We start from the raw sequence: 57,671 nt of genomic DNA on the forward strand, positions 1-57,671 counted from the left end.
CCTGGACCGATGTGGTCAGGGGCCGGTTATTGTGGTGTACCCGGATGAGACCTGGTATCGATATGAAAATGAGAAAGATATTGATGAGATAATCGAGCAGCATCTTGTTAATAATCAACAAGTTAAAAGATTAATGGTAGATTAGATGATGAGAGTTTTGAAAATAGGTTGTTAAATAAGCATAAATTATTTGCAAAGTCCGGATATCTATATTAGTATTTGCTTATCTTATGAATTACCAGTAGTGGTTAGTTTCATATTTGTGACTCCTTATTCTCCATATGAGAATTTTTAAGCGCAACATCCCCTGTTGCGCTTTTTTTTGCCTGTAATAAAGCAAAAAAAGACGTTAGAAATAGCGTCCGGTGCAGTTGCAAAACTTTATTAGTGTTACGGCTTGTGTCTGGCCGGCTAATTCTGTATTATATGCCGCCTTTCGTTGAGTACGAACATTTTAGGATTTAACAACATGAAAACATTCAGTGCCAAGCCCGAAACGGTTAAGCGTGACTGGTACGTAGTAGATGCAGACGGTAAAACTCTGGGTCGATTGGCGACTGAAATTGCTCGCCGCCTACGCGGTAAGCATAAGCCTGTATACACACCACACGTTGATACAGGTGACTACATAGTAGTTATCAATGCAGAAAAAGTAGCAGTAACAGGCCGTAAGGCAACAGATAAGATGTATTATCATCACACTGGTTTTCCAGGTGGTATTAAAGAAATATCTTTTGATAAGCTGATCGATAAGAAGCCTGAAATGGTTATCGAAAAAGCAGTTAAAGGTATGCTACCTAAGAATCCACTGGGACGCGCAATGTACCGTAAGCTAAAAGTTTACGCCGGCCCGGAACATCAACATACAGCTCAGCAGCCACAAGTGCTGGACATTTAAAGTAGAGATATCTCATGGCAGAAACTCAATATTACGCAACAGGTCGACGCAAATCTTCAAGCGCTCGTGTATTCATGACTGCAGGCAGTGGTGGATTTAAAGTAAACGGTCTTCCGATTGAAAAATATTTCGGTCGTCAAACTTCAATTATGGTTGTTAAGCAGCCATTAGATATCGTTGAGATGGATGGAAAGTTTGATTTCAATATCACTGTTAAAGGTGGTGGTGATACAGGTCAGTCTGGTGCAATTCGTCACGGTATTACTCGTGCACTAATGAAGTATGACGAAAGTCTACGCCCAGCACTACGTAAAGCAGGATTTGTAACACGTGATGCACGTGAAGTAGAACGTAAGAAAGTGGGTCTGCGTAAAGCACGTCGCGCAACTCAGTTCTCAAAACGTTAATTTGTTTACTGGCTCTTTTGAGCCGAGCAGATTTAATGTTAAAAAAAGCCGGTCATCGACCGGCTTTTTTTGTGTCTGTAATTTATTTTATTTTTTTAAAATTTAATCTTTTAATTTTTAAGGATGGTGCTGGTAGATTAAATTTTTTAACTATGATTTGAAGGTGTTGATGTCTTTGTTAATACTTGCAAATAAGGTGTGTTGCTGTTCAAAGGCGGAGTGTATCTTTAAAATGCATAAAATAATAAACATTAATTAATATATTATTAAATTCTTACATTGCAGCTAAAGTGTTGAGTAGTTGTAGAAAATGACGCTAACATTCGCTAAATCAGCAGAATTAAGTGGGCTAATGGTGTTTCATATTAGCGCTCTCTAATGTGTGCCGCTAACGTGAAATATCAATCTTAAATTTATTAAATCAGTTCTAAAGTTATTAAAATAAAACAGTGAAATAAAATGTAAGCCACGATTGTGTGATGTTTATAACAATTAAAGTTTTAAGTTTTTAATAAAATAGTTTTTTTAAATTTGTAATTAAAAAATAATAAAGTTATTAATTACGTAAAAAATATTATTTTGTGGTGATTAAAAATTTAATTGATAGCATTAAAGTGCTGTATTTATAGGAGTATTTATCCTTTTTTTTAGTAAAAAGGTTGACTAAATTTTGTATTCGTATATAAATACATTAGATTTTTTGTTTGACCACACAAAAAGTTATAGCTATGACAATAAACCACAAATGCAGGAGTCTTGCATAATGAAAAAACGTTTCCTAGTAGCTGCAGTAGCAGCAACATTAATTTCACCTTTAGCTGCTCAAGCAGACGCAACCGTTTACGGTAACGTCCACTTAAGTATTGATAGTGTTGATGATGGATCAGTTGGTGCAGCTGATGGTCTTCAAATGAATAGCCGTACTTCATCTATCGGTGTTAAAGGTAAAGAAGATCTTGGCGGTGGTATGACTGCACTGTTTAAAGTTGAATTCCAAGTTGATATCGATGATCGTAATACTGGTGATGCAAAAGCTTCATTAACTGATCGTGATCAATGGGTTGGATTAAAAGGCGCTATGGGTACGGTTAAGTTCGGTACTATGTCTTCTAACTACAAGCAAATGGGTGGCAAGGTTGACCCATTATATCGTACAGGTGTTGAGGGTCGTGCAAGCGGCATGCAGTCAGCACTTCATGGTGGCGCAGGTATTGGTGGTGGTCGTATGACTGACACTTTACAGTACACATCGCCTAAGATGGGTGGCGTACAGGTAGTATTCAACACAACTTTCACAGCTGCTGATGGTAACGCTGACGAAACTATTGGTTTAGGTGTGCGTTATAAAACCAAAACTATCTTAGCTTTCTTTGACTATATCGATATGGACACTGATTTTGTTGCAGGTAATCCTCTAGCTACTACTTCTGGTACAGAGTCGGCTATGAAGATTGGTGGTACATATAAGATGGACACACTGACATTAGGTCTTCAGCACGAACTAACAGCTGACCTATTAGGTGAAGATACTACTTTCTTCAGTGCTGCATACGGTCTTAACGATAACGACACTGTTGCATTTACATTTGCAACTGCATCTCAAGATGTAGCAACTGGCAATGATGGTGACGGTTTTTCTATTGCATATGATCACAAGATGAGCAAGCGTACTAACACATATGTGGCGTACGGTTCTACAGATATGCTGGGTAGTGCAACTAGCGACAATACTGACGTTATATCTTTAGGTCTTCGTCACAAGTTCTAAATCGATTTCGATTTTAACTTATGTAAAAAAACAGGGCTTCGGCCCTGTTTTTTTATGCCTACAAAAATGACCTACGACTATCTTTTGATCTTTTATGCTAAAATCTCCAGCCATTAAATAAACTACTGGCAGTTCTCCCAGAATGAGTTCAAACACTCGAATTCGCGAAATACCCTATAACTACACTTCTTTCTCTGATCGTGAAATTATTATTCGTTTTCTCGGCGAGCCAATCTGGCAGTTGATAAATGAATTACGTGGTGAGCGTCAAACCGGGCACTCTGCGCGTATGTTATTTGAAGTGCTGGGTGACATGTGGGTGGTTCAGCGCAATCCGTTTCTGCAGGATGACCTGCTTGAAAATAACAGACGCCGAAAGCAGCTTATATCAGCTTTAAATCACCGAATTGAACAAATTGAACAGCGTGCTAATGGAAATCAGAAAGCTATTGAGTTGGCAGCAGCAGCTCGTGGTGCGGTAAATACCTTCTCTGACTGGTTTGAAACACAAAATGCACTGCGCACCAGAGCGCTCAGGTCTTTAGCAAAAACCACCAGCAAAGATAATATTGATTTTAGCGGTATGGCCAGGGTGAGTCACGTTACAGATGCGACTGACTGGCGGGTAGAGTTTCCATTTGTTGTGTTAACGCCAGATACAGAAGAAGAAGTGCCACAGTTAGTGAAACGTTGTATCAAGCTTGGCCTGACATTAATCGCCAGGGGTGGCGGTACGGGTTATACCGGTGGTGCAGTGCCGCTTTATCAGAATACAGCCATTATCAATACAGAGAAATTACAGGCCATCGGTGCGCTAGAGCATAAGCAGATACCGGGTGTTGAAAAACTGGTGCCCGTTGTAAGAACAGAGGCGGGTGTGGTTACTCGCAGGGTCTCTGATGTCGCCGAGCTTCATGGTCATGTCTTTGCAGTGGACCCAACTTCTCAGGATGCATCGACTGTTGGCGGTAATATCGCTATGAATGCAGGCGGTAAAAAAGCCGTTATGTGGGGTACGACACTGGATAACCTGGTTTCATGGAGAATGGTGACGGCGGATGGTAACTGGTTAGATGTTGATCGTATTAATCATAACCTTGGAAAAATACATCAGCAGGAAGAAGTGCGGTTCAGGTTAAGTCATTTTGATTCCCTTACCCAAAAATTAATTGGTGAGCCTCAAGTGCTGGAGTTTAAAGGCGCATCATTACGAAAAGAAGGTTTGGGTAAAGATGTGACCGATAAGTTTTTAGGCGGTCTACCCGGCGTTCAGAAAGAAGGTTGTGATGGCATTATAACGTCGGCACATTTTCTTTTGCACACTATGCCTCAACAGGCACGTACCGTCGCTCTTGAATTTTATGGTCAGGACTTGCAAAAATCTGTTCCGGCCATCGTCGAGATAAAAGATTATCTGGATAATAATCCCCATGTTTTGCTTTCAGGTCTTGAGCATTTAGATGATCGATATGTGCGTGCGGTTAACTATAGCCCGAAAGCCAGTCGCGGATGTTTGCCAAAAATGTTACTGGTAGCGGATATTGTTGGTGAAGATGAATCAGCAGTCAGTGAAGCGGCTTCGCAGGTTGTGCGTTTGGCGAATGCACGAGATGCGGAAGGTTTTATTGCGGTCAGTGCAGAGGCCAGGAAAAGTTTCTGGTCAGAGCGTAGTCGCACAGCAGCGATTGCGGCACATACTAATGCATTTAAAATTAATGAAGATGTCGTTATTCCGTTAGATCGACTGGCTGATTACACGCTAGGTATTGAAACGATGAATGTGTTTCAGTCGATGAATAATAAGTTGGCGATGCTTGATGCGTTAACCGATTATATAAATAAGGAACAAACGCTACTGGATGAGTCTGATGCTGAGTCGTCACAATATTTAATCCCACGTTTTTCTGATGCAGTGAAAATTATTGAGCAGGCTCGTTTACGTTGGAATACTTTATTAAATAATTTCAAAAATAATATACATGATTTTAAAGAGTATTTGCTGGAAGAAGAAATAAATTCTGCTGCATATAATGACGGGTTGAGTGTAATACAGTCGGTGTTAAATGCAGATGTTAGAATATCATTTAAAAAAGAAGTTGAAGAGCCTTTAAAGAAATTATTTAGTGGGCATGAACTAAATCATATACACCTGAAATTTGAAGAAATACACAAACAAATTTTATCCAGTAGAATTTTCGTCGCTCTGCATATGCATGCGGGTGATGGTAATGTTCATACTAATATTCCAGTTAACTCTAACGACTACAATATGATGCAGGAAGCAGAGCATGTGGTTGACCAGATTATGGAGCTTGCCGCGTCACTAAATGGTGTTATTTCCGGTGAGCATGGAATTGGTTTGACCAAGATGCAATATCTTGAAGGCTCAATCATTGATGCGTTTGCAGATTATAAAAAGAAAGTTGATCCGGAAGATTATTTTAATAAAGGGAAGCTGCAAAGAGAAACCGGCGGTTTAGAATCGGCTTACACGCCATCATTAAGATTGCTGAAGCAAGAAGCGTTAATACTTGAAGAAAGTGAATTAGGTGAATTGAATGATGCAATTGCGCATTGTTTACGCTGTGGTAAATGCAAACCGGAATGCTCTACTCATGTGCCGGCAGCCAATTTATTATATTCACCAAGAAATAAAATTTTAGCCAGTGGTTTAATTACCGAAGCATTTTTATATGAAGAGCAAACTCGTCGAGGTGTATCAATCAGACACTTTGATGAAATGAATGATATTGCTGATCACTGTACGATTTGTCATCGTTGTTTAAATCCTTGCCCGGTTAATATTGATTTTGGTGATGTGACAATAAAAATGCGTCATATCCTTAAAAAACAGGGTAAACGTAGGGAAAATATAGGCACAAAAATGTCGATGGCATTTTTGAATGTGACTTCGCCGGGTAAAGTAAAAGCCATGCGTGCGGGGTTAATTCAGGCTGGATATCTTGGTCAACGTTTAATGCATAGTTCGTTAAAATTAATCCCGGGTGCATTGCCTAAAGCCGACCGGCCTAAATCAACAACAGGTAAACCGGTTATAAAAGAAGAAGTAATTCAGTTCTTTAGTAAACCAATGCCAGCGGGAGTACCTACGGGTACGATGCGTTCAGTGCTGGGAATAGAGGATGATAAAACCATTCCGATATTGCGAGATCCGAACAGAACTGATGTTAATAGTGAAGCGGTATTTTATTTTCCCGGTTGTGGTTCTGAGCGCCTGTTTAGTCAAATTGGTGTGGCAACGTTAGCCTGGTTGTATGAGCTTGGGATTCAAACTGTTTTACCGCCCGGCTATTTGTGTTGTGGTTATCCGCAGACATCTTCAGGTGATATCGAAAAAGGAAAACAGATAACGACCAGTAATCGTGTGTTGTTTCATCGCATGGCAAATACGTTAAATTATCTGGATATTAAAACAGTTGTTGTTTCCTGCGGTACCTGTATAGATCAGTTGCTGAAATATCAGTTCGAACAAATTTTTCCTGGATGTCGTTTAATAGATATTCATGAATACCTGATGGAGAAAGGTGTAACAATGGATGGTGTGGGGGGAACAAAATATTTATATCATGAGCCCTGTCATACGCCAATGAAGCAACACAATGGTACAGATGTAGCAACGGCATTAATGGGTAAAGAAGTGAAGTTATCAGATCGCTGCTGTGGTGAATCTGGAACTTTTGCAATTTCACGCCCTGATATTTCTGCACAGGTAAAGTATCGTAAGCTTGAAGAATTGAAGTTAGATATTAAAAGCTTAAGTGGTCATGAAAAAGCATTAAATAATAATGTAAAAATGCTTACATCGTGCCCGGCATGCCAGCAAGGTTTAGAGCGTTATCGTGAAGATACTAATATGGATGTAGCTTATATTTTAGTTGAGCTTGCAAAATTTAAGCTCGGTGAAAACTGGCAGAAATCTTATTATGAAAAAGTTAAACAAGGTGGGGTTGAGCGAGTTCTGCTTTAGGTTTTGAGCTGGTATTGTTTGACGTTTGTTTGGTTCAGTCTCCACCGGGGAAAGAGCATCTTTCCCGCTCTGTCCCCTGTTGTGATGCCATCAAGAGTTTTACGGGGTCGACTCACTACACTGTCAGCGCTTAGCGGTATGGGTTAAGGGGACAGGGCGCAAAAAAACGCGACCTTTCCCCGATGGAGATGTGCCATAGCTTGATAACTAAAAAACTATTTAGGCATTACTGTCTTTGCACCATCAGGTGTTCCTAAGATAAGAACATCAGCGCCCTTTCTAGCAAACAAACCACAGGTTACAACGCCTGCCCAGCTATTGATTTCATCTTCCATTTTAATGGGTTCCATAATGTCCATATCATGAACATCTAAAATTACATTGCCGTTATCAGTAATGAAATCTTCACGCCATACAGGGCGGCCACCTAGTGCAACCAGTTTGCGGGCAATGTAACTTCTTGCCATAGGGATTACTTCCACGGGAAGTGGAAATTTGCCCATTACATCAACCAGCTTGCTTTCGTCAGCAATGCAGACAAATTTCTTACTTGCACCGGCAATAATTTTTTCACGTGTTAGGGCTCCGCCGCCGCCTTTAATTAAAGACAGGCCGTGATTGGATTCATCTGCGCCATCAACATAAACTGGAATGTAGTCAACGCTGTTTAAATCAAATACCTGAATGCCGCGTTCTTCCATTAATTTAGTTGAAGCTTCTGAGCTGGATACAGCGCCTTTGATTTTGCCTTTTACTTCTGCAAGGCAATCTATAAAATGATTTACAGTTGAACCTGTGCCAACACCAATTATTTCATCTTCTATTACATATTCCATGGCTGCTTCTGCAGCTTTACGTTTCATTTCATCTTGTGTCATCTTGTTTATCCTGTTGTATGTCTTTCTAATTCAATTCTTTTAGACCGTGTATCGATGTGTTTTCTTTATATATCTGGCCTGGCATTTCTTTTCAGGCCCGGTCATAGTATTCTTTCTGTTTAATCTAAAATGTGAATTCTAACCCTTTAAGCCCCATGACTCAAAAATACATTGAAAAAATTCTAACTGCCCGTGTTTATGATGTGGCAATTGAATCGCCATTAGAAAGAGCCAGGCGCCTAAGTATGCGCCTTGATAACCAGATTTTGCTTAAAAGAGAGGATTTACAGCCTGTATTCTCTTTTAAGTTGCGTGGTGCTTATAACAAGCTTTATCAGCTAAGTCGAACAACAAAGCTTAAAGGTGTAGTGGCTGCATCTGCGGGTAATCATGCTCAGGGTCTGGCGTTATCGGCAAACAAATTGGGTGTAAAAGCGACTATTGTCATGCCGAAGACAACGCCGAAAATTAAAGTTGATTCGGTTCGTTCGTATGGTGCAAAAGCCGTGTTAGTGGGTGATACCTATGATGACGCATCGCTTTATGCTCATGAGCTAGCTGAAAAAGAAGGTTTAGCGTATATCCATCCATATGATGACCCTGATGTTATTGCGGGTCAGGGTACCGTTGCAGCAGAGATACTGCGTCAGTATACGGATGATATAGACGCTATATTTATACCTGTTGGTGGAGGCGGTCTAATTGCGGGTATGGGAGCGTTTATTAAATATCTGCGCCCGGAAGTAAAAGTTATTGCAGTAGAACCAACTGATGCGGCCTGTCTGGCTGCTGCGATGGAGAAAAAACGTCGTGTTGTCTTAAATCAGGTTGGTTTGTTTGCTGATGGTGTCGCGGTTAAACAAATTGGTCGTGAGACCTGGCGAATTGCCCGGCAGGTGGTAGATGAGGTTATTACTGTTAATACAGATGAAATTTGTGCCGCAATAAAAGATATTTTTGATGATACTCGCTCGATTATGGAGCCAGCAGGAGCGCTAGCAGTCGCGGGTATTAAAAAATATGTAGAGAATAACAAGGTTCGCAATCAGACGCTTGTAGCTGTGAATAGTGGCGCGAATATGAACTTTGATCGCTTGCGTCATGTTTCAGAGCGAGCTGAATTAGGTGAGCATCGTGAAGGTTTAATCGGTGTAACCATTCCCGAAGCGCCTGGTAGTTTTTTGCGCTTTTGCCGGTTAATAGGTAAAAAAGGCATTACTGAATTTAATTACCGTTATTCAGATAGTCAAAATGCCCATGTGTTTGCGGGTATTCAGTTGGCTGATGGTCTGCCAGAACTTGAAGTGCTGGTTACTAAATTAAGAGACAAGTCTTATCCTGTGCTTTGCATGAGTGATAATGAAATGGCTAAATTACATGTTCGTCATATGGTCGGTGGGCACGCTAATAAAATTGAAAACGAAGTGTTGTATCGTTTTGAGTTTCCAGAGCGTCCAGGTGCTTTACTGGAGTTTCTTGCGCATATAGGTAAGCGGTGGAATATTAGCCTGTTTCATTATCGAAATCATGGCGCGGCGTTTGGTCGTGTGTTGGTGGGGTTACAAGTGCCATTTGATGAGCGTAAAGACGTTAAAGTTTTTCTGGATGATCTGGGTTATAACTGGTGGGATGAAAGTGATAATGAGGCTTACCGGATGTTTCTCGGGCCTGCTGAGGATTAGGGCTGCAATATATACAAAATCATTCGTAGGAGTTAGCCATATCTATAACATGGGCTGACGATATTTTCTGCGATACGATGCAAAGTGAATTGTAAGTTTTATTATTCGTTACACTCCGACTTCTGATGAAGTTTTTGCGGATGACAATACTCACTGTTTTACTTTGACGTGTGATTAGAAAGAAATAAAACGTACCCTGGTATTTTAATAAATTGACTTACCGCCTTTAGGAAATTGTCTAAATTTCTTATACGTCCATTGATATTGATGAGGGTTTTCTCTTATTAGTTTTTCTACATCCCGGTTCATCTGTGCTGCTGCCTGTTCCAGATCGAGAGTACTCAAATCTGTACTTGATTCACGAAAGACCATTTTAAATCCACTGCTATCTTCAAGGCGTTGTGCGTAAGTATATATAACAGCAGCGTTGGTCTTTTTTGCCAGTTTTGCTAGTAAAGTCATTGTGTAACAGGGAATATTAAAAAATGGAATAAATAAGCCATTATCATCCGGTGCCTGATCCGGTAGCATGCCAACGAGTTTTGCCTGTTTCAGAGTTTTGCTCATGGCTCGAATGCCGCTGATGTCGGTTGCAATTAAATTAGCGCCAGTGCGTTGTCTGGCATGTCTGATGAAACTGTCTATTTTTGGGTCCTGTTGAGGAGAATACATTGACGTCATCGGGTAATGTTTTGCGAGATATAATCCAGCCAATTCCCAGGAACCGTAATGGGGGGAGGCTATAATAACGCCTCTACCCTGTTCTCGCGCCTGTCGGATTAAAAACTCATTTTCACTGCCTTTTACCATATTTAATGTTTTTTCAGCATCCTGGTGCCACAATTTTCCTGATTCCAGAATCACCTTTCCTGTTTCATTGAGGATTTTTCTAACCAGCATAGTTTGTTGTTGTGTATTTAGTTCAGGAAAGCAATGTTGAATGTTTTTCTCAGTAATTCGGCGTATTCTGCTATTCGTAAGCCAGGTGAGTTTGCCGACGACTCTTCCTAGCAGGTGAATGAGCTTTAAAGGCAGTACTGAGGTTAATATTAATACAGTTTTGAATATAATAAATTTCATTTGCAGATGTGTAATTGTTGTTCAGTGGCAACCATGATCATAGGTACGTCATGAGGTTGATGGGGTAGTTTATCTACTAATTGTAACTCGTGAGCCAGGCCAATTAAATAAGGGCTGTAACGTTTTTTTCTAAACAGGCTGAAACTTAGGCTACGGTCATAAAAGCCACCACCCATGCCCAATCTATTACCCGTTTTATCAAACCCTACCAGAGGCATTAATATTAGATCGAGTTGATGTGCTTTGAGCCAGTGTTTTGGGTGTACGTCAGGTTCTGCAATATTGAAACGATTTAATTTCATCGGGCTATTTTTAAAATAGGGTACAAAATACAGCCGGTTGTTAAATGGTGACAATATAGGTAGATATATCTTTTTATTAGATCGCCAGGCTTTTTCAATTAGAAATTCAGGGTCTATTTCACCATCTGCAGCCAGATATGCGGCTATATGTTTACTGCGTTTAAATAAACTGCTTTGACAAAGTTGCTTTTCCAGTTCCAGTGCATGCTCTACCTGTGTGTTCGGTTCAAGAGCTTTACGTTGCTGACGTAAGTTTTTACGTAGAGCCTGTCTTTGTTTGCTCGGATCAGTTGCTGGTTTATTCATAATAAAAAAGCCCCGCATAGCGAGGCCGGTGTTAGGAGGGTGCTACCACAACTGCCGTAGCTTTTCTCACGAACCTTGAACCAGAAGTTCAGGTGGGAACTAGCGTCGATGTATAAGGCTTCCCGCATAAAGCGGTAATGCACACAGCACCGGCAGACACATTCCCGGGGTCGATGAGTAAGGCTCAAGGGTTTTATAAGTAAGCTTACAAGCACCGCAGAGGCACCCAAACTGGGTTTGTAGCAACCTTAGTTGCTGCAATAATTCTGTGTATTAATTAATGTAATTAACCCGATGTTACAGGTCAGATGTCTATTATGCTACTTCTATATCACGAAGTGCAATATCAATTTTTTTCTGTAAATTCAGCATCCGGTTATCAACATCACTAAAGCTATCCATTGAAACATGACTACTGAGTAATTCGTGTGCCAGATTCAGAGCAGCCATAACGGCAATACGCTCAGTGCCAATAATAGAGCCCTTGTTTTTGATATCGTCTAAACGGTCATTCAAAAAATCAGCTGAATCTTTTAAAGAAGATTGTTGGTCCGCGGGGCAGGCTACGCGATAGTCCTTGTCCATTATTCTTATATTAAGGCCACTGCTATCACTCATTAAACATACTCGCTAAAAACGCCAGAAAAAAATCCATTAACATAAAATTGATGAGATCCAGAAAAACTATGTACAGCTTATCTTTGAGTGTATCTTATTTACAGAAGTAAATAGAAAAACTATGCGGTTTCGATAGTTTTAAGGCGTGTAATCATGCTTTCTACTTGATTTCGCACTTGTTCTCTTTGCTCAAACAGGTGGGCGCGGTCGCCTTTTGTATCCTGTAGTTGCTGCTTTAGCTCAGCATTTTCAGCTGATAGCTTTTTGGACAGGGCAAGTAATTCTTCTACTTTGCTTTCCAGTGCTTCGATATTGCTTTGGTTTTCTGTGCTCATAATGTGAATATAGTAAGTCTTGGGCGATAGGTCAAATTTTTCAGGCTCTAACTATCGCGTGTTAGTATGAATTGCGTAAATAAACTATAATGCAAAATCGCTGCTACAAATTTCTTTTACATTATATTTCAATAGCTTGTGTAAATCCGAGCTACTAAATAATGGATTAGACGGTACAAGTGACAAAATACTGACAATTATACTGACAGGAAAAAAATATGATCTCCAGACCGGATTATAACAGTTTAACTGATGCTCTGGCTAAAGCTGATGCAGAATTAGTCGCGTCAGAAGCCCATGGATCGCTTTGCGGCATGCTGTGTGCTGCCGGAACGATTGAGCTCAGCAAGTGGCTAGATCAAGTCTTTGAAGTGTTTGATGTAAATAATATATTGATTAAAGAAGCCAGTCAGTTATTGGTGGGTTTATATAATGACACACAGGCGCAATTAAATGATTCAGAAGCGGATTTTCAGTTATTGCTACCCGATGATACTGATTCTTTGGCGCAACGCACGGAAGCACTGGCGTCATGGTGTCAGGGTTTTACTTATGGTCTGGTCGCAGGCGGCCTGAAAAAAGACCAGAAGTTACCAGAAGATACCGCTGAGCTGATTAAAGATATGGTAGAAATTGCCCGGGCAGGCCATGACCTGGGTGATGATAGTGAGTCAGATGAAGAGTCTTTTATGCAAATTTATGAATATGTTCGTATGGGTGTGTTGTTAATAAATGAAGAATTACAGCCTTCGCATAAGCCACCTGAAATATTGCAGTAAAATATTAGGTGCGGCTGTTGATCTTTTGTGACTCGCATTTATTATAGATTAAGCCCGATCAGGTATGACTCGGTAAGAAATTAATGCTTTGATAATATAAAAGAATATTGTCTTTTTTAGTAAGAGATCAATATCCTGAATATGTAAATGAATATTTTACTCCCCGGTATTAAAGAGATGACAGTTTAATGGATCAAAAAATTCACGCACGACACAGAAAACAGCTTCTTCGAATGATTGGAGAAGATGGAATTGCTATTTTACCTGCAGCCCCGGTTCGTTGTAGAAATCGGGATGTGGATTACCCTTATCGACAGGATAGTGATTTCTTTTATCTAAGCGGTTTTCCTGAGCCCGAGGCTGTTATTGTGCTGGTGCCCGGGCGTAAAAATGGTGAATATATTCTGTTTTGCCGGGATAAAGATGAAGAGCAGGAAATCTGGCATGGTCGTCGTTGTGGGCCTGAAGGAGCATTAGAGCACTATGCGGCAGATGATGCGTTTCCAATAGATGATATTGACGATATTTTGCCCGGTTTGATGGAGCATTGTGAGCGTGTTTATCACACGATGGGGCTGGATCCCCAGTTTGATAAACGGGTTATGGACTGGGTTAATTCATTACGTAAACAGTCACGTTCCGGTGGTCATGTGCCTTATGAGTTTGTCTCTCTGGATTATCTATTACATGACATGCGGTTATTCAAAAACCGTGATGAAATTCGCCTGATGAAGAAAGCCGCTAAAATTTCTGTTGAAGCGCATAAGTGTGCGATGCGCATTTGTAAACCGGGTGTAAATGAATATCAGCTTGATGCGGCAATAATGTATGAGTTTCAGCGCAATGGAGCAACCTGGGCTTATCCCAGTATTGTTGGCGGGGGAGCGAATAGCTGTATTTTGCATTACACCGAAAATAATATGCCACTTAATGATGGGGAGCTTGTGTTGATTGATGCCGGTTGTGAGCTGGGTGGTTATGATGCAGATATTACCCGTTCGTTTCCTGTTAATGGAAAATACAGCGAGGCACAAAAAGAAATTTTTGATCTGGTTGTACAGGCAAACCTGGACGGGATTAAGCAGGTGAAACCGGGTAATCACTGGAATGACCCACATCTTGCAGCAGTGAAAACACTGACCAAAGGCATGATTGAGCTTGGCTTATTAAAAGGAACCTTGAGCAAGCTCATAAAAGAAGAAGCTTACAAGAAATATTATATGCATCGAACCGGGCACTGGTTAGGTATGGATGTGCATGATGTGGGTGATTACAAAGTTGATGATGAATGGCGTTTGTTAGAGCCAGGCATGGTATTAACCATTGAGCCGGGTTTGTATATTCCTCATGGAAGCCGTGGAGCAAAACGCTGGTGGAATATTGGTGTGCGTATAGAAGATGATGTTGTTGTGACGAAAGATGGTCATGAAGTTTTATCTGCCGGATTGCCAAAAACGACAGAAGAAATTGAAGCCATAATGGCTGGAGAATAAATAGTATTGTTGTTAGTCGACAAATAATTATTGAATCATATGAGTAATCAGTACGACATAATTATAATCGGTGGGGGCATGGTTGGTGCCAGTCTTGTTGCGGCCCTGAAATATCATAGCGATAAAAAAATAGCGGTTGTTGAGGCTTTTCCATTTGATTCATCTTCACAGCCGAGTTTTGACGACCGTTCAATTGCTCTTTCATATGGTTCTCGGCGTATCTGGGAATCAATGGGTTTGTGGGAGAAATTAGAGCCTGAAATTGAAGCGATAAAATCTATTCACGTTTCTGATCGAGGTCATCTGGGCGCAACGCGTATAAATCATACTGAAGAAAAAGTTGAAGCACTGGGTTACGTGGTAGAAAACCGTGTAATGGGTCGAATATTGATGAATGAAGTTCAGTCTTTGGATCATGTTGACTGGTATTGTCCGGCAACCATTGAATCACTTGAGCAATTACCTGATCAGGTATCAATTAAAATTAAAACTGAAAAAGGCGAGCAGGATTTGCAGGCAAAACTACTGGTTGCTGCTGATGGAGTGACATCCAGTACGCGGCAACTGGCAGGTTTAAATACGCTACGTGAAGATTATAAACAGTCTGCAATCATTGCAAATGTGCAAACAGATCAAAAACATCAGGGAATAGCTTATGAGCGTTTTACTGACAGCGGTCCCGTTGCTTTTTTACCCATGACAGAAAATAGATACTCTGTTGTCTGGACCTGCAAAGAGCAGGAAACTTCCCGAATAATGCAGCTTACTGATGAAGAGTTTATAAATGAATTACAACAGACATTTGGTTTTCGTGCAGGTTTAATAGAAAAAACCGGCGAGCGTTTTTCCTATCCCCTGGCGTACACAGAAGTAGAGCAGTTAACCAAAGGCAGAGTTGTTGTTATTGGAAATGCTGCGCATGCTTTGCATCCAGTTTCAGGGCAGGGTTATAACCTGGCCTTACGTGATGTTGCCGAGCTGGCAGAAATGATTGTAGAAAATGAAGATCCTGGACATGCTTTATTGTTATCTGAATATCATACAAAAAGATTAAAGGATATGCATCGGGTGTATCGAATTACTGATTCAATGGTAAAGATTTTTTCAAATAATTTTTCACCTTTAGGTCACTTAAGAGCGTCAGGATTAATTGCGGTAAATTTAATATCTCCAGTGCGTTCGCTGATGGCTCGTCAAAGTATGGGTTTGTTGGGTTATATGAATAAACTACAACGAAGGTTACCGCTGTAAATGGATAAGCAATACGACATCATTATTATTGGTGGAGGCATGGTAGGCCTGACACTAGCCTGTGCGCTGGGGCAGCAGCAATTTAAAGTTGCTGTGGTTGAAGCTTATGCACCGCAAGATATAAATCAGAATGATGATTATGAATTGCGTGTATCGGCTATCAGTAAATCATCGCAGCAGGTGTTGCAAAGTATCAATGCCTGGCAGGGTATGCTGAATCGTCGTGCCTGTGCTTATCAACACATGCATGTATGGGATGCAACGGGTGATGGCAATATACACTTTGATGCAGCAGAGCTCGGGCTGGATTCACTGGGTCATATCATTGAAAATAAAGTCATACAGTTTTCTCTGTTAGAGCAATGTTTAAAATTATCCAATGTTGACTGGTTATGCCCGGAGCAGGTAAAAGAAATTTATTTTTCTGAGACTCAGCAGAAAGTTGTTTTAAACAGTGGTGAAGAAATAGTTGCTAAATTACTCGTGGGTGCCGATGGCGCAAACTCTAAAGTGCGTGAAGCTGCGGCTATTGAACTTAATAAATCGCCTTATGAACAAAAAGCAGTTGTGGCCGTTGTTAAAAGCACTTTGCACCATAAAGATACTGCGTGGCAACGCTTTTTACCCAGCGGGCCGCTGGCTTTTTTACCGCTTGGTGATGGTAATTGTTCGATTGTCTGGTCCGCAGAAAATCAGCGAGCAGACGAATTAATTGAAATGGATGAAACCGTATTTATAACCGAGTTGCAAAATGCATTTGAAAATACATTGGGTAAAGTTGAAAAAGTAAGTCAAAGAGCCGCTTTTCCATTGATTCGCAGACATGCAAAAGAATATGTAAAACAGGGTGTAGCATTAGTGGGCGATGCTGCGCACACCATACATCCACTTGCGGGGCAGGGTGTGAACTTGGGTTTGCTTGATGCTGCTGCATTAGCGGAAGTGTTAATTAAAGCAAGGTCTCAGGGTAAAATTATATCCTCCTTAACAACGCTTAGAAAATATGAACGATGGCGTCGTGCCGATAATAGTTTGATGATGTACAGCATGAGTGGTTTTAAAAACTTGTTTAGTAACGATCAGGCTGAATTATCTTTAATTCGAAATGCGGGTTTAAATATGATTGATAGCATCGGGCCTGTGAAAAATAAATTTATGCGTCATGCATTAGGTCTTGAAGGCGATCTGCCAGAAATGGCGAAATCAATTGGCTGGTAGGTAGTTGTAATTTTTTTAAACGTTATGCACCTAATTAAATTATCAGAAGTAAATCATTCAGAAAAAACCTTAACTCAGGCCGTTTTACAGGTCACCCAGATGTTGGGTATTTATCATGCAGAGTTGGCGCGAATACTCCGGGTTCAATGTTCAGATATTGGTGAATTGTCAAATGCTGAAAATATAATAGTCATAAATTCTACAGCATGGAGTCAGGCAGAAAAATATATAGAGTTATATGAGTTATTGTATAACCTGCAAAGTGGTGATGAAGCATTAGTTAATAACTGGTTAAGAAAGAAAAATAAAAAATTAAACGGAACGCCACTGTATCTAATGGTAGATGAATTGCGTATTGATGATGTGCTTGAAGTGCTGAAAAAAGATTGATCTGTTTGTTAAATCGGGAGTGGGTAATATTGCTAAGGCGCATCTCCGTCGGGGACAGGCCGGTGCTTTTCCGCTCTGTCCCCTTAATCCATACCACCAAGAGCCGACAGTGTAATTAGCCGACTCCGTTAAACTCTTGATGGCATCAGCAAGGGGGGCGGAGCGCAAAAAGCGCGGTCCATCCCCGATGGAGATGCTCTTTAACAGGGTGAACAAGATGTTTATAACTTCTCTTTCGGAAACTCTTTAATATACAAATCCTGCTTCGTATAAGGTATTTCAATATTTTGTTTATTAAATTCTTTGTAAATGGTGGTTAATAAAATATCAATGACCTGTCCGCGTAATGAAGGGTCTTCTACCCAGCATAATAAATCCAGATCCAGACTGGAGTTTCCAAAACTTCTAAATCGAACTCTGGGTGGCGGGTCAGCGCATACCGTTGTTTCTGCTAAAGCTACATCAAATAATATCTGTTTAACCTGATCTATATCACTGCCATAAGCGACACCGACTCTGATTTGAATTCTAAATTTTTTGTAGGGGCCACCGGATTCATTAATGATTTTGGTGTTGCCCATAATTGAGTTAGGAATGGTGAGTTCTACATCTGCACGTGTGAGCATGCGAGTGCTGCGTATTCCTATATGCGTAACCATGCCTCGCTCACCTGTGTCGAGTACCACATAGTCGCCAATTTTATAGGGGGCATCAGCAAGTATTAAAACGCCGGAGAATAAATTTGCCAGTGTATCTTTGGCAGCAAAACCAACGGCAATACCTACGATACCGGCTGATGCCAGCCAGGCCGTCATATCTATATTCCATAGAATAAAAATGATATAGATGGCGAGACCTGAAATGATTAACGCCGATAAATTCTGAAACAGGGGTAGAGTTTGTGAAGTGACCAGAGGGAGGTTGTGTGTGTTTCGACTAGAATGTACCAGTACAATACGACTTAGGCGCATAAAGAATAATGACCATACCAGCAAGGCTAAAGTATAAAGAACGGTTGATGTGAACTGCCCGGACTCATCGGGAAATGTAAGTTTGCTGGCTAACCCCAGTGCAATAAGAATAATGCTGTTGCTGACTGTCGGGCGGCTGATATGGATAATCTGGTTATCCAGATGTGTTTTGGTTTTGTCAGCAATTTTTAAAATGAGTTTGCTGATAACGTTATTAAAAAGGCGAGCCAGGAGCAGGCTGGATAGCACAATAATAATCGCCTGATAAAAAGGGTTTTCACTGAAAATATTCAGTAAATCAACAAGTTGGTTTTCATTTAACCAGTCCATATTGGCCGCTTTAGTTTGTTTGGGTTGATTGATAATCCCAGAATATGATAAAAAATACAAACCACGTTTTATGTGCTTTTCTATCTTTAGTTGATTTTATTGATATTAGCGGATGAGAGGGGCAGCAATTCTGGTATTAGGGTCGATACTCTATCAATTTACACCTATCTGGTTTATAGTACGCGCTCAATTTAAACCGTACATCACGTATAGTTTGAAGCTGTGGGAGAGACTTTCCGGTTAATAACCTGGAAGGCACCGAAGGCGCAACCGCCCGGAAACGCTCAGGTAAACGGACTACAGCTTCGCGTCAGAACGAATGGCAATTGACTCTGGAGAGCAGCCTCGATCGAAGGCTCACCGAAGGGGACGCGTAGAATAATTATCTACGTCAATCTCTCAGGTATCAGGACAGAGGGGTTTTCTTTAAACTAGAGAACCTTATTGTTATGAGTCAAAAAACCTGTCTATTTGAAAATCACCAGAACCACGGTGGCAAAATCGTTGATTTCGCCGGCTGGGAAATGCCTATTAATTATGGCTCACAAGTTGAAGAGCATCATCAGGTGCGTACCGATGCAGGCATGTTTGATGTGTCGCATATGACTGTGGTTGATCTTGAAGGCGACAAAGTAGTCGCCTTTTTGCAGTACCTGTTAGCGAATGATGTGGCCAAACTGAAATCTGAAGGTAAAGCTCTATACAGTGCCATGCTTGATGAGCAGGGTGGCGTTATTGATGACCTGATTGTTTATTATATGAATGATCAATGGTTTCGCATGGTTGTGAATGCGGGTACACGAGATAAAGATCTTGCCTGGATTAATAAGCAGTCCGGAGCATTTGATGTAAGTGTTACAGAGCGCCCTGAACTGGCAATGATTGCAGTGCAGGGGCCACAAGCGATAGAGAAAGCGTTATCCGCTTTGCCTCTAGATGTTAGCCAGGCAGCTGCAGAATTAAAACGTTTTGTTGGTGTTGCTGCGGGTGACTGGTTTGTTGCACGCACTGGTTACACCGGTGAAGATGGTTTTGAGATTATGTTGCCGGAATCTGAAGCTCCTGAGTTTTGGGAGGCATTAGCAGAAGCGGGTGTAAAACCTATTGGACTGGGTGCCAGGGATACGCTGCGGTTAGAAGCGGGTATGAATTTATATGGTACCGATATGGATGAATCAACATCACCCTTAATATCCAATCTGGGCTGGACCATTGCATGGGAGCCAGAAGATAGAATTTTTATTGGCCGTGAAAAAATTGCTGCTGAAAAAGCCGCAGGAGTGAAGCAGAAGTTAGTAGGTCTTGTGCTTGAAGGTAAAGGCGTACTCCGAGGTCATATGAAAGTAGTATGCGATGCCGGTGAAGGTGAAATAACATCAGGTACGTTCTCGCCCAGTTTAAAACAGGCAATTGCTATTGCCCGTGTGCCTGTTGCAATAGGTGAAACCTGTGATGTAGAAATACGAGGCAAACTAATAAAAGCTAAGGTAATTAAACCAGTGTTTTTCCGTGAAGGAAAATCCTGTTTATAAACAACAGAGCCGGGCTTTAAAAAATAACTTGTCGTCCTTTATATCGTTCAGGGAGGCAGAAAAAACAGTCTGTCGGGTTGACCTGTTTCAGGTGTAATTCGACATAATATAAAATCGTAATAAAGAGGTTATCAACATGAGTGAAATACCAACAGATGTACGTTATACATCATCACATGAATGGGTTCGTCTGGAAGATGATGGCACTGTAACAATTGGCATTACTGATCATGCGCAAGAAGCGCTGGGTGATATTGTATTTGTTGAATTACCTGAAATTGATTCAGAAATTGCACAGGGCGAAGCATGCTGTGTAGTTGAGTCGGTTAAAGCAGCATCAGATATTTTTATGCCTATAAGTGGTGAAGTTGTTGATACTAATCAGACATTGGTTGATGAGCCAGAAATGATTAATTCATCTGCATATATTGATGGCTGGATATTTAAAATAAAACCAGCAGACGAAGATGATGTTGAGCAGTTAATGGATGCAAGTTCATACGAAGCTGAGTGCGAAGACGAGTAAAAGTTAAATATTGCTGCAGAGGCACAGAGTACACAGAGAAAAATATATTTGTATTTCGTGTAACGAAATACAAAATAAAACTCCGTGTACCCTGTGTCTTTGTGGCGGAAATATCTATTAATTAAAGTAGTGATTTAAAATGCCATTTGTACCCCATACCGAAGATGAAATAAAAGAAATGCTGTCTGTCATAGGTGTAGACAGTATTGATAATTTATTTGATGAAATTCCCACACATTTAAAAATTGATGCGCTGGAAAAAGTGCCTGCAGGCTTAAATGAAATGAGCATTAATCGTTTAATGCAAAATCGTGCAGCAGAAGACGGACAGCCGCTTTGTTTTATGGGGGCGGGTGCATATGATCATCATATTCCTGCAGCAGTATGGCAAATTACGACTCGCGGTGAATATTATACTGCCTATACACCTTATCAGGCAGAAGCTTCACAGGGCACGTTGCAGTTAACCTATGAATATCAGAGCATGATGGCGGCATTAACCGGTATGGATGTGTCGAATGCCTCTTTATATGACGGTGCATCTGCCGTATCTGAAGCGGTGTTAATGGCGGTGCGTTCAAATCGCAAATCTAAATCACGAAAAATTCTGGTGCCACGTTCGTTAAATCCAACGTATACAATGGTAACTAATACCATTGTTAAACATCAGAATATTGAATTGATTGATGTGGCTTTTGATAGCACAACCAGCAAAACATCAATGAGTGCGCTTGAAGCATTTACAGGTGAAGATATTACTGCTGTGGTTATCTCGCAACCTAACTTCTTCGGTACTCTGGAAGATGTAGATGCGATTACTAACTGGGCACATGAGAATAATATTCTTGTTATTGCTGTCGTTAATCCATTAAGTCTAGCGTTATTAAAACCGCCGGGTCAGTGGGGGCAGTCGGGTGCAGACATTGCCGTTGGTGATGGTCAGCCTTTGGGTGCGCCTATGTCATCGGGTGGACCGTATTATGGATTTATGTGCTGTAAAAAATCTTTTGTAAGGCAAATGCCAGGGCGTATCGTTGGTCGTACAGTAGATCAGGAAGGTCGTGAAGGTTTTGTGTTAACACTGCAGGCGCGTGAGCAACATATTCGTCGATCAAAAGCGACTTCAAATATTTGCACTAATCAGGGGTTGGTTGTAACGGCTTCAACAATTCACATGAGCTTGCTCGGCCCTGAGGGTTTAAAACAAACGGCGATAAGTTGTCACCAAAATACGCAGTTAATGGTAGAAAAATTAACGGCGATTGATGGTGTGGATGTTGTTTTTGATCAGCCACGTTTTCATGAAGTAGTTTTACGTTTGAATAAATCATCAAAAGACGTTTTAAATAAACTGGCCGATCAGAATATTCTGGCAGGTTATGATTTGTCTGATGATTATAAAGAATTAGAAAATTGTATTTTAGTTTGTGCAACCGAATTACGTGTTGCAGAAGATATTGAAATATTTGCTGCTGCTTTAGCTGAAGCACTTAAATAGGTAGAATTATTATGTTAATTTTTGAACACTCAGCTAAAGGCCGAAAAACTAAAATTCAGTCAACATCAGGTAATGCTGTACCTACTGATATTCCTGCAGAGTTTTTAAGAGAGCAAACTCCCGGTTTGCCTGAAGTTTCAGAAATGCAGGCGGTGCGACATTACACTTCTTTGTCGCAGAAAAACTTTAGCATCGATACGCATTTTTATCCGCTGGGTTCCTGCACTATGAAACATAACCCACGTGTGTGTAATTCACTGGCTATGTTGCCCGGCTTTCTGTCACGTCACCCGTTAGCGCCTGATCAAAACTCGCAGGGTTTTATGGCCTGCATGCATGAGTTACAGGAAATGTTATGTGATGTAACTGGTATGGCTGGTTTTTCTTTAACTCCTATGGCGGGTGCACAGGGTGAGTTTGCCGGTGTTGCAATGATTCGTGCGTATCATGATGCAAATGGTGATACTGAACGTAAAGAAATTTTAGTGCCGGATGCAGCTCACGGTACCAATCCAGCAACAGCAACTATGTGTGGTTTTACAGTAAAAGAAATTCCAACACTGGCCAGTGGTGATGTGGATGTGGATGCGTTAAAAGCAGCCGTTGGTCCACAAACAGCGGGTCTGATGTTAACCAATCCATCTACGCTAGGCGTGTTTGAGCGTAGAATAGAAGAAATTGCAAAACTGGTTCACGACGCTGGTGGTTTGCTTTATTACGATGGCGCTAACCTGAATGCTATTCTGGGTAAAATTCGTCCAGGAGATATGGGCTTTGATGTTATTCACTCGAATCTGCATAAAACATTTTCAACCCCACACGGTGGTGGTGGACCCGGTTCAGGTGCAATTGGTGTAGCTGAGCGTTTAAAACCTTTTATGCCTCTGCCGGTGGTGGAAAAAGAAGGTGATACTTATCGCTGGTTAACGGAAAAAGATTGTCCGCAAAGTATCGGTCGTATGTCTGCTTTTATGGGTAATGCGGGTGTGTTATTACGTGCATATATTTATATGCGCTTATTGGGTGCAGAAGGTATGCGTCGAGTGGGTGAATTCGCTACGCTTAACGCTAACTACATGATGACCCAGTTAAAAGCACGTGGTTTTGAAGCTGCAATTCCTGATCGTTATGCATCACATGAATTTATAATTACGCTGAAAAAACAGGCTAAAGAGCTTAATGTTAGTGCGATGGACTTTGCCAAGCGTTTGCTGGATTTAGGCTATCACGCACCAACAACTTATTTTCCATTGCTGGTACCAGAGTGTTTGTTAATTGAACCAACGGAATCTGAAGCGAAAGAAATGCTGGATGGTTTTGTAGAGGCGCTGGTACAAATTCAGCAGGAAGCCGAAGTGGATGCAGATATGTTACATAATGCGCCATATACAATGCCGGTTAACAGACTGGATGAAGTGCGTGCGGCTAAGCAGTTAGATCTGGCCTGGTCTGCTGATAAAGATTAATGAAGGGTAATCATGGCTGATAGTGGTAATACTGGTTTAACTCGAATCATTAAAGCCATCGGTTTTTCATGGCAGGGTATTAAAGCGGCGTATCAAAATGAAGCTGCATTTCGTCAGGAGTTGCTTTTAGCTACTGTGTTAATTCCTGTAGCGATCTGGCTTGCTGATAATGTTGTTCAAATGGCGTTAATGATTAGCAGTGTGCTTCTGGTCATGATTGTAGAAATATTAAATTCAGCAATAGAAGCGGTGGTTGATCGTTTTGGTGGTGAGCTGCATGAATTGAGTGGCAGAGCAAAAGATATGGCGTCTGCTGCGGTTTTTTTAGCGCTTATCTATATGACTGTGATCTGGTGTTTAATGCTCTGGCAAATTTTTATTCAGCAATAATGGCCTGATTTCTTCCCTTTTCTTTTGCTTCATAAAGCGCCTTATCCGCACGCTCCAGAATTCGGTCGGCGTTGTCTTTTGTTAAATCAAACTCTGTAATTCCAGCGCTAAAGGTTATGTTTTTGACCTGTTTAAATTCATGTTTTTCAATGGCTTCTTTTATGCGCAGGTATAAGCTGTAAGCTGATTTTTTATCGGTCATACTGGCGAGAATGATAAATTCTTCTCCACCAAAACGGGCAAAAACATCTGAATCACGATTTATATTGCTAGCAATAAGTGAAAAATCTTTTAGTGCCTCATCGCCTATACCATGTCCATGCCGATCGTTGACTCGTTTAAAATAATCTATATCAAGGTAAATAATTGAGAAATGCTGTTTATAGCGTTTTGCTCTGTCTATTTCCTGTCGCAGACGTCTATCGAAATATAGACGGTTTGAGGCACCGGTCAGTTTATCTGTAATGGCGAGTTTAATTAATTTACTCTGGAGTATTTTATTTCGCGCGAAAACAAAACCAACAACGGTACTGGCAAACGTGGGTATTACAAAATTAACGATATGGATTTCGCTAAAGGTTATCCATGAATGGATAATTGTTAACAGGGTGAAAGAGACAACTGATATCAGTATGTATATGATAAATAAACGCAGGTGTTTTTTATCTTCAGAACTAAGCATGATTTATTCTGTGAAAGAAGGTTACTCTGGAGTATAGTGTTTTTACATCAAATTACAGGATATTCTCATATGAAAACGTCAGCACGCTTGTATCAGGCCATTTTAGGCTTTTCTTTGTTATTTATGTTAAACGCAAATCTGTCTGCCCTTGAGATAGCTGATGTAAAGCTGGATGATCAGATATCAGTAGATGGCATTGATAAAGCGCTGGTATTAAATGGTGCGGGAATTCGTTATAAATTCTTTTTTAAAATTTATGTAGGTGCTCTGTATTTGCCTGAAAAGCAGAAGAGTGCGAATAAAATTTTAAAGTCAGATAAAGCCAATCGAATAGTCATGCACTTTCTTTATGATGAAGTGGAAAAGAAAAAACTGGTTAATGCCTGGTTAGAAGGTTTTGAGGATAATGTAGAAAGTTCAGTCTTTTCAGCACTGAAAGATCGTCTTGAAAAGTTTAATGGAATGTTTTCTGATCTGCACTCTGGCGATGTCGTATTGCTTGATTACCTTCCTCAGAAAGGCACGAGGGTGATAATTAAGGGTGAGAATAAAGGTGTAATTGAGGGTGATGACTTCAATCGAGCGTTACTATCTGTCTGGCTGGGTGAAGAGCCTGTGACGGAAGAGTTAAAAGATGCAATGCTCGGTGTAGAAGAAGACTAAATATAACTGTAGTTTGTATTTAAAAAGCCGCCTTTCCTGATGGAAGAGGCGGCTTTTTTATGCATTACTCATCATTGCCATTTGTACTGCTTCTTCATCCTGAAAGATAGCCGTTAGTAACTGACCGATTTGTGGCATGATTTCATTAACCGATGAGATGCTATCGAGTGAATTTATATAAGCTTTTATGTTGCTGAAGCTGCATTCAATGCTACCCATACTCTCACAGGGTGAAATTTTTTCAGGTTTAAGTGCTTTTTCAAGCGCAAGCTGGGTCATATGCTCGGCATTTAACTCCATTTCGCTCATATTGCTAACTGTTTGATCCACCATCTCAGCAGGCATAGCGATTAGATGCTGCTGCATCATTTTTCGCGAGTCTCGAAGGGGTTTAATAATGATTTGCCAGGGCTGAACAGCGTCCAGTAGTGTCTGTAAATCATCATCGTTCAGATTCAGGTTTTTGTCGCCCACCCAGCAGCAATACAGCAACATATTTATGTTGGCATCGTAGTTGTTTTGTAATTCCAGGCAAATTGTCTCAACTTCAGGCAATGTCCAGATTTGTGTGGAATAGGTCCAGAGTTCGCTATTTGGGAAATCCATAAATTAGTTTTTTTGAAAATTAATATAAATTAATCCTAGTTCAGATTAACGGTTATTTCACGGTATTTAACTATTCTTTTGAGACAAATCACTGGCAACCTGAAGTAGTTTTTCTTTGCTAACTACGCCATTAAGCATCTGGTCATCAAAAACAAAGGTGGGCACGCTTTTCGCCTGTATAGCCCCCGCGTACTGTAAATAACGCAACAGGCTGCCCGGTACGGAGTCGGGTGGCCCATTGGTGTGTTTATCGCTCCATGCCTGATTAACCAGGTTTTCAGGAATATTGTTTTGTCTGGCTATGTCCCTAAGTACCGATTCATCACCAATATTTTTGCCTTCAATGAAATATGCGCTGAATAACTGCTCGTGTAACGGATAAAAAACATCGGCTCCCAACGGTTTAACTGCCTCGCTGAGTAATAAGGCTTTTCGTGAGTTTGTGGTCATGGTTTGTTCGTGCAATTTAATGCCTTCATCATCTGCAAGTTGAAGAAGGTTTCTGGTCATTTCATCCCAGGTTTCCTGTTCATAATTCAGCATTTTTACTGAATGACCTTCCTGTGGGGTTTCCGGGTGTATCTCGATAAAGCACCAGTTAATTTTTAAATCATAAATTTCACGAAGTGCCTTAAGTCTCAGGTGTCCGATAAAGCAGAAAGGGCAGATATAATCACTGAGTATAGAGATTTTTAACTCTGGTTTCTTCATGGGGCAACCTGTTTGGTCTGTATAATTAGACAATAGTCTGATTATTATCATAAATCAAACTCGAACTATGCAGCTTCACAGTCTAAACTCTGGGTAGTTAGTCAATTCACGGAAAAATTATGAAGCGCTTATTAATCGCCTGTTTTACTTTATTGATGTTTAATCAACAAGCTATAGCCAGAGATTTTGAAGGTGCTTATGCGGTTTATGGTGCTGGAGGGGAGAGCTGCAAGGCATATCTGGAGTCAATGAAAACGGGTAAAAAACAGGATTATTTTATTGACTGGACTATTGGGTATCTGACGGCATTTAATGTCATTATGCCGAATACCTACAATATTTTAGGTGAGTCAGATTTTGCTGAAACACAGGGCTGGTTACAGCGTCATTGCAATCGATATCCCAAGCAGTTGTATATTAATGCTGCGATTAAACTGACTGAAGTGCTATACCCTTTACGTTATCAGTCCGGGATGAAGAAACAGGCCCCAGCCCCGACACTAAAAGATGTGGGTAAAGCGGTTAAATAAGTCAGTTTATTTCTAACTCGAAAATAAATATATCGCCAGCCCTATCAACAGTAATGCAAAAACACGTTTCAGTTTCTTTACCTCAAGTTTATGTGCAAGACTGGCTCCCAGTGGGGCAAATAAAACACTGCTCAGGCTTATGCTAACAAGTGCAGGAAGGTAAATGAATCCAGCTGAATATTGTGGAAGCTGGGTATGGCTCCAGCCTGTATACAGATAACTTATCGCGCCGCCTATTGCGATAGGAAAACCGACAGCCGCAGACGTTGCAATGGCTTTATGTATGCTGCTGCCATGCCACATTAACCAGGGCACAGTCATGCTGCCGCCACCAATACCGACAATGGATGAAATAAATCCGATAACACCTCCGCTAATATTAAAATTAAATAAAGAGGGAGATTCATTGTGGCTGCTCGCTTTGATACCCCAGAGCATATATGCCGCAACACTTAATTCAAAAAGTGCAAATACAGGTTTTAAAATATCACTACTTAAAATACCGGCAAATAGCCCACCGAACCATGCGCCCAGAAGAATAGCAGGTGTGAGTTTAGCTGCCCGACTCCAGTTGACTGCCTGATGTTGATGGTGACTGTAAACGGATGAAATAGAAGTGAAGAGAATACTGGCTAGAGATGTGCCTAAAGCCATATGCATGATAATGTCGTCAGGCATGCCCTGGTGGATAAAAATAGCGGCAAGCATGGGTACGATTATCAGGCCACCACCTACACCTAACAGGCCGGCAAGTACACCTACAACTGAGCCTAATAATAAGTAGAGAGAGGTTTCGATTATCATATTAACGGTGATTTTGAGGCCCCGATCGCAATCTAAAGTTTGTTAATCTGCTCCTGTAGGAGCGATCTTTAGATCGCGATGGGTGTATGAAAATATAGTTTAGAACCAGACCGTTTAATTGTCAGAAGTAGCCTTCTTGGACTGGTGTGAATTATGCGACTTATGTTTGCTATGGTTCCGATTATGGTGTCGGTTTCCCTGCTGATTTCGATTACCAGACCGGTTACCAGGTCTATGGCCGTGTTTATTGTTGCCGCCATATCGTTCAACTTTAGCTCTAGGTTTGAGCTCTACCAGTAGTTCGCTGGATACACCTTCATTTGGAATTGAATGCTTTATGTACTCTTCAATTTCCGGAAGATAATGTGCATAGTCTTCACAGGCAAAACTAATTGCCGTGCCAGACGCACCGGCGCGAGCCGTTCTTCCTATGCGGTGTACATAATCTTCAGCCATTTGAGGTAAGTCGAAGTTGAATACATGGCTTACTTCAGGTATGTGTAAACCACGAGCGGCGACATCGGTTGCAACAAGAATGGTGCTTTCACCGTCCTGGAATTTTTTTAACAGACTCTGACGTTTTTTCTGTGGCACATCACCGGATAGAATGGCTGGTGGCATATCATTGCCTGTTAGCCAGGCATTAATGTTTTCAGCAACTCGTTTGGTATTAACAAAAACGATGCTGCGTGTAGGTTGTTCTTTTAGTATCAGACCAATTAAAAGACGAATTTTCTCATCGTTTGCGGGGTAATAAACCCGTTCTTCTATTTTATCGGCGGTACGGTTTTCAGATTTTATCTTAATGTGCTTTGGCGCGTTCATCAGGTCGTAAGCCAGTTCCTGTACCCGGAAAGACAGGGTTGCAGAAAATAACATGCTCAGACGATGCTGGGGCTCGGGGCAGCGACGAATTAAATAACGGATATCGTTTATAAAGCCCAGGTCAAACATGCGATCAGCTTCATCTAAAACAAGCGATTGCACCATTTTCAGGTTATATACGTGTTTTTTGAAAAAATCGATCAGACGACCCGGTGTGCCAATAAGAATATCAACGCCATCCGTAATGGACTGCTGTTGTTTTTCATAATCTGTGCCACCGTATATTAAAGCCAGTTTAAGACCGGTATTTTTTCCAATTAATAACGCATCTTTGTGAATCTGAATAGCCAGTTCACGGGTTGGTGCAAGTATTAATGCACGGGGCTGGTTTGGCTTGCGATGTTCAGGAGGTTGTTCTGTTAAGAGTTTATTGTAAACAGCAACCAGAAAGGCAATGGTTTTACCTGTTCCGGTTTGTGCTTCGCCTGCAACATCCTCGCCACCCAGTGATATTGGAAGGCTATCGGCCTGAATAGGGGTGCATTGTTGAAATCCGGCCTGATTCAATCCTTGCAGAAGTGAGTCAGGTAATTTATATTGATCAAATCTTTGATCAGTTAAGTGTGTGCTCATTGCCTTAGCATATAGTATGCAGCCGGACTGTACAAATCTGTAAAATTAGCTAATATGGTTTTTACCGAAAACATATAATAAACAACCCATCTATATAGTGACTCTGCTTGGTTAATAATAATTCAAGAAATACTATAGATATGGAGAATCCTAACCCGGAGGTTAAACACTGTGAGTGAGATCGTTCATGTATCTGATGACAGTTTTGAAAGTGATGTATTAAATTCTGATGTGCCAGTATTGGTTGATTACTGGGCTGAATGGTGTGGGCCATGCAAGATGATTGCCCCCATACTTGAAGAAATAGCCGGTGATTATGATGGTAAAGTGAAAATCACAAAATTAAATATAGACGAGAACCCGGGAACACCGCCTAAATTTGGTATTCGTGGTATCCCTACACTGATGTTATTTAAAAATGGTGAGGTTGAAGCGACTAAAGTGGGTGCTTTATCAAAATCACAATTAACTGCATTTTTAGATAGTAATATCTAATGGTTGTTCAGAGATCCGGGGCGTTTACTTAAATGTAGACGTTCCGGATTTTGTGTGGTAAAGTTCGCAGCAAGTAAATTAATCGCAGCCGGCAAATTCTTAGCCGACCTTAATGCGATCAAAAATCAGACCTAATCAAGGCTGAATAAAAACCTAATAATATAAGTCAAATAAAGTCATTTAAAAAACCTAAATTAAATTTTACTAACCTATATTCCGTCTAATCCCTATCTCTCAAAAAAATTCTAACTATGAATCTATCTGAATTAAAGAAAAAAGCTCCATCTGAACTTGTTGAACTAGCTCAATCCATGAAACTGGATAATTTAGCCCGAGCTAAAAAACAGGACATTATATTTGCCATATTAAAAGCACACGCTAAAAGCGGTGAGGATATATTTGGTGATGGTGTTCTGGAAATACTACAGGATGGCTTTGGCTTTTTAAGATCGGCAGAAGGTTCATACCTGGCTGGCCCTGATGACATTTACGTATCGCCAAGTCAGATTAGACGTTTTGGTTTAAGAACCGGAGATACTTTAGCAGGTAAAATTAGACCACCAAAAGATAGCGAGCGTTATTTCGCTATGCTTAAAGTTGATACCATCAACTTTGACCCACCGGAACATGCAAAAAATAAAATCGCTTTTGAAAACTTAACGCCATTACACCCTGAGCAGCGACTAAGTCTTGAGCGTGGAAATGGTAGTTCAGAAGATATAACCGGTCGTATTATTGATCTGGTTTCACCAATTGGTAAAGGGCAGCGTGGTTTGATTGTTTCGCCACCAAAAGCCGGTAAGACAATGTTGCTCAGCAACCTTGCTCAGTCAATAGCCGCTAATCATCCAGAATGTTATCTAATTGTGTTACTGATTGATGAGCGGCCTGAAGAAGTAACCGAAATGCAACGCATGGTGCGCGGTGAAGTGGTTTCATCAACCTTTGATGAGCCAGCCAGTCGTCATGTACAGGTAGCCGAAATGGTTATCGAAAAAGCCAAACGTTTAGCTGAGCATAAAAAAGACGTGGTTATATTATTAGACTCAATCACGCGTTTAGCTCGAGCTTATAACACGGTAATCCCTTCATCCGGTAAAGTACTAACCGGTGGTGTAGATGCCCACGCATTACATCGTCCTAAACGTTTCTTTGGTGCAGCACGTAATATTGAAGAAGGCGGAAGTATTACTATTCTTGCTACAGCACTAGTAGATACAGGTTCAAAAATGGACGAAGTTATCTACGAAGAATTCAAAGGTACAGGTAACTCTGAAATACACCTTGATCGTAAGATTACGGAAAAACGTATTTACCCTGGTATTAATATCAACCGTTCTGGTACACGTCGTGAAGAAAAACTGACGGATCCGGAAGAGCTGCAAATGATGTGGGTACTGCGTAAAGTATTACACCCAATGAATGAGACTGCAGCAATTGAGTTTATGCTAGAGCGTCTTGCGTCAACAAAAACCAACACAGAATTCTTCGACCTAATGAAGAAGGGTTAGTCACGACCGTTTGCACTCAATGTGCAAACGCAGCGTGACTAACGCCCGGTCTGGAACCGGGCTGGCGCCTGCGCCATGGATGGCTTATACGAATCGAAAAATCTACGAAGCAATTTCTAACGAATTCCCTTGATGAACACGACCGTTTGCACTCAATGTGCAAACGCAGTGCTCTCATAAAAATATCAAAAGCAACCTAACTCTTCTCTTTATCTTTCTGCAGGTCAAAAGCCTGAATAACAAGTTGAGTACCAGCAGATTCAACAATACCACTAACCTGTAAATTCACATCTTCACGATGGGCAAGGTACTCAGAAAAATCCCGTGTTTTAATATAAACATACAGCTCAAGCTCCTGTGCGTATTCTCCAAATTCAAGAAAACGTACTCTGGAATCTTTTTCGTCTATATATTCATGCTTATCTATAAGCTCTCGTAGTTTACCTAATACCTGCTTTATCTGTTCTGAAGTTGTTTCATAAGATAAACGTAAACGAGTACGATAGAGGATTTTATCTCGTTGAGTTAAATTTTCTATTTCACCTGAAGCAAATTTTGAATTGGGAACATGCACAACGCTTCGAGCTAGTGTGCGTAACTGTGTTGCTCGTAAACCAATTTCTTCAACAGTACCAATGGTGTTGCCAAATTTACAGAAATCACCTACGCGTACAGGGTGTGATACATAAATAATAATAGCACCAATCAAATCTTCTAATGACTTTTGTGCTGCAAGTGCAATAGCAATGCCACCAACACCTAATCCAGCTAATAGTGCGGTAACTTCAAAACCTAAATTATCTATCCATGTAATACATGCAATCAAAATAAGAAGTAATTTTAAAGAGGTTGATGCAGGTTTCAATAAAACAACACTGTCTTTTTGACCGCGATTGCGCATGCGATCGGCAAGTCGGTATATGATGAAGTCTACAACCCCCAACAGTACCCATAGTATTGCCAGTATGAGTATGGTCTTTGTTTCAGAGACGGCACGCATAACTATTGTGGGCGCAATTAAATCAAATGTAGTTCGGACAAAGATGACGACTATTAATAAACGCAGGGGACCAACTATAAATTTCAGCAATCTACTTTTATTAAATTTTTGATTTCTTTGTAAAATATTTATCAGTAAGAATGTAAATAAGTAAGATACAACAAACCCAATAAGCACCAGAAAGGTAAAAAGTATGAGTTGCCATAACTCAATGCCAGCGATGACATAACCAGGTATAATTTGAGATAGTGTTTCGCCTATTACTCCATAGCCAAACTCTTTATTTAATTCTGGAATTATTGCTACTGTTGCATTGGATATTTTCCAGATGGATATGCCATCACCACGCGGAACACGTTGCATAAGAATATCTACAGGCCCATCTTTAGTCATTAACGTAGTAATTCGATCTCGATAGCCAGGTAAACCATCTTCTTTGTGACCTAACGGAAGGGTGCTTAATTCTTGTATATCAATTGACATAGCCCGTTTGGCAACGATAGATAGTTTTTCAGCCAGAGCCGGTCCTGTTAATTTAGTATTTTTTTGATTATCTGAAAACGGCAGATTTCTTAAGTCCAGATAATTGACTGCAAGATCAAAGTCTTTACTGCGTATGGCTTTAGCAAGACCAAGCAGGCTGGATCTAGGTGTTGAGCGGTTGTATTCATCATAGGGGCCGGCGCCGGGCTCTTCAGTTAGTTCGTTAATGACATCTTCATTTGCCTGTTGTTTGTCAGCAAGGTCTTTTATTGATATGGAATTAGTTTCGACCGAGTAGGCAGTGGCGGGTAATAAAAGACATATGAAGGTAAAAACAGCGCTCAGTGATTTTATCATGTTATGAAATCTTAAAGTGAAGTGATAGATATGGAGTATATTATAGTTTCAGTAAATGAATATATAATAAATGCTTCCGAGGTTTTGTAGATATTTATCGGAAAGGCTTATATATGATAGCATGATGTCCAAATATCAATAACTGAACAAGAAAGTCAGTTATTTAGAATTAAATGAATAACATGTAAATCTGCGAATAATTATATGAATGCTGTTACTGAAAAAAACAATTTTCTCTATTTAGTCATATCGCTGGTATTTCTTCTATTGGCTGGAGCGCTTGTCGATCAGTTTCCAAATAATATTGGTCATCATATTATCCAGGCCGTGACTGTAATAACACTGGCAGCAGGTGTTGCTGGGTTTAAAACGTCGAAAGTATGGTTTCATACGGGGTTAGGTTTTGCTGCTTTAGTTCTTGTTGTGGTTGTCCTGAACGTGTTGCTTGATATCGCTGGACTGAGTTATCTGCATTTGTTTTTTTTAACTACTTTCTATTCCTGGGTTACCTGGCTGGCTGCAAGGCAGGTATTATTTACCGGGCCAATAGATGGTAATAAAATTATTGGTGCGATCTGTATTTATTTGTTAATGGGGTTGATCTGGACTATGTTTTATTTATTTATAGCTCAGGCAATACCAGGCGCATTTAATGGTCTTCAGCATGTGGTCTGGTATGATAATTTCGCTGATGTTGCTTATTATAGTTTTGTTACCCTGACAACTCTTGGTTACGGTGATATTAGCCCGGTAGCGCCTGTTGCTCGTTTTCTGGTTTATATGGAAGCGATAGTTGGGGTGTTTTATATGGCTATTTTAGTGGCAAGTTTGATTGGTGTGAAAATTTCTGCTGTACAGGCAGATAAAGAGTAATTCCTTTATTAAAGGGAAGTAGCATTGTGTAGAAAAAAACATAAAATATTAAGGATAAGAAATGAGATCAAATGAATTTACGAGTAATGCCATAGAGGCGGCAATCCGTTTAGGTTTACTGTTTATGCTGGCAGTCTGGTGTTTTGAAATAATAAAACCATTTGTTGTGCCCGTAGTCTGGGGTTTGATTATTGCGGTTGCTATCTATCCTTTATTTATCAAATTGAAATCAGGCGTAGGTGGTAGAAATAAACTTGCTTCAATTATTTACACTGTCATAGCACTGACTATTTTAATTACGCCAAGTGTAATGATCTCAAATTCAATTATCGATACATCAGCTGCCATTACTGAACGGTATCAGCAAGGTGCATTAGAGATACCAGCAGCAAATGAAAGTGTAAAAGAATGGCCGTTAGTGGGTGAAAAACTGTATAACGCATGGTCTCTCGCATCTAAAGATCTTGAAAAATCTATAAAAACATATGAATCACAGTTAAAGAAAATAGGTGAGGCAGTTGTGGGGATTGCTGCAGGTGTAGGTGGCGGCGTATTACAGTTTGTTTTATCTATTATTATCTCTGGTATATTTCTTGCCAATGCTACAGGTGCGTATGAGGTGACGATAAAAATATTTTCTCGCCTGACTACTAATGAGCAGGGTAAGGATTATGCAGATTTATCCAAGTTAACTATTCGTAGTGTTGCTCAGGGGGTATTAGGAGTAGCGATGATACAGGCGGTATTATCTGCGTTGGGCATGATAGTTATGGGTGTGCCTGGTTGGGGTTTATGGACGTTTTTTGTACTGGTTGCGGCGATTGCCCAGTTACCCCCTATTTTAGTACTGGCTTTTGTATCAGCGTATGTTTTCTCTGTAGCTGAAAGTACACCAGCCATTATATTTCTTATTTACTGTATATTAATTAGTGCCAGTGACGGATTTTTAAAGCCTTTATTTCTGGGTAGAGGAATGGATACACCCATGCTGGTTATACTGTTGGGTGCAATTGGAGGCATGATGTTATCTGGGATTATTGGTTTATTTGTTGGCGCAATAGTTCTGGCTTTAGGTTATGAACTGTTTATGGCCTGGCTGAATGATGAAAAAATTGTCGCCGAAGAAACTTAATTCGAAACATCTTCAATAAATAATATTATTTTCGATGTGATTATTCGTTAATGATGAAATATAAAATAGCTGAGGTTTAAAAATGTCAGAAGAAAAGTCAGTAACTTCAGATACGCAAGAGCTAGATCCGGTTAGAAAAGTTACACGCTATATGCTTTATGTTGTTATGGCTTTATTTGTCTGGTATATCGCAGCTGATCGAATTTCACCCTGGACCGATCAGGCAAGAGTACAGGCTTTTATTATTCCAGTCGTGCCGGAAGTATCAGGGAAAATAGTTGATATAAACATTAAAAAAGATCAGGTGGTGCAGCCTGGAGATTTATTGTTAAGTATTGATGCTAGTGATTATGAGCTAGCGGTTGAAGTGGCTGAAACGGCGCTCGAATTAGCGGGTCAGGAAACAGGAGCAAGAACAGCATTAGTTTCAACTGCGCAGGCTAAACTGGTAGAAGCTGAAACAAATCTGAATCATATTAAAACTCAAAGCGCCAGAGTATTTGAACTAGAGAAGGAGCAGGTGTTATCTCAATCAGATGGAGATAAAGCTAGAGCAGCGGTAAAAAATGCGTATGCACAGTTGGATAGTGCTAAGGCAAACTTAGAAAAGGAAAAACAGGCGCTGGGTAAAAAGGGTAACGAAAATCCGCGAATTCGTGCAGCACTTTCAGATCTAAAAATTGCCCAGTTAAATTTAAGTCGTACAAAAATTGTAGCGCCCTCATTCGGTGGAATTACAAACCTGCTGATTGATGTTGGGTATTACGCTAATACCGGTGCACCTGTAATGACATTTATTGAATTTAATAATGTCTGGATACAGGCGGATTTTCGTGAAAACAATTTGGCAAATATGAAGCCAGGTGATTCAGTAGAAATATTACTGGATGTTGCACCAGGTGAAGTATTCAGTGGAACAGTAAGCACTATCGGCTTTGCTGTAAATAATGGTAAAACAGGAAATGTGGGTGATCTTGCAACAGTAAAAGGCAAGAGTGGCTGGTTACGAGAAGCGCAACGTTTTCCGGTGATTATTAGTTTTGATAATGATGAGCGTTTAAAAGGACTACGTCGTTTAGGTGGTCAGGCGGATGTACTGGTATATACAGGAAACAACTGGGTTATTAATCCTTTAGGCTGGGTTTGGATGCGGGTATTGAGTCTTTTCTCTTATGTCTACTGAGTTAGTCAATAAGGGTAGCATTCGATCCTGGTGGAATAGTTTTAGTCAGGATCAAACGCAGGTAAGAATGTTACGCTTTGCAGTTGGAGTTACATTATCCGCTACACTTGCGTATGCAATTAACTGGCCGTTATCATTTTTATTACCAGTATTGGTATCTTTTTTATTGTCTACACCATTACCTGTTCTAAGTCTTAGAATGGGTTTCAGAAATATGAAGCAAACCTTACTCGCTTTTGGCTTAGGTCTGGTCTTTGCTATTTATTTTCTCAAATTTCCGGCTATGTTTTTAATTTTGCTGGCTCTGGTTATGTTTCATCTTTATTACTATTTAAATCGTGGTGGCTCTCTCTGGTTTACGCTGATGAGCTTTATTGGTATTTTGCTTTTATCGATGATGGGCAATATTAATGAAGGCCTGTCAATGGGGATATCGTTTGGTTTCGTTATCACGGCCTGGATAACCATTATTATGGTATGGGTTGCGCATTTTATAATACCGGATCCGCATTCTGCGGTATTTTATAAACCAATAACATTTCAGCCTGTTTATTCAAAAATAGCAGCTAAAACAGCATTGAAAAGTACAATAATAATATTGCCTTTAGTTGGTTTGTTTTTTGTTTTTAATTTGCGCGACTACCTTCTGGTGATGATTTTCTCATCAATATTTATTTTAAAACCTGAATTAAGTCAGGGTAAAGAAGCGGGTATTAAGTCATTGGTATCAACTTTGTTGGGAGGGGTATATGCCTGGGTGTTTTACTGGTTGATAGTAGCTGTGCCAGAATTCTATTTTTATGTGGCTTTGGTTTTTCTAACAACCCTGTATTTTGGTTATCATATTTTTTCTGGACATGAAAATTCTAAGTATTATGGATCCGCGATCATTGCATTGTTTGTTTTAATAAATGGAAGTATGAGTGAAGGGGCTAACTTTTCAGAGTTGCTGCTAATTAGAATAGCATTAATATCATTAGCAGTGTTTTATATAACAACGGGTTTGAAAATACTTGAAAGTTACTGGCCAGTCGATAAAACTGAAAATAATGTTGTTTGAATTGATGTTTTTATATCCCTTTGCCAGCCCATATGGATAGAGTTGGCTGACTCCTACAGAAAATATTGTACTTGTAGGAGTTAGCTTTAGCTGACGAACAGTTGTAGAAAAACATTGATTTAGAAATTGTGTTTTTTGTTATTTTACTTTCATGCCTGGCTGAGCGCCATCATCAGGATTTAATATCCATAAATCTTTCCCGCCAGGGCCAGCCGCTAATACCATGCCTTCAGACATACCAAAACGCATCTTGCGAGGTTTAAGGTTGGCTACCATTACGGTCAGTTTCCCTTCCAGATCTTCAGGCGCATAGGCTGATTTAATGCCCGCAAATACATTACGTGTTTCACCTCCAATATCCAGTGTCAGTTGTAAAAGTTTATCCGCTTTTTCTACGTGTTCTGCTTTTACTATGCGTGCAATACGTAAATCAATTTTGGCAAAATCATCAAATTCAATTTCATCGGCTATTGGTTCATTTGACACGTCTACATCCTTTGTAGATTTTTTAGCGGGTGTTTTTTGAGACGCTGCTTTTATATCTTCTTTAGAAGCATCAATTATTTTATCTAACGCTTCTTTTTCGACCCGTTGCATTAATGGTTTGAATTTATTAATGCTGTGGTTAAGCAGTGGTTTATCTAAATCATTCCAGCTCAATTCGCCACTGTTTAAAAAGTCTTCAGCCTGTTTAACTACTTCAGGTAACATGGGTTTTAAATAAATGCACAAAATACGGAACATATTAATGCCCTGCGTACAGATATCATGTACCTGTTGTTCCATGCCTTCCTGTTTGTTTTTAGCCCAGGGTTCTTCGTCAGCAATGTATTCATTTGCTTTATCGGCTAATGCCATGATTTCGCGAGTTGCCTGACTGTATTTTCTGTCTTCAAAATGCTGAGCAATTAAATCACCAGCATCTATCATTTGTTGGTGTAACTCAGGAGCAGGTAGCGTACCTGATAACATGCCATCATTATTCTTTTTAATGAAGCTGGCAACACGTGATGCTATGTTTACAAACTTGCCAACAAGGTCTGTGTTAACCCGTTGTTGAAAATCTTCTAAATTTAAGTCGATATCATCAACACCTGATGAAAGTTTTGCTGCATAGTAATAACGCAGGTATTCTGGTTTTAAATTATCAAGATAAGTGCGGGCTTTTATAAATGTGCCACGTGACTTGGACATTTTAGCACCATCAACCGTCAGGAAGCCGTGACAGAAAACTTTAGTAGGAGTGCGATAACCAGAACCTTTTAATACTGCCGGCCAGAATAGTGTATGGAAGTAAGCAATGTCTTTACCAATGAAATGGTATAACTCTGTTTTGTCTTCAGACTTCCAGAACTCATCGAAATCAAGATCAGTTTTATCACAAAGATTTTTAAAGCTGGCCATATAACCAATCGGTGCGTCTAACCAGACATAGAAAAACTTATCTGTAGAATCCGGGATTTCAAAACCCCAGTAAGGTGCATCACGGGTAATGTCCCAGTCTTTTAGTCCAGACTCAAACCACTCTTTTAACTTGTTGGCAATTTCAGACTGAACATGACCGGCAGTAGTCCATTCCTGAAGCATGGTTTCAAAATCACCTAACTTAAAGAAAAAATGTTCAGTATCTTTTTTTATAGGGGTTGCACCTGAGACAACCGAGTAAGGTTTTTTCAGGTCGGTTGTATCGTAAGTTGCACCGCAAACCTCGCAATTATCGCCATACTGATCCTCAGCTCCACACTTTGGACAGGTGCCTTTGATAAAACGATCAGGCAGAAACATATTGGCTTCAGGGTCATATGCCTGAGAGATTGTGCGTGCTGTTATATGGCCATCGTCACGTAATGTGCGGTAAATGCTTTGTGACAGTTCTTTGTTTTCATCTGAATGCGTGCTGTGATAGTTATCAAAGCCAATTAGAAAGTCTGAAAAATCAGCCTGATGATCCCGGCTTACATCTGCAATCAGTTGCTCGGGAGTAATGCCATCCTGTCGGGCACGTAACATGATGGGTGTGCCATGAGCATCATCGGCACAGACGTAATGGCACTCGTGACCACGCATTTTCTGAAAGCGAGCCCAGATATCAGTCTGTATATATTCAACCAGATGACCTAGGTGAATCGGGCCATTGGCATAGGGCAGTGCGCTGGTGATTAGGATTTTGCGTTGTGTGCTCATGGGGTCTCGTAATTAGATTAAATCTCAGGCGCGTAAAATAGCATTTCTGGCATTTTTTTTCATATATAATTGCCATCCAATAGTGTTTTTGAGTGTTTATATGAGTGCATCCATCTACCCGACTGTGCCTTTTAATATATCGGTACATGACCCTAAGCCTGATTTGCGTGAACTGCATCTGACATTTACCCCTGAATTTCAGCAAATGACGGTTATTCAGCGCCTGGAATCACTGCGAGCATATATTGAGTCGATGGTTGAGCAGGCAAAAACGACAACAGACGACGGTGGGCAAAGAGGTTTGATGATGGTGATTGATCTGACTGAGCAGCTACTGCCTCATATTCAGTCAGAGAGTATGCCGTTGCATCAGACGTTGATTGTTGAAATGGGGGATGGGGCTGATGGCTCATCTCTTGAAGAATTACTTGGTTGATTATTAGAGTTTAGATTATGAGTGTGATTGATAAATTAGCGGGCCTGGTTGAAAAACTTTATAATGAAACAGCGGATTATAGTGAAAATCCGTCTGATGCACAGCTCTGGTATAACCGGGGATATGCAAACGGTGTTGTTGCTTATTTTATAAAAAATGGTTTTGTGGAAAAGTTAAGTACTTTAACTCTGGATGCGCCTGATATTTATCAGGGTGAACAGATAATGGAGTGGCATAAAGCCTATCATCATGGATTTGAAATGGGTGAGCGTGAATCGGGGGAAGTTCATCAAAAATAGCGTGGAACAGATGACCTCTGAAATTTCTAAATATCATTCTTATCAACAACGTTTTATTAAACTGAACACGATATTGATTTGTCTGTTCTGTCTTCCTTTTATTCTATTTATTCCTTTGTTTCCAATATCTCAATTATTCGCATTGAGCCTGATTCTCATAGTGCTTTTTTTGTTGAAAAAAGCTTACCCCGAGTTATGTAAACAGAACTGGATCAGACGTATTGGCTCTTTTATGCAGATGGCTTTTATTGCCGCTATTATTGAGACACTGTTTGTGTATGGTTTGCTTAGTGTCTTCAGCCTGGGGTTTGAGTCGCATGAGAAAGATGCTGCAATAATGGGTATCCCTGTTATATTGATCGGGGCTGGGCAGGTAGTAGCATTGATATTGTTGATGATAAATTATCTATTCAAAGCGTATTTGTATCCGCCAGACGAAGTATAAGCAGGTAATCGGTGTGAGTTAGTCAGGTTAAGTGTGTAATAAGTTTTTTCGGTTTCCCGGGGGGGGACAAAAATTCAAACCAGCTTAAACTTCCAGTGTTAAGTTGTAACCACCAAACTTACGCATGTTCAAAACCCCGTTTTCTAAAATTAAATATTGGCCTTTAATGCCATTTAGAACACCGTTAATTTCTGGGGTTTTATCAAAATTAAATGACTTAACTTTTTCAGGGTATTTATTGACAGGGAATTTGATATCGATAACCGATTCCTTATCTAAAAATTCGATTGAGTCATTATCCAAGGTGTCTGATAGCTCATCAAGTGCGTTCTTACTTAAAGCATATAACTCATCACGTCTGGCTTGCATATCGACTTTGTCGGCTTCACCCTTTAGCATTTTTTGCCAACTGGTTTTGTCTGCTACATGGTTTTTAAAAATAACTTCGACCAGGCCGGAGGTTAAGCGGTTCTTAACTTTAAAAATAGGCATAGCTTGTGTTGCACCCTGATCCATCCAGCGTGTAGGTATTTGTGTGCCTCGGGTAATGCCAACTTTTAGGCCGGAAGAATTAGCCAGATAAACATAGTGGTCTTTAAAACAGAATTGTTCTCCCCATTCAGGCTCTCTGCAGGTGCCTTCGTCATAGTGGCATTTTTCCGGTTTCATAATGCACATGTCACACTGGGCAAGAGATTGAAAACAGGGGTAGCAAAAACCCTGGCTAAAGCTTTTCTTTGTTTTTCTTCCACAGGCAACACAGTTGATTTCGCCTTGATAATTAAAGCATATTTCTTTTCCTATCAGGGCATTCATATCAACCAGATCATCACCAATGGGCAGGTGATATTGCACAGTATCATTTAACTGAGTTTGCATTTTTTGAATGTTACCGGTGTATTTCATATGACAAGATCTGACTGTTTATAGAAAAGATGGATATTAACATAGGCAGAAATTTAACCAATATAGATCTAAGGTGTTTTATAATAAGCACTGAGCATTAATTAATGAGAATGATTATGTCAGAGCAGGACAATGAAAACATATACCCCATTGCTAACTGGGATGTGGGGCCGATAGAGGATCATAAGCTGGTGGTGTTCAGGCCTCATTTTATCTCATCGCCAGAACAAACAGTTGAAGATGCAGAAATTAGTCGTTATTACGCAATGACAATAGATCAGGCAAAAGAACTACGATTAGCATTAGAAAGTGCTATTGCTGTTCTTGAACGATAAAGTCATTTAATTAATATGAAGGCATTTTATGAGTGAAAAAATATTTGCGGGTTGTGTTTTTGATCCGAAACAGGCAGAAAAGATGATTGGCAAAACGGTGCTGGTTAGTCTTACCTGTATGAATGATTTTGGTGATCTGGAAGCGTTTGAGCAGTTTTTTGGGCCAATAGTTAGAATAAATAATGATGAAGGGCTGGTGGTGAAGCGAGCGGATACGCAAGAAGATTTTAGTATACCGCCGGATCTTGATCACTACCTGGAAGCCAAACCTGGTGATTATAAACTGTCAGAGTCGGATGCTATTATTACGAATCCGGACTATCTGGTTGAGTGGGATATTTATCCACCTGATAAATCTTAAGATTAGCTTTAAGCATTAAATGTTTATTTAAAACGAAATTTCGGTAAATTAATTTTAAAATAAAGCGCTAACAGGCGTGCTGTAAAAATGGCTGTTCCAGCAATAATTGCAGCGGGTGTTACATTAATATCGATATATAATAAGGCAATAAAGAGTAATGAACCTGCCCAGGAAACCGTTGCATAGAGTGGGCTATGAAATACCAGAGGGGGCTCATTGCTTAAGATGTCGCGAAAAATGCCCCCCATTGTACCGGTCATAACGCCCATAAAGCTGGCAATTAACCAGGGCACACCCATCATTAGTGATGCCAGAGTTCCTGCAATTGCGAAGGTGGCCAATCCGGCTGCATCAGGTATTAAGAAAAAACGATGTGAAATAACGATGATACGAGCGGTAATAAAAATAATAATTGCACTGCCTAATGAGGCGATAAAAAATACCTGATCATGAATCCAGAATACTTCTCTTCCCAGTAGCATGTCGCGCAATGAACCACCGCCCAGGCCAGTTGCAATAGCGATAATAATGACCCCGAACAGATCAAATTTTTTGAAGCCAGCAATGAGCACACCAGATGCGGAAGAAACGATAACGGCAATTAATGTTATCCAGTAAAGACTATTTAGAAGAGCAGGGTTCGGATCTAATAACATGATAAATACTTATAAAAATAGGTTGTTAATTTAATATATATTATTTTCCGGGGAGGGGCTGGAATAAAATTATCGAATTATTGAGTTTATTATCTGACCTAAAGCGTGATTAAATATTGAGTGATCAGCAATGACTTTTGATTTTCCTTCATTTAATTCTTCAATAAATTCATTAGCAAATTTTTCAATTACCATATTACCATGCCGGTCTACAAAAACCAGTTTTGCTTCATCAAATAAAATAACAGATAGTTTTACTCGGCGTAATGCCTTTCCAGTTCCGTTGTAAATTTCGAACCATACTCCTTGTTTAACACCGGTAGGGAGGCGTGATATTTGTACATGTGGCGGTTCACCTTCTTCTTCAGGCATGTCTTCAATGGAGTCCTCGATGATTTCATCAATACTTCTTTCTGACAGGCTGTAATCCGGTTGTTCACTGAAAAATTCAGAAGATTCAATTAAGTTTGAATGTATTTCTTTTAATGCTGAAATTGATGCGTCGATACCGCCCGGGCTTAATTTAGTGGTTTTAAGTTGCGATTCAATGTCATTGATTAGTACGCCAGAGTCATTATTTAATAGAACCCATTGTTCAGATGTTGTAATAGGTTGTACGCTATAAACCAGATGTTTTAATAATGTGACTATTTCATTCCACTGACTACTGTCTTTTCCATGTTTAATAAAACGCTGAAACATTAAAGCAGCCCATTGTTTTAAAATTAATGGTTTCAGTTCTTTTTTTATGATTTTTTTATAGGTGTTTCTCTGCAGCTCATTTAAAACAATTTGTCGTGCATGTTCTTTTAATATGGCTTTCTGGGTTTCACCTTCCTGTTTGCCCGATTTGTCTTTTTCAATAGCGGTTAAACGATTTAAAGCGGTAAGGGCAGTATTGAAACTATTCAGGTTTTGAACAAAAGTAGTCTGTAACTGTTCAATAATTAAACGTATTGTTTTAACGAGAGTGTTGTCAGCATTTTCTATGCCTATACCAAGGTGAGCAACCGTATCAAGCATTCTACGAGCGGTATGTTTGTCATTCTGAAAAAACTGAGCATCTAGCATTGCGACCTTGATTAGTGGAATCTGTAATTCAAGTAACAGTGACTTGATAGCAACGGAGACATTTTCATCGCGTAAAAAAGCCCCAAAAAGCATTTCAACAAAATCGATAGTTCGCCCATCAATCGCGTTGAGGGTTTTGGACATACTGGTGTTGCCCATTTTTGCCATACTGTTGAGCAGAGCGTGTTTAAAACTGTCTGTTCTTATACTGGTTTCATTAGGTGCAAATTTAGGCTTATAGCTGGTTTGCAAGTTGGTTAAGGCTTTAATTACATCACGACGATCATGGAACTGCTTGCCCGCGCCACTTTGTGCGGTAGATGCTCCTGCGCCATCATCACCTTCACCATTAATAAATTTCTTAATGGCTTTAGATACTTTTTCGGTGTCGTTTATATCAACGTTATTATCAGGTGTATCTGAATCTGAGCTCATGGTTATCGGTTCAAGTTCCTGTTGACGATTTTATTATATAATGCGGTTCGCTTTCTCAATTGTAGCCGGTGAACCTGAATTTATCACCAGTAGCATTACAATTACATTAAATAATTGTATATTAATCAGGTTTTTATGATTGTGACATTTGTTAAACTAGATGTGTTTGTAGAAAAATTACTCAGAAGTTAAATTATGTTTGTTTTACTCAATATTGAAGCCTTGCCCGATGATCTGCAGAATCTACCGGATAGTATGCTCCATAAACTTACTTTCAGGCTCGATTTCACGATAAAAGACGTACCTGATACATTTACAGGTATTGTTTTTGAAGATGCCCAGGGTGAGCTGCAGCTCCAGCATTTTAATAATCCCAAAGGCAATAAACGAAAGGTGATTACGCTTAAGAATAAGCTGGCTAAGGGCAGTTTTGAGCAGATTAAAATAGCTCTGTTTGCAAAAGCCCGGGGTGAAGAGCTTAAGTTGCCTCAGCAGTTAGAGATTCTTCAAAAACGAGTTTCAGGAACACCCAGAGCTGGAAATCTGGCTAAAAACAAATAACTACGACATTTTCAGGCGATTCAACAGGCATTATTAGCTTGAAATATTAAAAATCGTCCCAAGATAGCCTGCACACTGCGATTTCATCGCTATACCAATAAAGGGTAGGGTTAATTTCCGCTCCAGCTGGTGTAGAATTCGCGTCACTAATTTTATAGTGCCCGGGATAACTCCTCAGGGCACCACACATTCAGGTTTTGGAGTAAATGCCATGAGCGTTTCACAGCAACAGGTTGAAGAAGCAATTGCAAAATTTATAGATCCTTATTTAGAGAAGGATCTAAAAGCAGCAAATGCGGTTAAGGGTATTGATATTAATGGCACTGAAGTTGCGATTAAAGTTGTGCTGGGTTTCCCGGCTAAAGGTCATTACGCGAAAATCACTGATGAACTGACCAAGCTGGTAAGCGCGCTGGATGGTGTAGATTCGGTTAAGGTTGATGTGAGTCAGGATATAGTTGCTCACTCTGTACAATCCAGCCTGAAACCTTTAGAAGGCATCAAAAATATTATTGCCGTGGCATCAGGTAAAGGCGGTGTGGGTAAATCTACAACGGCGGTTAATCTGGCACTGGCGCTAAGCAAAGAAGGCGCAAACGTGGGTATTCTGGATGCAGATATCTACGGTCCAAGTATTCCTCGTATGTTAGGCATTACTGACAAGCCCGAATCTGAAGATGGTAAAACATTGAGTCCAATGATGGGCCACGGTATGCAGGCTATGTCGATTGGTTTTATGATCGATGACGAAACCCCAATGATCTGGCGTGGCCCGATGGTTACACAGGCACTTGAGCAGTTGCTGGTTGATACTCAGTGGAAAGATCTGGATTATCTTGTAATTGATTTACCGCCTGGAACAGGTGATGTTCAATTAACACTGGCTCAGAAAGTACCGGTTAGTGGTGCAGTTATTGTTACAACACCTCAGGATATCGCTTTACTGGATGCTCGTAAGGGTCTGAAGATGTTTGAAAAAGTAGAAGTACCTGTACTGGGTATTATCGAAAACATGAGTGTTCACATTTGTTCAGAGTGTGGTCATGCTGAGCCTATCTTCGGTCAGGGCGGCGGTGAGCGCATGTCTGAAGACTACGATGTAGATTTTCTTGGTGCATTACCTCTGGATATGGCAATTCGTACTAGCGGTGATGAGGGTCAGCCTTCAGTTGCTGCGGATGAAAATGGCACTGTTGCTAGTATTTATCGTGAAATTGCACGTCGCACAGCGGCTAAGCTGGCTTCACAGGCGAAAGATTATAGTAGTAAGTTCCCGAATATTGTTATCGAGAACAACTAAGCTAATTACAGCTTAGTTTGTAAAAAGGGCACTCCTTGTGGGTGCCCTTTTTTGTGCCTGTATAAATTATGATAGAATGCGCCCTCAATTAATTCAGTGCATCCCGGGAAGCCGTAATCAATGAGTATTAAGTCAGATAAGTGGATTCGTCGTATGGCGGAAAATGAAGGCATGATCTCGCCATTTGAGCCAGGTCAGATTCGTTATGATAATAATGATAATCGACTGATATCTTACGGTACCTCGAGTTACGGTTACGATGTGCGCTGTGCGAATGAATTTAAAATATTCACAAATATCAATTCGGCTATTGTGGATCCGAAAAATTTTGATGATGACAGTTTTGTCGATGTGCAATCTGATGTATGTATTATTCCGCCGAATTCCTTTGCTTTGGCTCGTACGGTTGAATATTTTAAAATTCCCCGCAGTGTATTAACGGTATGCCTTGGAAAATCAACTTATGCTCGCTGTGGCATTATTGTAAATGTGACTCCACTAGAGCCAGAGTGGGAAGGTCACGTAACGCTTGAGTTCTCGAACACAACGACCTTACCCGCAAAAATATATGCTAATGAAGGCGTAGCGCAAATGCTATTTTTCGAGTCAGATGAAGTTTGTGAAACGTCTTATGGTGACCGAGCGGGTAAATATCAGGGACAGACAGGCGTTACACTGCCTAAAGCATAAGCTAAACTCTGGTAATAAGCAGAATGATGTAACGCATTTATTCTGAAATATCTATTTTATCTATTCATTGTCCAGAGTAGATAAAGTAGACTATTCGTAAATGATCTAAAATTTCTAAAGAACTTAAAATAACAGGAAACAGATCCTTTGCTCAGTCTTGAAAAACTAATCGAACGCAGTGGAAAACTAGGCAGCCTGCCCGCCATTGTTTATAAAGTGTTTGCGGTAATGGATGAGTCTCATTCTACCGCCACTAAAATTGGTAAAGTCATTAATGATGACCCGGCTTTGACCGCGCGTTTACTTAAACTGGTTAATAGCCCTTTTTATGGCTTCACTGCAAAAGTTGATACGGTTTATCGGGCTGTTGCATTAATCGGTCACGAAGAATTACGCAGTGTTGTTATTGCAGCATCAGCTATTAATGTCTTTAATGGTATTCCTGCAGAACTTGTTTCAATGAAAGATTTCTGGAAACGAAGTTTAGCTGTTGCGGTAACTGCGAGAGTGCTGGCTGCATTTAAACGTGAAAAAACTATTGAGCGATTTTTTATAGCGGGTTTGTTACACGATATTGGTTCGTTGTTAATGTACCTGAAACTGCCAGAAGAAATGGCGCAGGTATTACAGCAGGAAACATCTAATGGTATTGAGCGCGCCAGAACTGAAAAAGAAATAATTGGTTATGAACATACAGAAGTAGGCGGTGGTCTTTTAAAAAAATGGAACCTTCCGCCACAAATATGTGCATCTGTTCGCTATCAGTTAGAGCCCGGTAAAGCGCCCGAAAAAGAACAGGAATCTGCCTGGTTGCTGTGTCTGGCTAATGAAATAGTGGATAAACATTTTGATCTGGAAACCGGTAGTGAGCTTGAAGAAATCGCTGGTGAAATTGATATAACTGTCTGGCAGCAAAACAAGTTAGACCCCTCTTTGTTGTCAACAATACTTGAAAAAGTTCAGCAGCAATTTGAGAGCTCAAAAGATGTTCTTATTTCCTGATTCAGTTAGTTTTCTCTGATTACCACGGTATTTTGTGGGAACCAGAAATAACTTCAGTATTATGGAATATGCGTCTCTTAAGTCAGTAGAGTTAATGTCTATTCAGGTAACTGAATAAAACGCGCAATTACTTTTCCGTCCTTTATCAACTCGGCTTTATCTTCACCTTCAACATTGAGTTGATAAATATCCTTAACCTCCTGATCTTCAGAGCGCAAACATTCAATACCTATATTCTGGCTACTTGTAGCAGACCAGCCGCAATAATGAGTTGGCGTCTCTATGCCATCTGTAAAAATTTCCAGCCTTGATTCGAAATGCACAAGCATCTTGGAAAAATGAGCAGCATTGTCACCAGATGCTACCCAGTTTCCAGAGGCAGGGTGAGGAGTGCAGGCAGATAAAGTTAAGAGGCTTAGCAAAAAAAGAGCACTTAATAATACTCTGGGTAATTTGGTAATTAATGATAGCGACATAGGTTTTATTCTCTAAAAATTAAGGTATGGAAAATCTCGTCCATAGGGTGTTGGTATTGAATTAAACAACAAGGTTTTTAATGTGTCTAGTACATTGGTCAAGTGCTAAGATATATTCATGATATATACTATAGAACAATGCAGTAATTTATAGAGCTAAATTATTGTCTCTATAAATGATCGAAAAATGCGTTTGTAAGTGATATTCTAGACTTAAGTACAATATACGCCTAATGGCCAATAGAAAGATGAAATCAAGCAGTAGCAGAACCATACTTATCGTTGATGATGAAGAAGCATTGAGTCATATGCTTAATGATTTGCTGTCGGGTGAAGGTTATAAGGTATTAGAAGCAAATAATGCTGCAAGAGCGCTTGGTGTTCTTAAGTCGACGCATGTGGATTTAATGATTTCAGATATAATTATGCCAGGTATGGATGGGTTTGAACTGGTCGCAAAAGTAAAAGAGCTGTATCCGCAGGTAAAAATTCAATTAGTGAGTGGCTATAGTGAGCAGATACAGGATGATAATGTGCTGCACAAGAAGATACTCTATAAGCCATATAGCCAGTTTGATATGATTGATCGGGTAAAAGACATCTTAAGTAGTGATGGTCTTGATAACGTAAATCAATAGTTTCCTAATGGGCGTGATATATATTTTTATCCAGGTGAGTGGCTATTTTTTATCTAGAAACCCATAAAACATAATAAAAACAGTATGTTCTGTACTTGTTCCTCGGCAGAATAATCTTTATACATATCAATATTTAATAAAAAGTAAGTCTTTATTATCTTCTGTCCTGCCTAACAAAGTGGAGTTTGTTTATTCGTCAACTATAATTAAATACGTCTAAATATTTCTTCTTTATGAGCATAAAATGGTAAGTGAGTGCAGAAAAAGTACAGTTATACCACCAGCAGTGGAGTCATTATTAGCTTCATGTACTAATTTGCCTAGCCTGCCGTCTGTTGTTGTTAAAATTATCGATGCTAGTAAGGACCCTGATATCAGCCTGACTGATGTTGCGGATATTATTCGTGTTGACCCCGCTTTATCGGTAAAACTACTCAAAGTTGCTAATTCATCTCTTTACGCAAGGCGTCGAAAAATAACAAGTTTGCGTGAAGCTTTAACACTACTGGGGCTGAACGCATCACTGACAATTGCGCTAAGTTTCTCCATTGTTAAGTCACTTAATAAAAGTTTAGATGCCAGAATCAATTATGATATGTTCTGGAAAAGATCAATTTTATCAGCAACTATCGCTCGACAAATAGGTTTAAAGCTTAAACTTCCAAATCTTGAAGATTTTTTCCTGGCTAGTCTGTTACAGGATATTGGGATTTTGGCAATCGACTGTTCAAGTATCAATGGGATGGAGAATAACTATTCATCTAGTCACATGGACAGGATTCATAGTGAAAAAAATGAGCTAGGAGTTGATCATTCAGATGTTGGTGCCTGGTTATTAAAGTCATGGAATATACCTGAAAAACTATATAAGGCAGTTTTGTGTAGCCATGTAGCATTTAATAAACCTGTAAAAGCATATGAAGAAGAAATTTTTTATCAATGTGTTGGTCTTTCAGGGGGACTTGCTGATTTATGGTTTGAAAATAACAGGCAAAAAACGCTTGAGCAGAATTTTTCATCGATTGAAGACATTCTTGGTTTTAAAAATGAAGAAGTTAACGATTTTATAAATGAAATAAATGATATGTTGCCAGAAATGTCGAGTTTATTTGAGATGAATCTGGTTGATGAGAAAACACGTGAACAACTTATAAGTGAAGCGCGCGATATATTAATGGTACGGAATCTTGACCTTATAAGGCAGTGTGAAGAACATCAGAAAGAAGTAAGTGATTTACTTAAAAAATCAAGAGATATTGAAGAAGAAGCCAGTCATGATCATTTAACGGGAGTATATAATCGTAAATATATAGATAAACTGTTAAATGAAAAGTTTAACAATGATGATGATTATGAACCAATGTCGCTTGCTTTTATCGATATAGATGATTTCAAATTGATAAATGATACCTATGGTCATTTGGCTGGTGATAAGGTATTACAGGGTATAGCCAGTTTTTTTACGGATAATATACGTGAGACAGATGTAGTTGCTCGATATGGTGGTGATGAATTTTTACTTTTATTACCCAATACTTGTTCTGATATAGCGCACGACCTATTAAAGCGATTAAATAATAAACTGGAGAAAAGTTCAGGCACAAATTTTGAAGGTAATTTATTAAAGGTTTCAATTTCATTTGGTATGGCTACCCATGTAAAGGATGCTATCTTTGAAAAATTACATGATTTAATACAGGCAGCTGATAAAGAACTGTATAACGCAAAGAAAAATAAAAAATATCTGTAAGAACATCATAGAAAATAAATCTATGTCTATGTCTATGTCTATGTCTATGTCTATAATATTAGTATTCTTCCTGTTTATATTAACTGATTTATCGATATCGATTTTTTAGTGATTTTATAAATAAATCTGTCTATCGCTTCAGCGCACTCTATTGGTGCGTTGAGTCCGCTTCTAGATAACCTTACATAGTACAGGTCTATTTGTATTGAAGAATGAGATTAAATAAATTGATTAGCATACTTTAAGTATATATCTGTGAATAGCTTATTAGTTATTGTTTTCTTTGAAAAAGATTAAGAAAACAAGCGTATAAGGGGCGGATTTCATACCAAAAATAACTTGCGAAATACCGGTGGCTCAATGAATAATGTAATAAAAATGATAAAAAAAAATAAAAAATTATGAAACTGAGGAATCAAGTTGAAAATTGCTGTTATTGATGACGAAATTGATATTCGTGATATTGTTAGGACAGTTTTAGAAAAGGAAGGCTATGATATTGTTGAGGCAGAAAATGGAATATCAGGACTGGAGTTGATTCGTAAATCAGCACCGGACCTTATTGTATGCGACATAACTATGCCAGAGATGACGGGTGATGAGCTGTTTAAAGTGTTGCGTGAATCAGAATCAGACCTTGCAGTAATACCGTTTGTCTTTTTAAGTGGTAGTGTGGATACTGAAGATAAAATAAAAAGACTAAATAATGGTGCCGATGGTTGTTTTAAGAAGCCGGTTAATCTCAGCTTGTTGGTAGCACATATAAATTCACATCTTTCAAGAGTCGCTCGTGTCTCAGAATTTTTTAAAAAAAATCTGGATGATATCGCTGAGGCATTACCTAATTCTATTAATCATGATTTTTCAACTTATAAATCCTTAACTGTTAATACTTTAGGTTATATTAGTGTGCTTGTATCGGCAATTAACGTTGATAGAGAAAAGAATCAAGATGAACAAATGACGGTAAAAAAGTTAACAACAGAGAATAGTGATGTAGTTGTTGATAATTTCTCACGACTTTTGGTTAAAGATGTCGTGCAAAGTGAGATAGATTATATTCATTATTGCTTGAATGGGTTTAAAGAAAGAAGAAAGCTAGTTAGATCGGCGAATGGTGAAGATTTGAGCTGGACTATGATCTTTATGGTTGTCGAGGCAGAATTAGAAGGTTTTAAATTATTTGTTTCTGATTTATATGTAAGCGTTCCATGCGCAAAATCAACAATTAATGCAAGAATAAGTAGTCTAATTGAGGATGATGTTCTAATAAAAAGTTGTGATTTAAGCGATGGTCGAAGGCAGCAGTTAATGTTAACGGAGCGCTTTAGAGATGAGTTAATGAATCATATAAAGGCTAATATTGAAATGGTTAAACAGGTTGGATAACTTATATTGTTAGGATTCAATATAAGTAAGGTGCTGTAAATTTAACGGGTATGGTTTGTGCCATTAATTGATAATATTGTATCAAGGTTAAATAAAAACATTTGAGTTTAAATGTTTTTATTGTTGCGTTATAAGGTGATGGATTAAATGCGCAGTAATAGTGTAAAGGTGTTTTTTACGTTTTGTATGAAACGTAACGATTTATTCTCATTTGTTTTGATAATCTACTGTCTTGTTAATTATCAAAATGCAATGGCTCAAAATAATTCAAATCATAAAAAAATTCATATAGGTGTTTTATATTGGTCTATGAACATTCCAGGTCAGGTTGCTATGCGAGATGGACTTGAGTTGGAAGCTGATATGATAAATGATCGATCATTAAGTAACGGGCTTCCCCGTGTTGAACTATTGAAACGAGTGGCAGGTGATGGTCAAAAAGGGATTGAGAAGCAAATCTCTCAAATGTATGAGCTTATTAAGTTAAAACCGGATGCTATTATTGTCCAGCCAACTGATAACGTAGCACTTGTAGATCCACTAAGAGAAGCAAACAGACAAAATATTCCTGTCATTGCTTACGATCAGTATATAAGTGGAGGGGAGCTGTCAGGGTTTATTACATCTGATAATGAGCAGGCCGGGTATCTGAATGGCGAATATGTGGCAAGCCATTTTCCAGATGATCAAAAAATAAAACTAATTTTAGTCGAATACCCTCATGTCTCTTCTACCGTAGAGCGTTTAAATGGTTTTTTAGATTCTTTGAGTGATCATGGGCAATTATATGAAATATTAAAAACATATAAAGCTGTGCAACCAGAAGAGGGACGCAGGGCCGGATTGAGTATATTAAAAGACTTTCCAGAGCATGGGAGTATAGACGTTATTTTTACTGTTAATGATGGTGGCGGCTTGAGCGTTGTGGATGCACTTGTAAGTGGTGGGCGAGATGAGATTATGGTTGTTAGTATTGATGGTGATCCAGAGTCTGTGAAAAATATACAAGCTGGTCGATTAACGCAAATTGATTCGGCGCAGTTTTGTGGAGCAATTGGGAGTGAGGCAATGATTAGCGGTTATAAAGTGGCAACAAACCAGCCTGTTAAGAAGCATATATTAATTCCGGTATTTCCAGTGACTATAAAAACGCTCTCACTCTACTCAGGTTGGTCAGGTGATATACCTCAATCTTTTCGTAAACCATGGACAGCGAATGACCCCATATGGACGGGCAAGATAATAACTGATAAATGAAATATTCCCATTCGGATTTAAAAAAAGAAGTCTTATTATTGTCAAGTGTGGATAAAAGACTGACTTTGTCTTTTGGCGTGCTTATTTTAGCCCTGATGATTGGTGTAATGGTAGTCAGTGGTATTAACCTTAGTGGCGTGATGGACAGGGAAGAGAAAAAATTATCCAGATTATTTACTCATGCATTAGCTACGTCTGTTTCAAGAGTCAGTTTTTCAGGAAGACATCATGTTCAGTTGTTGCTTGAAGAAACTCAAAAGGAATATTCAGATATTAAGTCATTGATAACAACAGACCTTGAAGGTTATGTAATAGCAAGTAGTATAAAGGAAAAAAATGGCACTGAATTAGAAGGTAGATCTAAGGAAATCGCTATAAATCTACTGGCTAATAAAAATTCCAGTTATATGAGATATACCACATTTAATGGAGAACCAGTTATTGAGATAACTTTGCCTTACAGTGGTGGATTTAATAATGAAGTTCAAGGTGTAGTGCAAATTAATTTATCAACATTAAAAAAAGAACAGGACGTAAAAAACGGGATTGTACTCATAGCTGTAATGGTCGCATTGTTACTAGGAATAAGTATTGTAGTTGTACGTAAGATTAGTTTGTATTTTAGTAGTCCTATAAGATATCTTGCTAGTGATATGGCTGCTACGCTTTGCGCTATTCCTGATATGTTATTTGAACTTGATATTGAAGGTAGGTTTATTCATGTTATGGCAAATAATGAAGAACGGCTTCATGAATTAAATGATTATTTTCATGGTAAAAAAGCTAGTGAAATCTTTTCTACTGAAGATTCAGAAATTGTCATGTTGGCTCTTGAAGAAGCGAACAAAACAGGTGAATCACATGGCCACCAGATATCACTGGAAATGTCAGACAAGTTATTCTGGTATGAAATTTCTATTGCACGTAAAAAATATGAACTGGTTGAAAGTGCCAGGTTTATCGTTATTTCACGAGATATAACCGAGCGTAAAAAAATTGAAAAAGAACTCTACGAATATCGTGAGCATCTTGAAGAATTAGTGCAGGATCGTACATTAAGTATGAGGGCTGCATGTGAGGAAGCAGAACAGGCTAATTCTGCAAAGTCAGAATTTTTATCGCGTATGAGTCATGAATTGCGTACGCCTATGAATGCTGTGTTGGGATTTGCGCAGGTTCTAGAGATGGATATAGATGAAAATAATAAGTCCCAGAGAGAGAGTGTTAAAGAAATACTTGATGCGGGTTATCATTTGCTGGAATTAATAAATGAAGTGCTGGATTTATCACGTATAGAGTCAGGTAAACTGGATATAAAAATAGAAACAATTTACGCTGATTGGATCATTGATCAATGTATAGCGCTTATAAAACCGCAGGCTAATCAGAAAAATATAAATATTATTGATTGTGCTGGTAAGGAAAAATACAAGATACATGCTGATCATGTTCGTTTCAAACAGGTCATGTTGAATATTATGTCCAATGCAGTTAAATATAACCATGAGTCAGGGTCTATAACGTTAGAGTGTCATGTAACAGAAAAGCAGAAGTTTCGTATTAGTATAACGAGCACAGGAAAAGCTTTATCTAATTCTGAAATCAATAAAATATTCACACCTTTTGAGCGTCTGGGAGTGTCTGATGGAATTGAAGGAACGGGTATAGGGCTTGTGATTAGCAAACATCTTGTGGATGCTATGGGCGGTTCTATTGGTATTGAATCCAGTGAGCTCAGGGGTAATACGTTCTGGGTTGATCTGCCTTTAGATGAAACTTAGAATGTGCTGATAAATATTGTAATATAATTAACATATTAAAGATTTGAAATCTATTCGTCGTTAGGTATACCTTTATATTTCTTAAATTGAAAGTGTTTTTGATTGTCATTATGTTTATGGAATCACCAAAAACACAGTAAACGTTTCAGTTCGATAATCGAGTTTTATATTCGCAGTTCCGTTTCTTAAAACAGTAAACACACCTGAAGAACCTGTGATTTCTTCAATTACGTCACCATCTCCTGCTGTTATGCTGTAAACCAGTTCGTCATCGGTTGTAATGAGTCGGGATGTTGAGTTTGTAAAATTGGCAATGACTTTGAGAGTGATTTCATCGGGTCGTGAACTGAGTGTTTCACTGGTGTTATCGGTTAGGTCGATGTCATTAGCTGTAACTGTGAAGGATGAAACGCCAAGTTTGTCTATCGTTATGCTCGAACTAGCATCTAAACAATCAATGCCGGCATCGCAACTAACTTGACTGCTAAGCACTACACCCTGTGTGATGTCTATACTGCTTAATGACTGGCTTATTGTGCCGCATGCAGTAGTAAGTACAGCAGATGTTGATTCTGTTAGGCCATTAACATCCACGCGTTGAAAATCACTGGAAAATGTCACGCTAGCATTTGTGGCGTTATCAATGCCCCATTTACTGTTCTGGCTAATGTTTTGGTTAAAATTCGAACCATCTTCGGCCTGATAGTTTCCTATAGTTATCAATGAAATTGATTTGTCTTTTTCTACGTTAGCACTGGTTACATTGCAGGTGTCTAAATCAGTATTATCATTATTACAAATTTTAATACTGTTTAGTGTGTTACTCACATTCTGATTGAAATCAGCAGAGGTTTTTTCTGTATTGCTAAAAACGGATAGAGCTTGAGCTTGAATAATTATATTGCCTGCAGCAAGTGTATGTAGATTTGCCTGATTGTTTTCAGTGCTAATATGAGCACGTTGTGATGTGCTGTTATCTTCCTGATTACGAATTAACCAGACAATGGTATTTATAATATTACTATCTACCAGGCGTATTTCATTTATGCCATTACTGTCAATGTAACGAGCGACAGGTTTTATGTTTTTTGACTGGCACATGTTAATGCTTAGGTCTTGTTCGTTTAACTGAACAACTTCATCAAATTTTGCATCTGATACTTTTATCTCGAATGTTTCAACTAGCGGGCCAAATTTAGCAGTCAGGGTGATGAGCTCTGCTGAGTTGCCAGCTGAAAAATATCCTGTTTGATCTATAGTGCTAATGGCATTATCAGAAAGAGACCAGATTACGTCGTTGTTGATGATTGTTGTATCAATATTATTAGATTTTACGCCTTGTAAAACAAAGTAAAATTCACTGTTAATTGATAATATGCTTTCATTTAGCTCAATGGGAAAACTGATTGAAATAATATCCTGATTTGCCAGAGTATGCAGATCAACGAGATTGTTTTCTTTTTCTGAGTCGCTACATGCGTTTATGAAAATAAATAAAATACTTATAACTAAAACGAAGAGTTTTCTAAAAAACATAACGTACACCAATGCTTAAAAAATTAATATTTAAGTCATCACCTTTGTATAAACGCATGATGTCCATTTTTAGTTTTAGTTCAGGAATAGATGTAAACGCTTCTTCCAGACCGAGTCCGATGCTAGCTCCTTCAAAGGTGTCCGTTGTGTCTGCTATGTTTGGGTAACTTGAATCCACTTCAATCTGACTGGCTCCAATTATTAAATGTATTTTGAGGCTGTTATCCCTGTAAGGTAAATAGTGATAGAAAATAGAATTTACTGAGGGCACATCTACAGTCAGTTGATTAAGGCTGTCATCATTAATGCTGCTCATTACTACCAGTTCAAAGAGGTGTGCATCGAATTCGTAACCCAGACGAACATCCACTAGTGTGGGGCGAGTGGATGCATTGCTCGTGTCAATTTTAATCAGAGCAGGTGCCAGACTAATATAAATGCCAGTGCTTTCTGATGCATTAACGCTTGGTACGTTGAATAATACAAAAAAAAGTAGTGTCTTAATAAAA

At 39.4% G+C, this 57,671-nt stretch carries 57 protein-coding genes, 1 other RNA gene and 2 riboswitches (2 of these 60 running past the window's edge); of the genes, 38 read left to right on the top strand and 20 right to left on the bottom strand.

The window, feature by feature from the left end; all coding sequences use genetic code 11:
- The 5 genes from DIZ80_12360 to DIZ80_12380 form a co-directional block, all read left to right on the top strand.
- A protein-coding gene (locus tag DIZ80_12360; GenBank protein RDH83047.1) for a 2Fe-2S ferredoxin crosses the window boundary here: on the top strand, window positions 1-145 show its 3' end. Its footprint begins 167 nt before the window's first position; only the last 145 of its 312 coding nucleotides appear in the window; the start codon falls outside the window, past its left edge; its stop codon occupies window positions 143-145.
- A 324-nt stretch (window positions 146-469) separates the two neighbouring features.
- Window positions 470-898: a 50S ribosomal protein L13 gene (locus DIZ80_12365; GenBank protein RDH83048.1), complete on the top strand. Its 429-nt coding sequence runs from the start codon at window positions 470-472 to the stop codon at window positions 896-898.
- Between the two features lie 14 nt (window positions 899-912).
- Window positions 913-1,305, top strand: coding sequence for a 30S ribosomal protein S9 (locus DIZ80_12370; GenBank protein ID RDH83049.1), 393 nt, complete (start codon window positions 913-915; stop codon window positions 1,303-1,305).
- A gap of 670 nt (window positions 1,306-1,975) precedes the next feature.
- Window positions 1,976-3,073 (top strand): hypothetical protein, encoded by a 1,098-nt coding sequence (locus DIZ80_12375; GenBank protein RDH83050.1) that lies wholly within the window; start codon window positions 1,976-1,978, stop codon window positions 3,071-3,073.
- A gap of 142 nt (window positions 3,074-3,215) precedes the next feature.
- Entirely contained in the window at window positions 3,216-7,061 is a 3,846-nt protein-coding gene (locus tag DIZ80_12380) for an FAD-linked oxidase (GenBank protein ID RDH83051.1), read from the top strand.
- A 215-nt stretch (window positions 7,062-7,276) separates the two neighbouring features.
- Here the strand turns inward: DIZ80_12380 and DIZ80_12385 are convergent, their stop codons facing one another.
- Window positions 7,277-7,939, bottom strand: coding sequence for a ribose 5-phosphate isomerase A (locus tag DIZ80_12385; GenBank protein ID RDH83052.1), 663 nt, complete (start codon window positions 7,937-7,939; stop codon window positions 7,277-7,279).
- A 155-nt stretch (window positions 7,940-8,094) separates the two neighbouring features.
- Here DIZ80_12385 and ilvA point away from each other — a divergent pair, with 155 nt between their 5' ends.
- Window positions 8,095-9,621 (top strand): threonine ammonia-lyase, biosynthetic, encoded by a 1,527-nt coding sequence (gene ilvA / locus DIZ80_12390; GenBank protein RDH83171.1) that lies wholly within the window; start codon window positions 8,095-8,097, stop codon window positions 9,619-9,621.
- A gap of 204 nt (window positions 9,622-9,825) precedes the next feature.
- On the opposite strand, the gene DIZ80_12395 is transcribed toward ilvA, so the two are convergent.
- The 5 genes from DIZ80_12395 to DIZ80_12415 all read right to left on the bottom strand — a co-directional run bounded on the left by DIZ80_12395 (window position 9,826) and on the right by DIZ80_12415 (window position 12,262).
- Window positions 9,826-10,701, bottom strand: coding sequence for a hypothetical protein (locus DIZ80_12395; protein ID RDH83053.1), 876 nt, complete (start codon window positions 10,699-10,701; stop codon window positions 9,826-9,828).
- Entirely contained in the window at window positions 10,698-11,327 is a 630-nt protein-coding gene (locus tag DIZ80_12400) for a 5-formyltetrahydrofolate cyclo-ligase (protein ID RDH83054.1), read from the bottom strand. Before DIZ80_12400 ends, DIZ80_12395 begins: the two co-directional genes overlap by 4 nt.
- A gap of 20 nt (window positions 11,328-11,347) precedes the next feature.
- A non-coding RNA gene (gene ssrS / locus DIZ80_12405) (6S RNA) lies at window positions 11,348-11,535 on the bottom strand.
- An 89-nt stretch (window positions 11,536-11,624) separates the two neighbouring features.
- On the bottom strand, window positions 11,625-11,927 hold the full coding sequence (locus DIZ80_12410; protein RDH83055.1) for a cell division protein ZapA: 303 nt from the start codon (window positions 11,925-11,927) through the stop codon (window positions 11,625-11,627).
- Window positions 11,928-12,046: 119 nt separating this feature from the next.
- The gene (locus DIZ80_12415) at window positions 12,047-12,262 is read right to left on the bottom strand and encodes a TIGR02449 family protein (protein RDH83056.1); all 216 of its coding nucleotides are present in this window, start codon (window positions 12,260-12,262) and stop codon (window positions 12,047-12,049) included.
- 218 nt (window positions 12,263-12,480) lie between these two features.
- Between DIZ80_12415 and DIZ80_12420 the strand changes: the two genes are divergently transcribed.
- The 5 genes from DIZ80_12420 (at window position 12,481) to DIZ80_12440 (ending at window position 17,393) form a co-directional block, all read left to right on the top strand.
- A complete protein-coding gene (locus tag DIZ80_12420) occupies window positions 12,481-13,041 on the top strand; it encodes a YecA family protein (protein RDH83057.1) in 561 nt (186 codons plus the stop codon).
- A gap of 188 nt (window positions 13,042-13,229) precedes the next feature.
- Window positions 13,230-14,534, top strand: a complete 1,305-nt coding sequence (locus tag DIZ80_12425) for a Xaa-Pro aminopeptidase (GenBank protein RDH83058.1) — start codon at window positions 13,230-13,232, stop codon at window positions 14,532-14,534.
- Between the two features lie 39 nt (window positions 14,535-14,573).
- Complete coding sequence (locus DIZ80_12430) at window positions 14,574-15,785, top strand: 2-octaprenyl-6-methoxyphenyl hydroxylase (GenBank protein ID RDH83059.1); 1,212 nt, start codon at window positions 14,574-14,576, stop codon at window positions 15,783-15,785.
- Window positions 15,786-17,003 carry a 2-octaprenyl-3-methyl-6-methoxy-1,4-benzoquinol hydroxylase gene (locus tag DIZ80_12435; GenBank protein ID RDH83060.1) on the top strand — a complete coding sequence of 406 codons (1,218 nt, stop codon included), beginning with the start codon at window positions 15,786-15,788 and terminating at the stop codon, window positions 17,001-17,003.
- A gap of 24 nt (window positions 17,004-17,027) precedes the next feature.
- Window positions 17,028-17,393 (top strand): hypothetical protein, encoded by a 366-nt coding sequence (locus tag DIZ80_12440; protein ID RDH83061.1) that lies wholly within the window; start codon window positions 17,028-17,030, stop codon window positions 17,391-17,393.
- Window positions 17,394-17,614: 221 nt separating this feature from the next.
- Here DIZ80_12440 and DIZ80_12445 read toward each other — a convergent pair whose 3' ends face one another.
- Window positions 17,615-18,694: a mechanosensitive ion channel protein gene (locus DIZ80_12445; GenBank protein ID RDH83062.1), complete on the bottom strand. Its 1,080-nt coding sequence runs from the start codon at window positions 18,692-18,694 to the stop codon at window positions 17,615-17,617.
- 213 nt (window positions 18,695-18,907) lie between these two features.
- Window positions 18,908-19,004, top strand: a riboswitch (glycine riboswitch).
- Window positions 19,005-19,016: 12 nt separating this feature from the next.
- A riboswitch (glycine riboswitch) is annotated at window positions 19,017-19,119 on the top strand.
- Window positions 19,120-19,143: 24 nt separating this feature from the next.
- On the opposite strand from DIZ80_12445, the gene gcvT reads away from it, so the two are divergent.
- The 5 genes from gcvT (at window position 19,144) to DIZ80_12470 (ending at window position 24,106) form a co-directional block, all read left to right on the top strand.
- Window positions 19,144-20,226 (top strand): glycine cleavage system aminomethyltransferase GcvT, encoded by a 1,083-nt coding sequence (gene gcvT, locus DIZ80_12450; GenBank protein ID RDH83063.1) that lies wholly within the window; start codon window positions 19,144-19,146, stop codon window positions 20,224-20,226.
- Between the two features lie 136 nt (window positions 20,227-20,362).
- Window positions 20,363-20,752 (top strand): glycine cleavage system protein GcvH, encoded by a 390-nt coding sequence (gcvH, locus tag DIZ80_12455; GenBank protein ID RDH83064.1) that lies wholly within the window; start codon window positions 20,363-20,365, stop codon window positions 20,750-20,752.
- 139 nt (window positions 20,753-20,891) lie between these two features.
- The gene (locus DIZ80_12460) at window positions 20,892-22,250 is read left to right on the top strand and encodes an aminomethyl-transferring glycine dehydrogenase subunit GcvPA (GenBank protein ID RDH83065.1); all 1,359 of its coding nucleotides are present in this window, start codon (window positions 20,892-20,894) and stop codon (window positions 22,248-22,250) included.
- A gap of 11 nt (window positions 22,251-22,261) precedes the next feature.
- A complete protein-coding gene (locus DIZ80_12465; GenBank protein RDH83066.1) occupies window positions 22,262-23,716 on the top strand; it encodes an aminomethyl-transferring glycine dehydrogenase subunit GcvPB in 1,455 nt (484 codons plus the stop codon).
- A gap of 12 nt (window positions 23,717-23,728) precedes the next feature.
- On the top strand, window positions 23,729-24,106 hold the full coding sequence (locus DIZ80_12470; GenBank protein RDH83067.1) for a diacylglycerol kinase: 378 nt from the start codon (window positions 23,729-23,731) through the stop codon (window positions 24,104-24,106).
- Here the strand turns inward: DIZ80_12470 and DIZ80_12475 are convergent.
- Window positions 24,093-24,788, bottom strand: a complete 696-nt coding sequence (locus DIZ80_12475) for a hypothetical protein (protein RDH83068.1) — start codon at window positions 24,786-24,788, stop codon at window positions 24,093-24,095. The two genes, DIZ80_12470 and DIZ80_12475, sit on opposite strands and share 14 nt — an antisense overlap.
- A 69-nt stretch (window positions 24,789-24,857) precedes the next feature.
- Between DIZ80_12475 and DIZ80_12480 the strand changes: the two genes are divergently transcribed.
- The gene (locus DIZ80_12480) at window positions 24,858-25,451 is read left to right on the top strand and encodes a hypothetical protein (GenBank protein RDH83069.1); all 594 of its coding nucleotides are present in this window, start codon (window positions 24,858-24,860) and stop codon (window positions 25,449-25,451) included.
- Window positions 25,452-25,508: 57 nt separating this feature from the next.
- On the opposite strand, the gene DIZ80_12485 is transcribed toward DIZ80_12480, so the two are convergent.
- Together DIZ80_12485 and DIZ80_12490 are read right to left on the bottom strand one after the other, a co-directional pair.
- Entirely contained in the window at window positions 25,509-26,057 is a 549-nt protein-coding gene (locus DIZ80_12485) for a TIGR02444 family protein (GenBank protein ID RDH83070.1), read from the bottom strand.
- 66 nt (window positions 26,058-26,123) lie between these two features.
- Window positions 26,124-26,819 (bottom strand): DsbA family protein, encoded by a 696-nt coding sequence (locus tag DIZ80_12490; GenBank protein ID RDH83071.1) that lies wholly within the window; start codon window positions 26,817-26,819, stop codon window positions 26,124-26,126.
- Window positions 26,820-26,887: 68 nt separating this feature from the next.
- Between DIZ80_12490 and DIZ80_12495 the strand changes: the two genes are divergently transcribed.
- Window positions 26,888-27,298 carry a hypothetical protein gene (locus DIZ80_12495; GenBank protein ID RDH83072.1) on the top strand — a complete coding sequence of 137 codons (411 nt, stop codon included), beginning with the start codon at window positions 26,888-26,890 and terminating at the stop codon, window positions 27,296-27,298.
- Between the two features lie 12 nt (window positions 27,299-27,310).
- On the opposite strand, the gene DIZ80_12500 is transcribed toward DIZ80_12495, so the two are convergent.
- On the bottom strand, window positions 27,311-28,096 hold the full coding sequence (locus DIZ80_12500; GenBank protein RDH83172.1) for a hypothetical protein: 786 nt from the start codon (window positions 28,094-28,096) through the stop codon (window positions 27,311-27,313).
- Between the two features lie 120 nt (window positions 28,097-28,216).
- Entirely contained in the window at window positions 28,217-29,560 is a 1,344-nt protein-coding gene (locus tag DIZ80_12505; protein ID RDH83073.1) for an ATP-dependent RNA helicase RhlB, read from the bottom strand.
- A gap of 171 nt (window positions 29,561-29,731) precedes the next feature.
- Here DIZ80_12505 and DIZ80_12510 point away from each other — a divergent pair, with 171 nt between their 5' ends.
- The gene (locus tag DIZ80_12510; protein RDH83074.1) at window positions 29,732-30,055 is read left to right on the top strand and encodes a thiol reductase thioredoxin; all 324 of its coding nucleotides are present in this window, start codon (window positions 29,732-29,734) and stop codon (window positions 30,053-30,055) included.
- Window positions 30,056-30,306: 251 nt separating this feature from the next.
- Window positions 30,307-31,566, top strand: coding sequence for a transcription termination factor Rho (rho, locus tag DIZ80_12515; GenBank protein RDH83075.1), 1,260 nt, complete (start codon window positions 30,307-30,309; stop codon window positions 31,564-31,566).
- Window positions 31,567-31,762: 196 nt separating this feature from the next.
- Here rho and DIZ80_12520 read toward each other — a convergent pair whose 3' ends face one another.
- Complete coding sequence (locus DIZ80_12520; protein ID RDH83076.1) at window positions 31,763-33,406, bottom strand: mechanosensitive ion channel family protein; 1,644 nt, start codon at window positions 33,404-33,406, stop codon at window positions 31,763-31,765.
- A 204-nt stretch (window positions 33,407-33,610) separates the two neighbouring features.
- On the opposite strand from DIZ80_12520, the gene DIZ80_12525 reads away from it, so the two are divergent.
- The 4 genes from DIZ80_12525 to DIZ80_12540 all read left to right on the top strand — a co-directional run bounded on the left by DIZ80_12525 (window position 33,611) and on the right by DIZ80_12540 (window position 37,654).
- Window positions 33,611-34,279, top strand: a complete 669-nt coding sequence (locus tag DIZ80_12525) for a transporter (GenBank protein ID RDH83077.1) — start codon at window positions 33,611-33,613, stop codon at window positions 34,277-34,279.
- 61 nt (window positions 34,280-34,340) lie between these two features.
- The gene (locus DIZ80_12530; protein RDH83078.1) at window positions 34,341-35,411 is read left to right on the top strand and encodes an AI-2E family transporter; all 1,071 of its coding nucleotides are present in this window, start codon (window positions 34,341-34,343) and stop codon (window positions 35,409-35,411) included.
- An 82-nt stretch (window positions 35,412-35,493) separates the two neighbouring features.
- Window positions 35,494-36,594 carry an HlyD family secretion protein gene (locus tag DIZ80_12535; GenBank protein RDH83079.1) on the top strand — a complete coding sequence of 367 codons (1,101 nt, stop codon included), beginning with the start codon at window positions 35,494-35,496 and terminating at the stop codon, window positions 36,592-36,594.
- A complete protein-coding gene (locus DIZ80_12540) occupies window positions 36,584-37,654 on the top strand; it encodes a hypothetical protein (protein RDH83080.1) in 1,071 nt (356 codons plus the stop codon). Before DIZ80_12535 ends, DIZ80_12540 begins: the two co-directional genes overlap by 11 nt.
- Before the next feature lie 138 nt (window positions 37,655-37,792).
- Here the strand turns inward: DIZ80_12540 and metG are convergent, their stop codons facing one another.
- A complete protein-coding gene (metG, locus tag DIZ80_12545; GenBank protein RDH83081.1) occupies window positions 37,793-39,838 on the bottom strand; it encodes a methionine--tRNA ligase in 2,046 nt (681 codons plus the stop codon).
- Between the two features lie 100 nt (window positions 39,839-39,938).
- On the opposite strand from metG, the gene DIZ80_12550 reads away from it, so the two are divergent.
- Genes DIZ80_12550 through DIZ80_12560 form a run of 3 tightly spaced genes read left to right on the top strand, consistent with a single transcriptional unit; the run spans window position 39,939 to window position 41,018 of the window.
- Complete coding sequence (locus tag DIZ80_12550; protein ID RDH83082.1) at window positions 39,939-40,274, top strand: hypothetical protein; 336 nt, start codon at window positions 39,939-39,941, stop codon at window positions 40,272-40,274.
- Between the two features lie 17 nt (window positions 40,275-40,291).
- Window positions 40,292-40,573 carry a hypothetical protein gene (locus DIZ80_12555; GenBank protein RDH83083.1) on the top strand — a complete coding sequence of 94 codons (282 nt, stop codon included), beginning with the start codon at window positions 40,292-40,294 and terminating at the stop codon, window positions 40,571-40,573.
- Window position 40,574: 1 nt separating this feature from the next.
- Window positions 40,575-41,018 carry a hypothetical protein gene (locus DIZ80_12560; GenBank protein ID RDH83084.1) on the top strand — a complete coding sequence of 148 codons (444 nt, stop codon included), beginning with the start codon at window positions 40,575-40,577 and terminating at the stop codon, window positions 41,016-41,018.
- An 84-nt stretch (window positions 41,019-41,102) separates the two neighbouring features.
- Here the strand turns inward: DIZ80_12560 and DIZ80_12565 are convergent, their stop codons facing one another.
- Window positions 41,103-41,897, bottom strand: a complete 795-nt coding sequence (locus tag DIZ80_12565; GenBank protein ID RDH83173.1) for a DUF2797 domain-containing protein — start codon at window positions 41,895-41,897, stop codon at window positions 41,103-41,105.
- Between the two features lie 131 nt (window positions 41,898-42,028).
- Between DIZ80_12565 and DIZ80_12570 the strand changes: the two genes are divergently transcribed.
- A complete protein-coding gene (locus DIZ80_12570; protein RDH83085.1) occupies window positions 42,029-42,259 on the top strand; it encodes a hypothetical protein in 231 nt (76 codons plus the stop codon).
- Window positions 42,260-42,287: 28 nt separating this feature from the next.
- A complete protein-coding gene (locus DIZ80_12575) occupies window positions 42,288-42,620 on the top strand; it encodes a hypothetical protein (GenBank protein RDH83086.1) in 333 nt (110 codons plus the stop codon).
- Between the two features lie 23 nt (window positions 42,621-42,643).
- Here the strand turns inward: DIZ80_12575 and DIZ80_12580 are convergent, their stop codons facing one another.
- Window positions 42,644-43,276 carry a hypothetical protein gene (locus tag DIZ80_12580; protein RDH83087.1) on the bottom strand — a complete coding sequence of 211 codons (633 nt, stop codon included), beginning with the start codon at window positions 43,274-43,276 and terminating at the stop codon, window positions 42,644-42,646.
- Window positions 43,277-43,345: 69 nt separating this feature from the next.
- Entirely contained in the window at window positions 43,346-44,782 is a 1,437-nt protein-coding gene (locus DIZ80_12585) for a hypothetical protein (protein RDH83088.1), read from the bottom strand.
- A gap of 195 nt (window positions 44,783-44,977) precedes the next feature.
- On the opposite strand from DIZ80_12585, the gene DIZ80_12590 reads away from it, so the two are divergent.
- From DIZ80_12590 to DIZ80_12605, 4 genes are all read left to right on the top strand, one after another.
- Window positions 44,978-45,343, top strand: a complete 366-nt coding sequence (locus DIZ80_12590) for a hypothetical protein (protein ID RDH83089.1) — start codon at window positions 44,978-44,980, stop codon at window positions 45,341-45,343.
- 211 nt (window positions 45,344-45,554) lie between these two features.
- Window positions 45,555-46,643, top strand: a complete 1,089-nt coding sequence (locus DIZ80_12595) for an iron-sulfur cluster carrier protein ApbC (protein RDH83174.1) — start codon at window positions 45,555-45,557, stop codon at window positions 46,641-46,643.
- 120 nt (window positions 46,644-46,763) lie between these two features.
- Entirely contained in the window at window positions 46,764-47,333 is a 570-nt protein-coding gene (locus DIZ80_12600; protein RDH83090.1) for a dCTP deaminase, read from the top strand.
- Window positions 47,334-47,480: 147 nt separating this feature from the next.
- Window positions 47,481-48,335 (top strand): signal transduction protein, encoded by an 855-nt coding sequence (locus DIZ80_12605; GenBank protein RDH83091.1) that lies wholly within the window; start codon window positions 47,481-47,483, stop codon window positions 48,333-48,335.
- Between the two features lie 98 nt (window positions 48,336-48,433).
- On the opposite strand, the gene DIZ80_12610 is transcribed toward DIZ80_12605, so the two are convergent.
- Entirely contained in the window at window positions 48,434-48,811 is a 378-nt protein-coding gene (locus DIZ80_12610) for a hypothetical protein (protein ID RDH83092.1), read from the bottom strand.
- Window positions 48,812-49,044: 233 nt separating this feature from the next.
- Between DIZ80_12610 and DIZ80_12615 the strand changes: the two genes are divergently transcribed.
- From DIZ80_12615 to DIZ80_12635, 5 genes are all read left to right on the top strand, one after another.
- A complete protein-coding gene (locus DIZ80_12615; GenBank protein ID RDH83093.1) occupies window positions 49,045-49,449 on the top strand; it encodes a hypothetical protein in 405 nt (134 codons plus the stop codon).
- Window positions 49,450-49,693: 244 nt separating this feature from the next.
- Window positions 49,694-51,199, top strand: a complete 1,506-nt coding sequence (locus DIZ80_12620) for a hypothetical protein (protein ID RDH83094.1) — start codon at window positions 49,694-49,696, stop codon at window positions 51,197-51,199.
- Window positions 51,200-51,613: 414 nt separating this feature from the next.
- Window positions 51,614-52,588 (top strand): hypothetical protein, encoded by a 975-nt coding sequence (locus tag DIZ80_12625; protein ID RDH83095.1) that lies wholly within the window; start codon window positions 51,614-51,616, stop codon window positions 52,586-52,588.
- A 186-nt stretch (window positions 52,589-52,774) separates the two neighbouring features.
- On the top strand, window positions 52,775-53,845 hold the full coding sequence (locus tag DIZ80_12630; protein ID RDH83096.1) for a sugar ABC transporter substrate-binding protein: 1,071 nt from the start codon (window positions 52,775-52,777) through the stop codon (window positions 53,843-53,845).
- Entirely contained in the window at window positions 53,842-55,626 is a 1,785-nt protein-coding gene (locus DIZ80_12635) for a hypothetical protein (GenBank protein RDH83097.1), read from the top strand. Before DIZ80_12630 ends, DIZ80_12635 begins: the two co-directional genes overlap by 4 nt.
- A gap of 114 nt (window positions 55,627-55,740) precedes the next feature.
- On the opposite strand, the gene DIZ80_12640 is transcribed toward DIZ80_12635, so the two are convergent.
- Window positions 55,741-57,162 carry a hypothetical protein gene (locus DIZ80_12640; GenBank protein ID RDH83098.1) on the bottom strand — a complete coding sequence of 474 codons (1,422 nt, stop codon included), beginning with the start codon at window positions 57,160-57,162 and terminating at the stop codon, window positions 55,741-55,743.
- Window positions 57,152-57,671, bottom strand: partial view of a hypothetical protein gene (locus DIZ80_12645; GenBank protein ID RDH83099.1) — the 3' portion only. The gene runs 8 nt beyond the window's last position; the window shows 520 of its 528 coding nt (coding positions 9-528); its start codon lies beyond the right edge, outside the window; it ends in the stop codon at window positions 57,152-57,154. Before DIZ80_12645 ends, DIZ80_12640 begins: the two co-directional genes overlap by 11 nt.

The sequence above is a fragment of the endosymbiont of Galathealinum brachiosum genome (genome assembly GCA_003349885.1).
Classification (GTDB): Bacteria; Pseudomonadota; Gammaproteobacteria; order SZUA-229; family SZUA-229; genus SZUA-229.

Excerpts from the sequence above, each read along its gene's own strand:
- DIZ80_12365 (RDH83048.1), top strand. The coding sequence starts at position 470 with ATGAAAACATTCAGTGCCAAGCCCGAAACGGTTAAGCGTGACTGGTAC.
- DIZ80_12370 (RDH83049.1), top strand. The coding sequence starts at position 913 with ATGGCAGAAACTCAATATTACGCAACAGGTCGACGCAAATCTTCAAGC.
- DIZ80_12380 (RDH83051.1), top strand. The coding sequence starts at position 3,216 with ATGAGTTCAAACACTCGAATTCGCGAAATACCCTATAACTACACTTCT.
- DIZ80_12385 (RDH83052.1), bottom strand. The coding sequence starts at position 7,939 with ATGACACAAGATGAAATGAAACGTAAAGCTGCAGAAGCAGCCATGGAA.
- ilvA (RDH83171.1), top strand. The coding sequence starts at position 8,095 with ATGACTCAAAAATACATTGAAAAAATTCTAACTGCCCGTGTTTATGAT.
- DIZ80_12395 (RDH83053.1), bottom strand. The coding sequence starts at position 10,701 with ATGAAATTTATTATATTCAAAACTGTATTAATATTAACCTCAGTACTG.
- DIZ80_12400 (RDH83054.1), bottom strand. The coding sequence starts at position 11,327 with ATGCGGGGCTTTTTTATTATGAATAAACCAGCAACTGATCCGAGCAAA.
- DIZ80_12410 (RDH83055.1), bottom strand. The coding sequence starts at position 11,927 with ATGAGTGATAGCAGTGGCCTTAATATAAGAATAATGGACAAGGACTAT.
- DIZ80_12415 (RDH83056.1), bottom strand. The coding sequence starts at position 12,262 with ATGAGCACAGAAAACCAAAGCAATATCGAAGCACTGGAAAGCAAAGTA.
- DIZ80_12420 (RDH83057.1), top strand. The coding sequence starts at position 12,481 with ATGATCTCCAGACCGGATTATAACAGTTTAACTGATGCTCTGGCTAAA.
- DIZ80_12425 (RDH83058.1), top strand. The coding sequence starts at position 13,230 with ATGGATCAAAAAATTCACGCACGACACAGAAAACAGCTTCTTCGAATG.
- DIZ80_12430 (RDH83059.1), top strand. The coding sequence starts at position 14,574 with ATGAGTAATCAGTACGACATAATTATAATCGGTGGGGGCATGGTTGGT.
- DIZ80_12435 (RDH83060.1), top strand. The coding sequence starts at position 15,786 with ATGGATAAGCAATACGACATCATTATTATTGGTGGAGGCATGGTAGGC.
- DIZ80_12440 (RDH83061.1), top strand. The coding sequence starts at position 17,028 with ATGCACCTAATTAAATTATCAGAAGTAAATCATTCAGAAAAAACCTTA.
- DIZ80_12445 (RDH83062.1), bottom strand. The coding sequence starts at position 18,694 with ATGGACTGGTTAAATGAAAACCAACTTGTTGATTTACTGAATATTTTC.
- gcvT (RDH83063.1), top strand. The coding sequence starts at position 19,144 with ATGAGTCAAAAAACCTGTCTATTTGAAAATCACCAGAACCACGGTGGC.
- gcvH (RDH83064.1), top strand. The coding sequence starts at position 20,363 with ATGAGTGAAATACCAACAGATGTACGTTATACATCATCACATGAATGG.
- DIZ80_12460 (RDH83065.1), top strand. The coding sequence starts at position 20,892 with ATGCCATTTGTACCCCATACCGAAGATGAAATAAAAGAAATGCTGTCT.
- DIZ80_12465 (RDH83066.1), top strand. The coding sequence starts at position 22,262 with ATGTTAATTTTTGAACACTCAGCTAAAGGCCGAAAAACTAAAATTCAG.
- DIZ80_12470 (RDH83067.1), top strand. The coding sequence starts at position 23,729 with ATGGCTGATAGTGGTAATACTGGTTTAACTCGAATCATTAAAGCCATC.
- DIZ80_12475 (RDH83068.1), bottom strand. The coding sequence starts at position 24,788 with ATGCTTAGTTCTGAAGATAAAAAACACCTGCGTTTATTTATCATATAC.
- DIZ80_12480 (RDH83069.1), top strand. The coding sequence starts at position 24,858 with ATGAAAACGTCAGCACGCTTGTATCAGGCCATTTTAGGCTTTTCTTTG.
- DIZ80_12485 (RDH83070.1), bottom strand. The coding sequence starts at position 26,057 with ATGGATTTCCCAAATAGCGAACTCTGGACCTATTCCACACAAATCTGG.
- DIZ80_12490 (RDH83071.1), bottom strand. The coding sequence starts at position 26,819 with ATGATAATAATCAGACTATTGTCTAATTATACAGACCAAACAGGTTGC.
- DIZ80_12495 (RDH83072.1), top strand. The coding sequence starts at position 26,888 with ATGAAGCGCTTATTAATCGCCTGTTTTACTTTATTGATGTTTAATCAA.
- DIZ80_12505 (RDH83073.1), bottom strand. The coding sequence starts at position 29,560 with ATGAGCACACACTTAACTGATCAAAGATTTGATCAATATAAATTACCT.
- rho (RDH83075.1), top strand. The coding sequence starts at position 30,307 with ATGAATCTATCTGAATTAAAGAAAAAAGCTCCATCTGAACTTGTTGAA.
- DIZ80_12520 (RDH83076.1), bottom strand. The coding sequence starts at position 33,406 with ATGATAAAATCACTGAGCGCTGTTTTTACCTTCATATGTCTTTTATTA.
- DIZ80_12525 (RDH83077.1), top strand. The coding sequence starts at position 33,611 with ATGAATGCTGTTACTGAAAAAAACAATTTTCTCTATTTAGTCATATCG.
- DIZ80_12530 (RDH83078.1), top strand. The coding sequence starts at position 34,341 with ATGAGATCAAATGAATTTACGAGTAATGCCATAGAGGCGGCAATCCGT.
- DIZ80_12535 (RDH83079.1), top strand. The coding sequence starts at position 35,494 with ATGTCAGAAGAAAAGTCAGTAACTTCAGATACGCAAGAGCTAGATCCG.
- DIZ80_12540 (RDH83080.1), top strand. The coding sequence starts at position 36,584 with ATGTCTACTGAGTTAGTCAATAAGGGTAGCATTCGATCCTGGTGGAAT.
- metG (RDH83081.1), bottom strand. The coding sequence starts at position 39,838 with ATGAGCACACAACGCAAAATCCTAATCACCAGCGCACTGCCCTATGCC.
- DIZ80_12550 (RDH83082.1), top strand. The coding sequence starts at position 39,939 with ATGAGTGCATCCATCTACCCGACTGTGCCTTTTAATATATCGGTACAT.
- DIZ80_12555 (RDH83083.1), top strand. The coding sequence starts at position 40,292 with ATGAGTGTGATTGATAAATTAGCGGGCCTGGTTGAAAAACTTTATAAT.
- DIZ80_12565 (RDH83173.1), bottom strand. The coding sequence starts at position 41,897 with ATGCAAACTCAGTTAAATGATACTGTGCAATATCACCTGCCCATTGGT.
- DIZ80_12570 (RDH83085.1), top strand. The coding sequence starts at position 42,029 with ATGAGAATGATTATGTCAGAGCAGGACAATGAAAACATATACCCCATT.
- DIZ80_12575 (RDH83086.1), top strand. The coding sequence starts at position 42,288 with ATGAGTGAAAAAATATTTGCGGGTTGTGTTTTTGATCCGAAACAGGCA.
- DIZ80_12580 (RDH83087.1), bottom strand. The coding sequence starts at position 43,276 with ATGTTATTAGATCCGAACCCTGCTCTTCTAAATAGTCTTTACTGGATA.
- DIZ80_12585 (RDH83088.1), bottom strand. The coding sequence starts at position 44,782 with ATGAGCTCAGATTCAGATACACCTGATAATAACGTTGATATAAACGAC.
- DIZ80_12590 (RDH83089.1), top strand. The coding sequence starts at position 44,978 with ATGTTTGTTTTACTCAATATTGAAGCCTTGCCCGATGATCTGCAGAAT.
- DIZ80_12595 (RDH83174.1), top strand. The coding sequence starts at position 45,555 with ATGAGCGTTTCACAGCAACAGGTTGAAGAAGCAATTGCAAAATTTATA.
- DIZ80_12600 (RDH83090.1), top strand. The coding sequence starts at position 46,764 with ATGAGTATTAAGTCAGATAAGTGGATTCGTCGTATGGCGGAAAATGAA.
- DIZ80_12610 (RDH83092.1), bottom strand. The coding sequence starts at position 48,811 with ATGTCGCTATCATTAATTACCAAATTACCCAGAGTATTATTAAGTGCT.
- DIZ80_12615 (RDH83093.1), top strand. The coding sequence starts at position 49,045 with ATGGCCAATAGAAAGATGAAATCAAGCAGTAGCAGAACCATACTTATC.
- DIZ80_12620 (RDH83094.1), top strand. The coding sequence starts at position 49,694 with ATGGTAAGTGAGTGCAGAAAAAGTACAGTTATACCACCAGCAGTGGAG.
- DIZ80_12630 (RDH83096.1), top strand. The coding sequence starts at position 52,775 with ATGAAACGTAACGATTTATTCTCATTTGTTTTGATAATCTACTGTCTT.
- DIZ80_12635 (RDH83097.1), top strand. The coding sequence starts at position 53,842 with ATGAAATATTCCCATTCGGATTTAAAAAAAGAAGTCTTATTATTGTCA.
- DIZ80_12640 (RDH83098.1), bottom strand. The coding sequence starts at position 57,162 with ATGTTTTTTAGAAAACTCTTCGTTTTAGTTATAAGTATTTTATTTATT.